Origin of the sequence: Salmonella sp. 741265116_PST, assembly GCF_046567715.1 — a bacterium.
GTDB classification, from domain to species: Bacteria; Pseudomonadota; Gammaproteobacteria; order Enterobacterales; family Enterobacteriaceae; genus Salmonella; species Salmonella enterica.
Genome location: NZ_JBKFPH010000012.1, coordinates 1 through 57432 on the forward strand (window position 1 = coordinate 1; position 57432 = coordinate 57432).

Genomic DNA, 57432 nt, shown 5'->3' on the forward strand with positions numbered 1-57432 from the left:
GGGCAGGACGCCCGCCATAAACTGCCAGGCATCAGACAAGTGAAGAAGCCCATCCTGCTCGGATGGGCTTTTTTGCGTGTGCGGTAACTGTAAAAATGTAGGCCTGATAAGCGCAGCGCCATCAGGCAACCGGCACCGCCGGATGGCGGCTCCGCCTTATTCGGCCTACAAGGAACGTGCTTTCTCTAACCACCGCAAAATGAAGGCAGAAATCTGCGATACATCATTAAGATCCAAAACGGGTACCGCTACGGCAAGTGGAATATCACTGGCAACCGCAATAACATGCTCATCAAGAATTAATTCTTCCTCGCTGTGCCCACATCCCTGACGAAAAAGTAAGATCTTCGCAACTGCCTCGTGTTTAAACCCTTCTACCAGCACCATATCCAGCTTTGATGCATCCATCCGGCTCACCAGCCATGCCAGATCCAACTCTTCTTGCTCCGGCGTTTCAGTCATTAACGCCCAGCGCTGCTGACTGGCAACCAGCGTTTGTGCCGCCCCGGCCTTACGTAATTCGTAGCTATCTTTACCCGGTTTATCGACATCCATATCATGATGGGTATGCTTAATCAGCCCTGGCCGAATACCGTGCGCACAAAGTGCTGGGATCAGTTTTTTCAGCAGTGTTGTTTTTCCCGTGCCGCTCCACGCGGCAATGGCGAGTAGCGGTATCATGGTCTCTTTTGCCATTTCGCGAGTTCCTCCGGCGTGTTGACGTTCACAAATGCCTCCTTACAATCACTGAAATCAACGGCGTGTCCGCCTACCTGGCGCATAAAAATCATTACCCGCCGCTCGCCTGCTTGCAAATAAGCTGTCAACTGGGGCTCAACGGCACGATTAATCAACGCGATCGTTGGATGATCGCGCTCTCCATCATGAACCCAAACCACGGGTGCACCATGACGCTGCGCTGCTAAACGATCGACCAGGTTGTGGGGGATACAGGGATTGTCACAGGGGCAAAACAGAAACCAGTCGCCTGCTACCTGCTGAAAAACGGAAAGCATACCCGCCAGCGGACCGGGAAAGTCAGCGATTGAATCCGGAATGACTTTCAGGCCGCTGGCCTGGTAGATATCCAGATGGCGATTAGCACTAATGACGACCGTAGCAAGTTGTGGCGCGAGCGCGTCGGCAACGTGTCGCCAGAGCGGTTTCCCGTCCAGTTCAAGCAAACCTTTATCCGCACCTCCCATCCGCCGGGCTTTACCGCCTGCCAGCACCACGCCGGTTATTACTTCATCCAGATTCACCGATATCGCCTCTTTTATTGTGGGATTGACCCTGCTACCGTGTCTGTATCAAGAATAAGGAGCACAGCTATGAAATGTAAACGCCTGAATGAAGTCATTGAACTCCTCCAGCCAGCCTGGCAGAAAGAGCCTGATCTTAATCTGATGCAATTTTTGCAGAAACTGGCGAAAGAGTCAGGTTTTGACGGCAAACTGGAAGATTTAACTGATGATATCCTGATCTACCATCTGAAAATGCGCGATTCCGCCAAAGACGCTGCCATTCCAGGGATTCAAAAAGACTATGAAGAGGACTTTAAAACGGCGCTTTTACGCGCCCGCGGCGTTATTAAAGAGTAAAACCTTGTAAGCGGCGCCACCGAAATCGTCACGAAATGATATCCTGAATCATTCGTAGTATTTTCCGGATAATGGGATGAACGACAACGCTTTTACTTTCCAGACGCTACACCCGGAAACCATCATGGATGCGCTGTTTGAACAGGGGATCAGGGTGGATTCCGGGCTGACTCCACTAAACAGTTATGAAAACCGCGTCTATCAGTTTCAGGATGAAGACCGTCGACGTTTTGTCGTTAAGTTTTATCGTCCTGAGCGCTGGTCTGTTGAGCAAATTCGGGAAGAACACCAATTCGCGCTTGAACTGGTGAAGGATGAGGTTCCGGTTGCTGCTCCGCTCGCGTTTAATGGCCAGACGCTGCTAGCGCATCAGGGCTATCATTATGCCATTTTCCCCAGCGTAGGCGGTCGTCAGTTTGAAGCAGACAATATCGATCAGATGGAGGCGGTAGGGCGTTATCTTGGCCGATTGCATCAGACGGGGCGAAAACGTCCTTTCACTTTCCGGCCTGACATTGGGCTTGCAGAGTATCTTTTTGAACCTCGCCAGGTATTCGAAGATGCCGCACTGATTCCCTCCGGGCAAAAAGCGGCTTTCCTGAAAGCCACTGATGCTCTACTGTCTGCAGTTACCGAATGCTGGCGCACCGATTTCGCCACGCTGCGATTGCACGGCGATTGTCATGCCGGCAACATTCTATGGCGTGATGGACCGCTGTTTGTCGATTTAGATGATGCCCGTAACGGCCCGGCGATACAGGATTTATGGATGCTGCTGAACGGCGACAAAGCCGAACAGCGAATGCAGCTTGAAACCATTATTGAAGCTTATGAAGAAGTTAGTGAGTTCGATACGGCTGAAATTGGTCTCATTGAACCTTTACGCGCCATGCGTTTAGTTTATTATCTTGCCTGGTTGATTCGTCGTTGGGGCGATCCTGCGTTTCCAAAAAACTTTCCCTGGTTAACAGGGGAAGATTACTGGCAGCGACAGACAACGACTTTTATTGAGCAGACTAAAATGTTGCACGAACCCCCTTTACAATTAACGCCAATGTATTAATCGGAGAGAGTTGATCATGAAAAAGATTTGGCTGGCGCTGGCTGGTATGGTTTTAGCTTTTAGCGCCTCGGCAGCACAGATCAGCGACGGTAAACAGTATATCACGCTGGATAAACCGGTCGCTGGCGAACCCCAGGTACTGGAGTTTTTCTCCTTCTACTGCCCACATTGTTATCAGTTTGAAGAAGTGCTTCATGTGTCTGACAATGTGAAGAAAAAGCTGCCGGAAGGCACCAAAATGACCAAGTACCACGTTGAGTTCCTGGGGCCGTTGGGCAAGGAGCTCACCCAGGCATGGGCGGTGGCGATGGCGTTGGGTGTAGAAGATAAAGTCACGGTCCCGCTGTTTGAAGCCGTACAGAAAACCCAGACAGTACAATCTGCCGCGGATGTCCGTAAAGTGTTCGTTGATGCGGGCGTCAAAGGCGAAGATTACGATGCGGCATGGAACAGCTTCGTGGTGAAATCACTGGTTGCGCAACAGGAGAAAGCCGCGGCTGATCTGCAACTGCAGGGCGTTCCGGCGATGTTCGTCAATGGCAAATACCAGATTAACCCACAAGGCATGGATACCAGCAGCATGGATGTTTTTGTTCAGCAGTATGCTGATACCGTGAAATATTTGGTTGATAAAAAATAAAAAGAACGCCGGTCACTGACCGGCGTTTTTATAAGATGTTTTAATCTCTTCTATCTGTATATCTTTCTTATCCCACAGCGTATTAAGCCAACGTTGAAAACGGCGTTTGAATGTTTTGTCGTTCACGTAATCGCCGTGCAGTTCTTCATTTATGGGTTCCAGTTGCACCCGAACAACAATACGCGTCAGCCTACCGCTTAGCATATCGTAGAAGGGGTGACGATCGTTGTTTGGGTAACACAACGTAATATTAAGCAGCTTATCGAACTGTGAGCCTAAAACATTAATCGCCATTGCAATACCGGCTGCTTTTGGCGGCAACAGATGTTGATAGGGGGAATGCGTTTGCTGGCGTTTCTCATGCGTAAATCGCGAGCCTTCAACAAAGTTAACGATAGTGGTGGGATACCGACGAAACTTTTCGCAAGAGCGACGAGTTGTTTCAACATCTTTGCCGCGTCGATCGGGGTGGCGGAGCAGGTAGCTACGGGAGTAGCGCTTCATAAACGGCATATCTAATGCCCAGCACGCCAGGCCGATGAACGGCACCCATGCCAATTGCTGTTTAAGAAAGTACTTATTCATTGGGATATGCTTGCGGAACAGAACGCAAAGCACAACGATATCGGCCCAGCTACGATGATTACAAATCAGTAAATACCAATTTTTCTTGCTCAGCCCTTCTAACCCTTCTACATCCCATTGCAAGTGCGGATTAAGGCGTAACAGCGCTGCAAGGCCAGCACACCAGCAATACATCATGAAATTGCAGAAAATGGAGACCTTGCGCCAGATACCGGGAACAGGAAAAAGGAGCTTTACCATACCGGCAACGATGATCGGTACTGAGCAAACAATAGTGACCAGGATGGTTAATACGATACTCAATGGGAGCGTGATAGCCGCGAGTATTCTCGTCATAATAAATTATTCAAAAGTTAGCCATAAACGGTGCGCGAAAAGGGCGCAAGAGGCTGATTCTATCAGAAAACGATGCTAATGATGGCGCTGAGTGAAATAGAAACACTCGTAACAACTATCCACATTATGATAACGGCATGAACCAGATAATCAGAAAAACGTGATGTTAACAACTCATTGAAAATAATGGGTAATTATTAAGAGGTGAAGGCTATCGCGCTGATTTTAAAGTAATGGTAAGAATTTACACACAAAGTTATCCACAGGTTGTTTTGCGAGCGATCCTGAAGATCGACAAAACTTTTCCGCAAATGCGGCGAAAAACTCAAGTTTTCCTCCTGTATGTGGCATCCTTTAACCATAATCTGTTAAACAGGCACGGACATTATGGTTCAGATCCCAGAAAACCCACTTATTCTCGTAGATGGCTCATCCTATCTCTATCGCGCCTATCATGCGTTTCCGCCGTTAACCAACAGCGCGGGAGAACCTACGGGCGCAATGTATGGTGTCCTCAACATGTTGCGCAGCCTGATCATGCAGTATCAGCCGACGCATGCTGCGGTGGTGTTTGACGCCAAAGGAAAAACCTTCCGTGATGAGCTCTTTGAACATTACAAATCGCATCGTCCTCCGATGCCGGATGATCTGCGTGCGCAAATAGAGCCGTTACATGCCATGGTTAAAGCCATGGGGTTACCTCTGCTGGCGGTCTCTGGCGTAGAAGCGGATGACGTTATCGGTACACTGGCGCGAGAAGCGGAGAAGGTGGGGCGTCCGGTATTAATCAGCACCGGCGATAAAGATATGGCACAGTTGGTGACGCCGAATATTACGCTGATCAACACCATGACTAACACCATCCTCGGCCCGGATGAAGTCGTTAATAAGTACGGTGTGCCGCCTGAGCTGATTATCGACTTTCTGGCGCTGATGGGGGACTCCTCAGATAATATTCCAGGCGTACCAGGCGTGGGTGAGAAGACGGCGCAAGCTTTGCTTCAGGGATTGGGCGGCCTGGATACGCTGTACGCCGAGCCGGAAAAAATTGCCGGTCTCACTTTCCGCGGTGCCAAAACGATGGCCGCTAAATTAGCGCAGAATAAAGATGTAGCGTACCTGTCTTATAAACTCGCCACCATTAAAACGGATGTTGAGCTGGAGCTGACCTGCGAACAGCTTGAAGTACAGCAGCCGATTGCGGATGAACTGCTGGGCCTGTTTAAAAAATATGAGTTTAAGCGCTGGACGGCGGACGTTGAGTCAGGCAAATGGCTACAGGCAAAGGGCGCGAAACCGGCGGCCAAACCGCAGGAAACGGTCGTTATTGATGAATCGCCCAGCGAGCCGACAGCGGCGCTCTCTTATGAAAATTATGTCACGATTCTGGACGACGTTACGCTGGAAAGCTGGATTGAAAAGCTGAAAAAAGCGCCAGTTTTTGCTTTCGACACGGAGACCGACAGCCTGGATAATATCGCCGCCAACCTGGTGGGCCTCTCGTTTGCCATCGAACCTGGCGTTGCCGCGTATGTACCTGTCGCGCATGATTATCTGGACGCTCCGGATCAAATCTCCCGCCAGCGTGCTCTGGAACTGCTGAAGCCGCTGCTGGAAGATGAAAAAGTGCGCAAAGTGGGGCAAAACCTCAAGTACGATCGCGGCGTCTTGCAAAATTACGGTATTGAGCTGCGCGGTATCGCCTTCGATACCATGCTTGAGTCTTACATTCTGAACAGCGTCGCCGGACGCCATGATATGGACAGCTTGTCCGATCGTTGGCTGAAGCACAAAACTATCACCTTTGAAGACATTGCCGGTAAAGGTAAAAACCAGCTCACCTTTAACCAGATCGCACTGGAGGAAGCGGGGCGCTATGCGGCAGAAGATGCGGATGTCACGTTACAGTTGCATCTCAAAATGTGGCCTGAGCTCCAGCAGCACAAAGGCCCGCTGAATGTTTTCGAAAACATCGAAATGCCGCTGGTGCCGGTGCTGTCACGCGTTGAGCGCAATGGCGTAAAAATCGATCCTGCCGTCCTGCACAAACATTCGGAAGAAATCACACTACGTCTGGCGGAACTGGAAAAGAAAGCGCATGACATTGCGGGCGAGGCGTTCAACCTGTCCTCGACGAAGCAGTTGCAGACCATCCTGTTTGAAAAGCAGGGTATTAAGCCGCTGAAGAAAACGCCTGGCGGCGCGCCGTCAACGTCGGAAGAGGTGCTGGAAGAGCTGGCGCTGGACTATCCGCTGCCGAAAGTGATTCTGGAGTATCGTGGTCTGGCGAAGCTAAAATCCACCTATACCGATAAGCTGCCGCTGATGATTAACCCGAAAACCGGGCGCGTCCATACGTCCTATCATCAGGCGGTAACGGCGACGGGACGTTTATCGTCCACCGATCCGAACCTGCAAAATATTCCGGTACGCAATGAAGAGGGCCGCCGCATTCGTCAGGCATTTATTGCGCCTGAGGATTATCTCATCGTATCTGCGGACTATTCACAGATTGAGCTGCGTATTATGGCGCATCTTTCCCGTGATAAAGGGCTGCTCACGGCGTTCGCCGAAGGGAAAGATATTCACCGTGCAACGGCGGCGGAAGTCTTTGGCTTGCCGCTGGATAGCGTGACCGGGGAACAGCGCCGAAGTGCGAAAGCCATTAACTTTGGCCTGATTTACGGGATGAGCGCCTTCGGTCTTTCTCGCCAGCTTAATATTCCGCGTAAAGAGGCGCAGAAGTATATGGATCTCTACTTCGAACGCTACCCTGGCGTGCTGGAATATATGGAGCGCACCCGCGCTCAGGCAAAAGAACAAGGCTATGTGGAAACGCTGGAGGGACGCCGTCTTTACCTGCCGGATATTAAAGCCAGCAACGCGGCGCGGCGCGCGGGGGCGGAACGCGCGGCGATCAATGCTCCCATGCAAGGAACGGCTGCCGATATCATCAAGCGCGCCATGATTGCCGTCGATGCCTGGCTACAGGCCGAGCAGCCGCGCGTGCGGATGATTATGCAGGTACACGATGAATTAGTGTTCGAGGTGCATAAAGACGACTTAGATGCGGTAGCAAAACGTATCCATCAGTTGATGGAAAACTGTACGCGTATTGATGTGCCGTTGCTGGTGGAAGTCGGTAGCGGAGAAAATTGGGATCAAGCGCACTAAGCATTTAAGGAATAACGCGCTTTTTTCGTAATTAAGCAACATAAGCACGGGGGTTTTGTGATGGGTATTAGAATTCCCTATGTAAAGAATGAAAAAAAATTACGAAAAGGTCTTTCTGTGTTGCTCAAAAAAGAGTAAAGTTATTCACGTAGGGTACAGAGGTAAGATGTTCTATCTTTCAGACCTTTTACTTCACGTAATCGGATTTGGCTGAATATTTTAGCCGCCCCAGTCAGTTTATGACTGGGGCGTTTTTTATTGGGCGTAAGAAAAGTTTCGCTCACACCGTAGGCCGGATAAGACGCGCAGCGGCGCCATCCGGCATAGCGGATGATTATTCCCCGTCCTGAATCTCTTCGACCGGTGCCAGTTCGCTAAACCAGCTATCCAGCTTCTGACGTAACTTATCTACGCCCTGCTTTTTCAGCGAGGAAAACGCTTCTACCTGCACATCGCCATTAAAGGCCAGCACGGCTTCACGTACCATATTCAACTGCGCCTTGCGCGCGCCGCTGGCCAGTTTGTCCGCTTTGGTCAGCAGAACCAGAACCTGGATATTGCTCTCTACAGCCCACTGGATCATCTGTTGGTCGAGGTCTTTCAACGGATGGCGGATATCCATTAAAACGACTAAGCCCTGTAGGCTTTGACGTTTCTCCAGATATTCCCCCAGCGCGCGTTGCCACTTGCGTTTCATCTCTTCCGGGACTTCCGCGTAGCCATAGCCCGGCAGGTCGACCAACCGTTTGCCATCTACGACTTCAAACAGGTTAATCAATTGGGTACGGCCCGGCGTTTTAGAGGTGCGCGCCAGGCTTTTTTGGTTGGTCAACGTGTTCAGGGCGCTGGATTTGCCTGCATTGGAACGGCCAGCAAAAGCCACTTCAATTCCGCAATCGGAAGGTAAATGGCGAATATCAGGCGCACTCATCACAAAATGCGTCTGTTGATAATTCAGGTTAGTCAAAGCGGTCGTCTCCGTCAGTCAAAGCATTGTTGCGATTATACCTGAACGCCAGCAAAAGACGGATTTTTCGGCGCGTCGGTGCTGTAAGCAAAAGCCATACGCTTTGTGAGACATTGTCCATTGCACTTATGCGACATGACAGAGTCGTTGTCAGGCTCAAAGCCAGTTAATATAGTTAAATCATAAATTTATAGAGAGGTAATTGTCTGAAAAAAAGGGATTTGCCGTGTCGGTATCTTGTGAGTTTACCCCAAAAGAGTAAAGTAATGCACATAGCGAGGACGCTAACAGGATCAACGACTCAGGATGAGGGTCAGGAGCGCCAGGAGGCGAAGACACAGGATTGTCAGGAAGACAAACGTCCGGAGACGTTAGTGAAAGGAAATGGAAACAACATGGAATGTTCCAGGCTAAGGGAAAAACAGGGCGTGTTGATAGCCAACAGGGATGGTGGAACCCGTTAAGGGTTGTGAGTCAAGAAAAAAGGCGGCAGATTACTCTGTCGCCTTTTTTCTTTGCTTGCTTTCTGCTAGATTCCGCCTCAATTCTATACTGAATAAAACGGCTTAAAGATCTGACATCATGAAAAAACCAACCTCTGCACCGCGCAGTAAAGCCTTTGGCAAACAGCGTCGTAAAACGCGTGAAGAGTTAAACCAGGAGGCGCGCGACCGTAAACGCCTGAAAAAACATCGCGGTCATGCGCCGGGAAGTCGCGCGGCGGGCGGCAATTCCGCTTCGGGCGGCGGCAATCAGAATCAACAAAAAGATCCACGTATTGGCAGTAAAACACCTGTTCCATTGGGCGTGACTGAAAAAGTGACCCAACAGCATAAACCGAAAAGTGAGAAACCTATGCTTTCACCGCAGGCGGAGTTGGATTTACTGGAAACGGATGAGCGCCTGGATGCGCTGTTAGAACGTCTGGAAGCGGGCGAAACCCTGAGTGCGGAAGATCAAGCCTGGGTAGATGCCAAACTGGATCGTATTGATGAACTGATGCAGAAGCTTGGTCTGTCTTACGATGACGACGAAGAAGACGACGAAGAGGACGAGAAGCAGGAAGATATGATGCGCCTGCTAAGAGGCGGCAACTAACGGGTTTACACCGTGGGCTTGCCCGTCCTGCTTATAACCCTTCCGGTTATATGTTATCTGGTGTGGTTATTCGTTAAACTACAGCGATTGTCGCGGCGACAGAAATGGCTGCGCAGCCGGCTTGCCGCCCGTCATGGCGTGAAGCCGGTACGCCGTACCCGCCAGAGACGCCATCGGAAGGAGTGAGCATGTCTGAACAGCAAATAGACTGGGATCTGGCCCTGATCCAGAAATATAACTATTCCGGGCCACGATATACCTCGTACCCAACCGCGCTGGAGTTTTCTGAAGACTTCGAGGACGCCGCATTCTTGCAGGCTGTGGCGCGTTATCCTGAACGTCCGCTCTCGCTGTATGTGCATATCCCGTTTTGTCACAAGTTGTGTTATTTCTGCGGCTGCAACAAGATTGTCACCCGCCAACAGCATAAAGCTGACCAGTATCTTGACGCGCTTGAGCAGGAAATTCGTCATCGCGCGCCGCTGTTTGCAGACCGTCATGTCAGCCAGCTTCACTGGGGCGGCGGTACGCCTACTTACCTGAATAAAGCGCAAATCAGCCGTTTAATGACGCTGTTGCGTGAAAATTTCCACTTTAATACCGACGCGGAAATCTCGATCGAAGTCGATCCCCGTGAAATTGAGCTGGATGTGCTCGATCATTTACGTGCGGAAGGTTTTAACCGCCTGAGTATGGGCGTGCAGGACTTTAATAAAGAGGTGCAGCGCCTGGTTAACCGCGAGCAGGATGAAGAATTCATCTTTGCGTTGCTTAATCACGCCCGCGATATCGGCTTTACCTCGACCAATATCGATTTGATCTACGGTCTACCGAAACAGACGCCGGAAAGCTTCGCTTTCACGCTGAAGCGTGTGACGGAACTGAACCCCGATCGTTTGAGCGTCTTTAACTATGCGCATCTGCCAACGCTTTTTGCCGCCCAGCGTAAAATTAAAGATGCCGATTTACCCAGCGCGCAGCAGAAACTGGATATTTTGCAGGAGACGATCGTATCGCTTACTCAGGCCGGTTATCAGTTTATCGGGATGGACCATTTTGCCCGTCCGGACGACGAACTGGCCGTCGCGCAGCGCGAAGGCGTGCTGCACCGTAATTTTCAGGGCTATACGACCCAGGGCGATACCGATCTGTTGGGGATGGGGGTTTCTGCTATCAGCATGATTGGCGATGGCTACATGCAGAATCAGAAAGAGCTGAAGCGTTATTACCAGCAAGTGGATGAGCGGGGCAATGCGCTATGGCGTGGTATTACGCTGACCCGTGATGATTGCATTCGTCGCGATGTTATCAAAGCGCTGATTTGTAACTTCCGCCTGGATTTTAACGCTGTCGAACAGCAGTGGGGTTTGCATTTCGCTGAGTATTTTGCCGAAGATTTGCAGTTACTGTCGCCGCTGGCGAAAGATGGGCTGGTGGATATTAGCGAGAAGGGAATTCAGGTGACGGCGAAAGGTCGTTTGCTGATCCGCAATATCTGCATGTGCTTTGATGCTTATTTGCGCCAGAAAGCGCGGATGCAGCAGTTCTCGCGCGTCATTTAGCCGGGTTGCCCGGTGGCGCTGCGCTTACCGGGCCTACACGTTGCGACAACCTGTAGGCCGGATAAGCATTAGCGCCATCCGGCACATTGTCAGCTGAACAGTCCTACCAGCGCGGCACACAACACGGCGGCTAGCGCAGTTTGTGGCGTGTGGCTGTCGACCGCTCCACTCGATACCAGATTAATAATAGATTCTAACATAATGAATCCCCCCGTTTGCCGGGCATGATCATACTGAACTCATCGGAACAGTAAAGCGCAAAATAGCAGCGTTTTGCGCTCAATTATTAATCTTTACACTCGCGGGTAATGTTTACTCCATTCCCAGCTCTTTCAACTTCCGCGTTAGGGTGTTTCGCCCCCAACCGAGCAGCCTGGCGGCTTCCTGTTTATGACCCTGCGTATGGCGTAACGCCGTGGTCAGTAGCGTTCTCTCCAGTTCTGACTGCGCTTCAGAAAGCAGGTTTTGATGACCGGATCGCAAGGCGCGGTCCGCCCATTGCGCCAGTAATGTAGCCCAGCTATCCGGCGGCAGGTGGGACGGGCTATCCGGCGCCGAGGCTTCAAACAGTTCGCCCGGTAAATCCTGGATCAATACCTCCTGTCCGGCGGCCATGACGGTGAGCCAGCGGCAGGTATTTTCTAACTGACGCACGTTACCAGGCCATGCCAGGCGCGTTAACGCCGTTTCGGTTTCCGGATGTAATAATTTGGCTTCCACACCTAATTCACGGGCGGCGACCTGCAAAAAATGGCGCGCCAGGCGCGGAATATCCTCACGGCGCTCGCGCAACGGCGGAAGATGGATACGAATCACGTTCAGGCGGTGGAACAGGTCTTCGCGGAATTTCCCTTCCTGAACGCGTCGTTCGAGGTTCTGGTGGGTGGCGGCGATAATGCGCACATCCACTTTTACCGGCGCATACCCGCCCACGCGGTAGAACTGTCCGTCAGCCAGCACGCGTAACAGACGAGTCTGGACATCCAGCGGCATATCGCCAATTTCGTCCAGAAACAGCGTGCCGCCGTCAGCCTGCTCGAAACGGCCCTGCCGGATGGTATTCGCCCCGGTAAAAGCGCCTTTCTCATGGCCAAACAGTTCGGATTCAATCAAATCTTTCGGGATGGCCGCCATATTGAGCGCGATAAACGGCGCTTTGGCGCGTGGGCTATGGCGATGTAGCGCATGGGCGACCAGTTCTTTACCGGTTCCTGATTCGCCGTTAATCAGCACGCTAATCGAAGAACGCGACAGCCGACCAATAATGCGAAACACATCCTGCATGGCGGGCGCTTCGCCTATCATGTCTGTTGTCGGGCCGTTAACCTCGATATTACGCGGCTGCTGCTGCTCCTGATAGTGGCTAATCGCGCGCTCGACCAGAGCGACGGCTTCATCAATATCAAACGGTTTAGGCAGATAATCAAACGCCCCCTGCTGATAGGCGCTCACGGCGGCATCTAAATCGGAATGCGCGGTCATAATGATGACCGGAAGCATCGGGTGACGCTGTTTAATCTGCTTTAATAGCGCCAGCCCGTCCATTCCCGGCATTCGGATATCCGACAGCAAGACGTCCGGCGTTTTACTGGCCAGCGCAGCCAGTACTTCATTACCATTCTCAAAGGTGGTACAGGTCAACCCTGCCCCGGCGAGAGCACGCTCAAGCACCCAACGGATGGAACTATCATCATCGACGACCCAGACTATTCCTCGTTGCATAAACACCTCTATTTCCGAATCGGCAGGTAAACCGAAAACTCGGTATGCCCCGGCCAACTGGTAAATTCAATTTTGCCGGCGTGTTGATCGATAAGATTGCGGGCGATAGATAACCCAAGCCCGGTGCCGCCTTCGCGACCGCTGACCATCGGGTAGAACAGCGTATCCTGTAAATGGGGAGGAATGCCCGGCCCATTGTCTTCAACGTCTATACGCGCCGCCAGGCGATAGCGTTCGCCATGCAGCGTTAACTGGAAGGCGGTACGCGTACGCAGCGTAATTTCGCCGCCTTCCGGCCCCAGCGCCTGCAAGGCATTGCGGACAATATTCAGCAGTACTTGCTCAATTTGTTCCGGGTCGTGCGGCAGTTCTGGCAGACTGGGGTCATAATCGCGGATAAGCCGGACATTATCCGGCAGTTCCATCGATACCAGCGCCACCACGCGCTCCGCGACTTTATGTATGCTCTCGGTAATGTGCATTCCCGGGTGCTGCGGCCCCAGCAAACGATCGACAAGGTTGCGTAGCCTGTCGGCCTGTTCAATGATGACTTTGGTATATTCCGTTAGCGCCGGGTCGGGCAGCGCCTTGCTGAGTAGCTGCGCCGCGCCGCGCAGGCCGCCGAGCGGATTTTTGATTTCGTGCGCCAGACCGCGCACCAGATCGCGGGCGGCGATTTGCTGCGCGTGCTGCAACTGCTCCTGACTCAGACGACGCTGGTTATCCATCGGCGCCATTTCGAGCAGTATAAAATCGTCGGGCAGACGTTGGGCGGTCAAAGAGAGAATATGCGAGCGACTATCAATCACCAGCGTCACTTCGTTATCGGTAAAGCCTTGCCCTGCCGCTAAACTTTCGCGCATCAGGTCAATGTTTAACGAAAAATAGCTCAACAGTTCAGGTAACGGCGTCCCGAACAGTTTGCGTGAGCTTTGCGCGAGCAACTGCTGCGCGGCAGGATTGGCGTAATGGATTGCCAGCGCGTCGTCGACCACTAGCACGCTGTTGATTAACGAATTGAGGATCTGCCCAGCATCGGGCTGTATGCCGCTTGCCATTCAGCAGTCTCCTGGAAAAGGTTGCACCATTTTAGTGCATTATAGCTTTTTACCACTAAAAAGCGCGTGAGATCAGATTGTTGGTGGAGAAAAAAGCCCATCCAGGGATGGGCTGAAAGTTTCCACGGCAACTCAAAAACTCCTGACGCCTTTCACGCTGCTGTTGTGTTGGCTGCTTTCGCTTACCCCAGTCACATCGCTATCTATGCTCCTGGGCATGTGCTCAGTTGCCGCCTTGCAGCAACGCGAAATTCGTCGGATTTTTAATATACGATTAAACGCTGTAGTACAGCTCAAACTCTACCGGGTGCGGGGTCATACGCACGCGGTCATCTTCTTCGCGACGCAGCGCAATATACGCATCGATCGCTTCATCCGTGAACACGCCGCCTGCTTTCAGGAACTCGCGGTCCAGGTCCAGCGCGTTCAGCGCTTCTTCCAGAGAACCCGCTACCTGTGGGATCTCTTTCGCTTCTTCCGGCGGCAGGTCATACAGGTTTTTGTCCATGGCTTCGCCCGGGTGAATCTTATTCTTAATCCCGTCCAGACCGGCCATCAGAAGGGCGGCAAAGCACAGATACGGGTTAGCCGCCGGGTCCGGGAAGCGAACTTCGATACGGCGCGCTTTCGGAGACGCCACCACCGGAATACGGATGGAGGCGGAACGGTTACGGGCGGAGTAGGCCAACATCACCGGCGCTTCGTAACCCGGGACCAGACGCTTGTAGGAGTTGGTGGTCGGGTTCGCCAGGGCGTTGATGGCTTTGGCGTGTTTGATGACGCCGCCGATGTAGTACAGCGCCTGCTCAGACAGACCGGCATATTTGTCGCCAGAGAACAGGTTGGTGCCGTTCTTCGCCAGCGACATGTGGCAGTGCATACCGGAACCGTTATCGCCGAACATCGGTTTTGGCATAAAGGTCGCGGTCTTACCGAAGCGGTGAGCCACGTTATGCACGACATATTTGTAAATCTGAATTTCGTCGGCTTTTTTGGTCATGGTGTTAAAGCGGGTCGCCACTTCGTTCTGACCTGCGGTCGCTACTTCGTGGTGGTGCGCTTCAACGACCAGGCCCATCTGCTCCATGACCAGACACATTTCAGAACGGATATCCTGCGCGGAGTCAACTGGCGGAACCGGGAAATAACCACCTTTCACGCCCGGACGATGGCCTTTGTTGCCGCCTTCGTACTTGGTAGAGGAGTTCCAGGCGCCTTCAATATCGTCAATCGCCACATGTGAGCCGGAGATAGATGCGCCGAAGCGGATGTCGTCGAACAGGAAGAATTCTGGTTCCGGCCCAAACAGGACGGTATCGGCGATACCGGTCGCGCGCAGGTAGTCTTCCGCACGTTTTGCGATGGAACGTGGGTCACGGTCATAACCTTGCAGAGTGCCTGGCTCCAGGATGTCGCAACGGATAATCAGGGTAGAGTCCGCGAAGAACGGGTCAATCACTGCGGTGGATGCGTCTGGCATCAGCACCATGTCGGATTCGTTAATGCCTTTCCAGCCGCCGATAGAGGAGCCGTCAAACATTTTGCCTTCTTCAAAGAATTCGGCATTTACCTGATGAGCAGGAATCGTGACGTGCTGTTCTTTGCCTTTGGTATCGGTGAAGCGCAGATCGACAAACTTCACTTCGTGCTCGTTCAGCATCGTCAAAACGTGTTCAGCGGACATACTTGTACTCTCCCGGATTGGTCATGGTCGGTCGTCGTGGTAACGAGATCTTCAATTCTGCTGGCCGTGTCGCCGTAAAAATATAAAGCGAAATCTGTGCCAACTTTCACATTGCCCCCAAAAGGCGTTATCATGCGCACCATCGTGCAAAAGGGCTGCACCACGGTGACTATGTTGCACCAAAATAGTGCTTCAATGTGAACATTAAGCACCACATTGGTGCAATAGAACGCAAGCCACCCTTTTAACGCTCCGTGAAAGCGATCACAAAGAGACTCTGCAATACTTGTTTGCGGAGGATGTTTGTGATCCTGTTTTGTAGTGCGATTAATCCGTGTACAATAACGCGCTATTTCTAATGCCTGAGGCAAAGTTGTGATCGAAAATTTGCGTAACATCGCCATCATCGCGCACGTTGACCATGGTAAAACTACCCTGGTTGATAAGCTGCTCCAGCAATCCGGTACGTTCGACGCGCGTGCCGAAACTCAAGAGCGAGTGATGGACTCCAACGATTTGGAGAAAGAGCGTGGTATTACTATCCTCGCTAAAAACACCGCTATTAAATGGAATGATTACCGTATCAACATCGTTGATACTCCCGGGCACGCTGACTTCGGTGGTGAAGTAGAGCGCGTCATGTCCATGGTTGACTCTGTGCTGCTGGTGGTTGACGCATTTGACGGCCCGATGCCGCAAACGCGCTTCGTGACCAAAAAAGCCTTTGCTCATGGCCTGAAACCCATTGTGGTTATCAACAAAGTTGACCGTCCTGGCGCGCGCCCTGACTGGGTTGTTGACCAGGTATTCGACCTGTTTGTTAACCTCGACGCGACCGACGAACAGCTGGACTTCCCGATCATCTACGCTTCGGCGCTGAACGGTATCGCGGGCCTGGACCACGAAGATATGGCGGAAGACATGACCCCGCTGTATCAGGCGATCGTTGATCATGTTCCGGCGCCGGACGTTGACCTCGATGGTCCGTTGCAGATGCAGATCTCCCAGCTGGACTACAACAACTATGTTGGCGTTATCGGCATTGGCCGTATCAAACGCGGCAAAGTGAAGCCGAACCAGCAGGTCACTATCATCGATAGTGAAGGGAAAACCCGTAACGCGAAAGTAGGTAAAGTGCTGACGCATCTGGGTCTGGAGCGTATCGACAGCGATATCGCCGAAGCGGGCGATATCATTGCGATCACCGGTCTGGGCGAGCTGAACATTTCCGACACCATCTGCGACCCGCAGAACGTTGAAGCGCTGCCGGCGCTGTCCGTTGATGAGCCGACCGTGTCTATGTTCTTCTGCGTTAACACCTCGCCGTTCTGCGGTAAAGAAGGTAAGTTTGTGACTTCTCGTCAGATTCTTGATCGTCTGAACAAAGAGCTGGTGCATAACGTGGCGCTGCGCGTTGAAGAAACCGAAGATGCGGATGCGTTCCGTGTATCCGGTCGTGGCGAACTGCACCTGTCCGTGCTGATTGAAAATATGCGTCGTGAAGGTTTCGAACTGGCGGTTTCCCGTCCGAAAGTTATCTTCCGTGAAATCGACGGTCGTAAACAAGAGCCGTACGAAAACGTGACGCTGGACGTCGAAGAGCAGCACCAGGGGTCTGTCATGCAGGCGCTGGGCGAGCGTAAAGGCGACCTGAAAAACATGAATCCGGACGGTAAAGGCCGCGTACGTCTCGACTACGTGATCCCAAGCCGCGGGCTGATTGGTTTCCGTTCAGAATTCATGACCATGACTTCCGGTACGGGTCTGCTGTACTCCACCTTCAGCCATTACGACGATATTCGTCCGGGTGAAGTGGGCCAGCGTCAGAACGGTGTACTGATCTCCAACGGTCAGGGTAAAGCGGTGGCGTTTGCGCTGTTCGGTTTGCAGGATCGCGGTAAGCTGTTCCTGGGTCACGGCGCGGAAGTTTACGAAGGCCAGATTATTGGTATTCACAGTCGCTCCAACGACCTGACGGTAAACTGCCTGACCGGTAAGAAACTGACCAACATGCGTGCGTCCGGTACGGATGAAGCGGTGATTCTGGTTCCGCCAATTAAAATGAGCCTTGAGCAAGCGCTGGAGTTCATTGATGACGACGAACTGGTAGAAGTCACCCCAACCTCTATCCGTATCCGTAAACGTCACCTGACGGAAAACGATCGCCGCCGTGCGAACCGTGGTCAGAAAGAAGAGTAATTAACGCTCTTACGGATAAAAACCCTGCCGAAATGAAAACTCGGCGGGGTTTTTTTATTCACATTGATAAAGAGATAAGGTCGTCAAAAAATTAGCAATCGCTGGCGTATTATGCCGACCAATGACGCTATCCGCATAAACCTTTGCCCGAGCGCTGGCATTCCCCATCGCTACACCCAATCCGGCTAAACGTAGCATTTCCGCATCGTTATCATTATCGCCAAACGCCATCACTTCGCGCATTGCGATATGCTGTTGCTGTGCATATCTGACGAGGCTTTGTCCTTTGCTACACCCCTTCTGGAGAATATCCAGTTGATGATGCCAGGACCAGGTACAGCTTAGCTGTAATTCATGCTGTATAAACTCAGCAATATGTTGTAGTTGTTTTATGTGCCGATGAACGACGCTGATTTGCCAAATATTCTCCCTACTGCTTAGCTCATCAGCCTGAAAGATTATTTTATCATCAGCACGAATTGTCGGTTTAAGCGGATATACCCGCGCCAGTATTTTTTCCGTTTGTAAGTGCGTCAGCGGCAGCGGATGAAGGATCTGCTGTTGAGCCGGTTGATAAATATAACTTCCGTTACAACAGATCATCGGTTCGTTGAGCGCCAGCGTTTGATAATACGCATAGGCTTCACGATGAGAGCGGCCGGTGACAAGCATTATTCGGCAGCCCATGTCCTGCATCTGACGGATAGCGGTTAGCGACTCTGGCAGAATTTGTTTATTACGGTTTAGCAGCGTTCCATCAAGATCAAAAGCGATTAAACGATATCGCATGAGCGCCCGATCCTAAAGCAGCGTGAGGTATCCAGGTGATTCAGCAATGGAATATCGAGACGGTGCTGATAAGCGAGAAAACAGTGGCATTGTTTTGCCTGGCAGGCGGGAGAATTAAGCCGTTGCTGATATAAATTACCCATTTTAATTTTGCTGATATGACAAGCAAAAAGATCGCCTTCTGCATTCATAAAAATACTTTTTCTTCCTGCGGTACAGATATCCAACTGGGCTGGCCACTGCTGCGTTTCAATCACATACAGCGGATCGAGTTCGCCGAAGGCGATGGTTTCCTCAACGGTATGCCGGGTATTGGCACACTCGTTGGCGTTAAGCCAAAAATAATTCTGGTCAGGCAACTGCTGGCGTAGCCAACGAAACTGGTCGATATCTTTCATACTGGCGACAGCCCCCGCGCACCAGGTTATTCCGGCGGCAGAGAGCGCTAAACACTGCTGGAGAAAGCGCTCAGCGGTAATTTGTGAGGGATGAAAAGAACACCATAACCGAAGCTTTGAGATATCTCCGCCGCCAGCACGAAATGACTCCAGCAATGACATTAACGAAAAAGAGGCGTTAGTTTGTATGCCGACCGCCTGAACATGAGGATAGCGGCTAATTTCTGCCAGCGCCGCCATGTAATAACGCAAGCGTAGCGCCTCGCCATAAGGCGTAATCATCACATTCAACGGCGTACCTAAAAGAGGCAAATGGTCAACCATGCGCCATAGCGCGGCTTCGTCGCGTTTTTTATCGTTACGGGCGTGTTTATGGAACGGGCAATAGCCGCAATGATAATTACACGATTTAAGATAGCCGCGATAAAACAGCGTGTGAATATCGCGCAGGGCGGGGGTGCTCATCTCTGCCGATTCTCCCGTAGCATCACCTCAGGCGAAACGAACACAGGAGCAAGGCAATCGGATAATGCCATACCGGTCTCCGTTAGCCGGAGGCGACTGCCATTCTGATAACAGTAGCCCTGCCGTATAAAGCGTTCCAGGTCGGGGAAATCCCTTAGCGCATCGCTGGCAAAATATTGCTGATAATCGCTAAGAGAAAGTCCCTGCCAGAAAAATAGATTTTTAATGATAAAGCGGCGTTTCATTTCATCAGGGGGAAGCAGATAACCGTGATTAATGACGGTCTTATCCGGGCTGTCGATAAACGCCTGAATGATTTTTCGTGATGTCTGCAGGTTCGACGACCACGGCGAACAGTAATGCAGATTGCCAAGATAACTTCTGCCGCCCGCGCCGAGCGCCAGTGAGTTTTCAAATCCGCAGCTTTCCGCCGCGGCGGATGGCGCTGGATTAAGGACGAAACGGCGCATGGACGTTTGGGTGTAGCCCGCGTTGCGTAAAAGATCGCGGGCTAAAACGTAGTAGCTATGCATATTTTCCTGGCGAGGCATATTATAAAGCGGATAAAGAAACAGCTCTTCCGGTTGATAAACGAGCGCCTGATGTAACGATTCCGTCAGGCTTGCGTGAGTCTGGCCGGGAATGCCGTAAATAATATCAATATTGAGTGATGGAAAATGACCCGCCTTTAGCCATGCCAGCGCCTGGTGCGCGCTGGCGGCATTGTGGCGGCGATGCAGCGTATGTAACTCGCTATCATGAAAACTTTGTACGCCAATACTGACGCGATTAACGGAAAAGGCGTTTAATAGCGCTACTTTTTCTGCCGTGGTATCCGTAGGGGAAGTTTCAATTGTTTTATAAATATTCCAGTCAACATTGAGCACATCAAAGACGGAAAAAAATAACTTCTCTAATTGCGCAATGTTTAATAGCAGAGGTGTGCCGCCGCCTACGGTAAAGCTTGCCCAGTGGACGGGCGCCAGCGCCATTTGTCGGCCCTGGGTAATAATCGCGTCGATATAGCTATCAATGAACGTATTATCTGCGCCTGTGCAGGTAAATAAATTACAGAACCCACAGCGACTTTGACAAAAGGGCATATGAACATACAGATGTGTGTCGTGCTCGTAAATCCGCGGTTTTACTTCGCTAAAGCTGACGTTCTCCAGCTCCCGATAAGCCGTCTTATGTGGATAACTGTACATATACTGACGATAAATATCATTGTTATTCATATTAATGATTACAGCTCAGCAAGAAATGCATATAGGGAACGGTATTAACGATCGGATGATTAAAACTATGGAAATATTTCCCGTCTTCGCCATAGCAGGTACCGTGATCGGAACAGACAATAACGAACGTTTCGCCGCCGGTTTGGCGGAAAATGTTTAGTAATCCGTCGATGCGGGCGTCGATATAGCGTAGCGCGGCGGCATGGGTCTCTACGGTATCGCCTGGGGCCGCGCCCTCAACGTAAAAATGGTTAGGGTAATGAATCGTATCAATATTGATATACATCATGACCGGTTGGCTGCCAGCACGCTCGGCCATGATTTTCTGGATATAATGGATCTGGTTATCCATACTTTCTTTAACCGTACAGGCAAAGCGTGGATGCCAGTAACTCTCTTTAAACATCGACGGGAACACTTTTCCCATGCCGGAGCGGTTATTAAAGAAAGAGACGCCGCCAATACAGATGGTCTGGTAGCCTTTATTTTCCAGACTTTTTATCCATGTTGCGTCATCAAAGGCAAATGCATTTTTCGGCCCTTTACGACCAAGTCCGATATCTTTTGGGAAAAACAGCATGGTCTGATTAACGGTATCATCAATAGGTTTTGGCATAAAACCTGAAAACATGGCGTGATGCGAAGGCCAGGTAAAATTACCGGCCGCCTCGCATTTCGTCCATTGTCCATAATGATTAAGGTTGGGCGTATTTCCGGCGGTTTGTTCCTGAAGCGCAATATCGTAGCGTAACGAGTCCAGCACAATAAAAAGAATATGAGCGTTATTACTAATTAGCGCATTCATATTGAGTTCGCCATCGCCGGTGTCAATCGACGCGTGCAGCGAGACGGGGACTTCATCCATTGAATTATACATTTTGCTTCCTCATGGCCCGGATTTGCGCCTGATAAATTAGATTGTTCTGCTGCGCATCCTGATAAATCAAATCACCCTGGCCATTAATTTCAATAATATACGGCGTCAGGCTGGTAGTAAGTAAAACATCAATACCCGCTAAACGAATGTCAGGAAAAAGCCGCATGGCATTTTGACAGAGCGTATCGATCTCAGTCACTTTTGCGGCAGATAGCTCCAGACTTTCGAAGCGGTAAGCCTGGTTTTGCAGATGTAAGTTAGTAATGGGCTGCGAGGAGGTTCTGACTACTCGCCAGATAATTTCGCCATCCAGGCAGACGATGCGTAAATCATAGGTTTTACGCTTTACGCTGGCTTTGGGCAGCCACTGCTCGACGAGGTTTTCCTGCTGAAGAACGCCATCAATAATGAGCTGGATATCTTCTTTCTGACGATACTGTTGGATTTTTTTGCTGTTAAATAGCTGTTGCCCTGATATGGCAATCGCGCTGTAAAGCACCTGCTTTATGCCGTCAGGATGGCGGCGCAAAGCGATAACGCCCGCCGCGCCAGAACCCAGCGAGGGCTTAATGAACACGCTGGCGACCTTTTTTTCCTCCATGATAGCGGTGAGATGTGCAAAACTTTTTACGTCTTCCGCTACCAACGGCGGCGTGGGGATGCCGTGTTCCAGTAAGCGCCGCTTGCAGCGTTTTTTATCCAACAGGTGAACGAGGCCCGCCGGATGGTTAAGCCAGGTGATGCCAGGACGCGCCGCCATGTTCTGCAAAAAATGGATATAGTCCAGACCGATCGCGTTTATTTTGCGGATGTCTGTTTCACTGTGTACTGGCGGGTCGATTTTAACAATGCCAGAGGTCAGCGAAGCGTCCAGCGCGTGCGGATGAGTCAGCGCCGTGACGGATTCCCCAAGTACGGCGGCAGCCTGCATAAAATAATGCGTGCGCTTGCTCTGACGGGGGCCAATGAGCGTAATCACAATAAATCCCTTTATCGGTGAGTAGGGGAATGTGTACATTCCCCAACACAATCACTCGGTGTACATCGCATTCATATAAATATCGCCATCGTAATCATCAGGCTCCAGCGCTTCTGAAAGATTAAGGGTTATCGGCAGCGCGGCTTTTAGCTTTTCCTGCATCTCCGGCGTCAAATAGTGGTGGTAGAGATCGAGTGTTTCCAGATGCACAATTCGGTCTTTATGCTCCAGCAGCGCCTCTGCGCCGTTGTCCGTTAAGGTACCGCACGAGAGTTCCAGCACGTTAAGCTGCGGCAGGATATTACTTTCCAGCACCCGGCGGACGATATCATCCTGCTCTTCGCTGTTCATCAACCCCAGATGGGTGAGCTGAGGGAAAAGGTCTTTGGATGCCAGCGCCATCACGTCATCCAGCGAACCGTCAAAACCGTATTCCTCTACGCCCAGGAAGAGCTTCAGCGTTTTTAATGCAGGGAGCTGCGCATTTTGTAGTTCGGCAAGTACGTTAGAAGGGATGCCGCCGGAAATGATTTCCAGGTGCTCCAGTTTCTCATGATGTATAGCGCCCAGTCGCAGATCCGACGCGCCTTTAATGATCAGTTCTTTCAGATTGGGTAACGCCGCATAGAGCCTGGAATAGTTACCTTGTTTAATCCAGGAGATCTCGCAGTCTTCGCTCTCCATATCACCGATAAACAGTGATTCCAGGTGAGCAAAGCGGGGGGCGTTCTCCACAATCATATCAATAATAGGCTGGCAGGTTTCGTCTTCCCAACAATCACCCCAGTTACCAATGGTCAGTGAGCGAAGCTTTGGCAGATCTTCATCGGTTAAAATCAAATTAATGAGCTGTTCCTGGGTTAATTTATTGTCCCAATCAATATTAAATCGCTTATTCATTTGTTTCCCTTCTCTATAAGCATGAATACGGTAAAACGCTTTGCGAATATTATCATGGCGCTTAGGGGCGGGATATCGGGAGTCTGATTCAGGATGAATGAGCGGGCAGAACAACTACCCGCTGTGATGCAGATTCGGAAAATAGAGGCGATAATATCAGAAGAAATACTTCGCCCCGATACGAATCTGGTTTTGCTCTCTATGGTAGGGGCCCACGTTACGATCTAACCAGCGTAATTCAAAGTAGGGCAACCAGTGTTCATTGATACGATAACGGAAGGTATTAGTGATTTCCCAATGATGCTTCGTACCATTACTACTATTAAAATCATTAACGTTATAAAAATAGTGTGGTTCAAAGGTATAAGAAAATTTATCGGTAATGGTAAAATTCCAATAGTTACCGATTTCATAGCTGTCATTATTATCCAGTTCGCCATTCAAATCGGTTGAACTATAATTATTGTGATTGTATCGGTTACGTACCGTAAGATTAAACCACGGGGTAAATTTATAGTTAACATCCAGATAGACGGCGCCGCCGGAACCAATGCTTTTGTCGTTTATTAACCCGCCAGGCTGGATGGTTAATTTATCTGTAGGTTTAAATAACGGATACCAGCCCTCAATCTCATTATAACCGTGCTTTAATTCATCATCACGCTGTAGCGTATAGGTATTGGTCAACATAATTCCGGCCCCCATATCGGAGTTATAGCCGACGCGCAGCATAAACTCCATTTGGTCAGACGCCAGGTTATAGGCCTCACGGTTTTCTACATAAGCGCCAGCAAAAACAGAGGTGGATATTACAGAAGTTAATATCACTAGAGTATTCAGAGATTTCATAATAAATCCATTTTTCAAATGTAGGGAAGCCGCCATCCATCGGGATGGATAAAGCGGCAAGTGTCGTTTAATTATTTACAGTAGAAATACTTTGTTTATTATTAGTCGCGACAATTTGATTACCTGTTTTCTTTCGTTGGGCAATTTCCTCGATAATAAAAGCGAAACGTTGTTTATTGAGCTTATAAAAAAAGCCCATCGTTAGTGCTGCGATAATGGCAAGACCGCAAGGCCATAAAAAAATGAGCTGACGCAAACCAAGCAACGTGGTGTCACTTTGAGCTATGTTGGGGATATAACCGATTTGCGTCAGCATAATACTTGGCAAAAAGCCAGCAAGCGCAGCGGAAATTTTGCGGGAAAAGGTATAACCCGTATACACCGAGCCTTCAGCACGAATACCCGTTTTCCATTCACCGTAGTCAACCGTATCCGGAACCAGTGCCCAGTTCAGGCTGTTGACGAAAGCGGTACCGAAAAAGGCGATACAAGAGAAAATAACAAACAGGAATGACGTTCCACCCCAGATAAAATTCAGGATATCGCCAACGGCCCACAATATCAGACCACCAAGATAAACCTGTTTTTTCCCGAAGCGTTTTACCGCAGCAGGTACTAATAAAACACCAATCAGGATACAGCCCATGCTGAAAAAACCCATCCATGACAACAAATGAATATCGTTCAGCACGTACTGAGTGTAATAAACCTGAATGGCCAGCTTGATATTAAAGGCGGCCAGCGTGCACAAATTGGCAACGCAGAGCACCAGCAGCGGCGGATTACGAAAAATCGCGCAGAAGGACTTCAATATGCTGGGTTTATGCGTGTCAGGTACGGTTTCGATATACCGTTCTTTCACCCCGCTAAAGCACCACCACATGCTGAACAGCCCGCAGACCGAAAAAATGACTGCTGCAATCAGATAACCCAGCGAAGGGGAACGGGTAAACAGCGCCTGAATGGGCATAAAACCTACGGTACAAAGAAGAAGGCCAATGGTAGCGCCGCCTTGTCGCCATGCGGCGAGCTGGGCGCGCTCATGCGGATTTTTGGTAATAGCGGGTACCATCGCGCCGTATGAGCAGTTCATCAGGCTGTAGAACAGACCGAACAACATAAACAGCACCGTCGCGAAGGCTGTTTTAACGGGTAAAGTAAAGTGAGTGGCAAAGAATTGCGCAGTAGCAACCAGAGCGACCGGAAATGACGCATACAGAATAAAAGGCCGAAACTTTCCTTTTGCGCCAATATTACGGCGTGAATCCAGCAATACGCCGGTGAGCATATCGGTAAAAGCGGTGAAGAATTTCGCCACCAGAAAGATAATTCCACCGTAATATGCAGGCATCCCGAGTTCATCGGTATAAAACTTCAGTAGATACAGCGTACCGATACACAGCATCAGATTTGAGCCGAAATCGCCCACGCCATAGGCGCATTTTTCCCGCAGGCTCAACTTTAGCGTTAGCGGATCATGATTAGACATAATCGCCTCTCAAAACGCCCCGCAGGGCGTTATATTTTATTGTTGTTAAACCGTATGTTTCCGGGCCTCAATCTCTTCCACAATTTGCACGTACATCTTCTCGTTGAGGTTGTAGAAACAGCCCATCGCAATAATGGTGATGACCGCCAGCACGCAAGGATAAATAAAGATCAACTGGCGTAGGCCTTCGACGGTGCCTGCCGATTGCACCACATTCGGGATATAACCGATTTGCGTCAGCATCCAGCCGGGGAAGAACCCTGCCAGCGCCTGGGAGACCTTACGGAAGAACGTGAAGCCGGTGTAAACCGTCCCTTCCGAGCGGACGCCGGTGCGCCATTCACCGTACTCCACCGTGTCGGAAACCAGCGCCCAGTTCAGGCTGTTGACGAAGGCGGAACCGAAGAACGCCAGGCAGGAGAAGGCGACAAAACTGACCGAGCCGCCGCCAAAGAAGTAGTTGAGCAGATCGCCCGCCACCCATATTAACAGCCCGCCGATATAGACTTTCTTCTTGCCAAAACGCCTTACTGCGCCGGGCATCAAAAAGACGCCGATAAAAATACAGCCCATGCTAAAGAAGCCCATCCAGGAGAGGAGGATCGGGTCGTTAAGAACGTACTGGGTGTAATAAACCTGAATCGCCAGTTTGACGTTGAAGGCGCCAAGAGTACAAAGGTTGGCGATACACAGAATAAACAGCGGACGGTTACCGGCGATGGCGCGGAACGACTGCAATAATCCGGGCTTTTGCGCGTTATCGACAGGTTTCACTTCGACGTAGCGCTCTTTAACGCCGGCGTAGCACAGCCACATAAATAGCAGGCCAAACAATGAAAATAGCGTGGCGGCGAAAATATAGCTGAGTTGGGCATTGCCTTCGATCAGGTTCATGACCGGCACAAAGCCAACGGTACACAGCAGCAGGCCGAGAGTGGCGCCGCCCTGACGCCAGGCGGCAAGCGAGGCGCGTTCATCCGGGTTCTTGGTAATCGCGGGCACCATCGCGCCATACGAGCAGTTCATCATGCTGAAAACCAGCCCATACAACATAAACAGCATCGTTGCGACGACGGTTTTTCCCGTCACCTCAAACGGTGTGCCGACAAAGTTAGCAATCGCCAGTAGCGTTACCGGAAATGCCGCGTAAAGCACGAACGGGCGGAATTTGCCCTTCGGACCAATTTTACGCCGCGAGTCGAGCATAATGCCGGTACCCATATCGGTAAATGCGGTAAAAAATTTGGCGATCAGGAAAATGATCCCGCCGTAAGTCCCTGGTAAACCCAGCACATCGGTATAAAATTTGAGTAAATAGAGGGTCCCGATATCTAACAGGATATTGGAACCTAAATCCCCCAGTCCATAGGCAAGTTTTTCTTTAAACGGCAAGCGTAGGGTTGCCGGATTCGATGATGTTTGACTCATTATTCTTCTCCATCTGCCCGCAGGTTACCCTGCGGGCGAGCCGTATTAGATATTCCGTAAAGAAGCAAAAAGTGAAGCCCACTCGCTCTTCGCGCGATAGAAGACCGGCGGCTTGCCAATGGGCGCATCCACGGTAATTTCACCGCCGTGGTGAACTTCGCCGGTCCAGATATTCACCCAGTGATCTTCCGGCAGGTACAGCGTCCAGTCGCAACGCCCCTGCTCATGAACCGGCGCGACCAGCAGATCCTGACCGAGCAGATATTGATATTTCAGGGTGTAGGTTGCGGCATCGTTCTCGTAATGCAGGAATAGCGGACGCATGACCGGCAGACCGGTAGCCGCGTTTTGCGCCACCGCCTGCTTGAGATACGGTTTCAGCGTGGTAAAGACGGTGGTCATGCGGGCAAAGTGGGCAATAGTTTCCGCGTCGCCGTCGAACTGCCAGTTATCGCCGGGGCGGTTGCCTTCATGGGTGCGCATCATCGGCGTAAAGGCGCTGAAATCGCACCAGCGCAGCAGCAACTCTTTGCTGCGTTTCATGTCAAACAGGGTGGTGTAGCCGCCGATATCGCTGTGATGCAGACCATGGCCGGTCATCGCCAGCGACAATGCCGCAGGCACTACAGAGGCCAGACCATCATCAAGGCTCCAGTCAACGTTCTGGTCACCTGCCCACATCATGGTGGAATATTTCTGACTGCCGGTGTAACCCGCACGCATAAAGAACAGGATCTCGCCGAGTTTGCCGGTCTCCTGTAGCGCTTCGTAGTTACATTTCGCCCACAGCGCAGGCCAGGCGTTATGCATGATCTCTGCGCTGACGCCGTTGTGCAGATACGTGTCGGTCGGCAGATATTCGCCGAAATCCGCCATCCAGCCGCTGCAGCCGAGCGCGATCATGTTCTTTTTGATGACGTCTTTGAACCAGTCGTAAGCTTCAGGATTGGTCAGATCGACCACGCCGCCATAGAATTCGCCAAACTCGACCAGATAGTCGCCGCCCGTGGCGTCTTTCGCCAGATAGCCGTGTTTCGCCGCCTCGGCGCAGAGGTCTTTATCACTGGCGACGTATGGGTTGATATAAGAGAGGAACTGGACGCCTTCTTCTTTCCACTGTTTGATACGGCTATCCAGCTGTGGATAGTTGTCGCTATTCCACTTCCAGTTCCACATCACGCGCTTGCCGAAAGAGGTCATACGAATGCCGGACCAGTCCTGCGCCCAAATACCGTTCACTTTTACGCCTGCGTTGCGCATGGTATCCAGTTTTTGCTGACAAACTTCCGTACCGCCCTGAATGCCGAGCGTGACGCCGTCGTAAACCCAGTCCGGCAGCTCCGGCTGGCGGCCTAACAGCGCAGTCAGTTTTTCCAGCAGGGCGATGTAGGTGTCGGCACACTCAAAACGCAGCGTAGTTTTATCTTCCCACAGCGCCAGTTCGTGATACTCCGGCGCGCTGAAGTCGAAATTCATATAACAGCTATTATCGACGTGGCAGTAATACTTCTGCGTGCTGACAAAGGTTGGCTGGGGGAAGAAGGTCCAGTAATAGTCGCCGCCGGCGTTCTCTTTACAGTCTGCCTGCCAGGTGACATAGCTGGTTTTATTACGGCCAACGCCCTGTTCGCTGGTCCACAGCGGGAACGGCTTGCCGCGCAAATCGAAATAAGAGAACTGTTCGCCGCAGCCGTAGATATGGTCGTCTGGATTAGCTGCGAGGCGTAACCAGATACGGTTATGGTGCAGGTCGTCGTTTTGCAGATCCAGCTTCAGGCGTCCCGCCTCATCGGCGGAGATGCGAAGGGTGGCGCTAATTGTTGCGCCACGGCTGAATTGTATCAGCCAGCCGTCGGGTAGCTCGCTGACCGTGGCCTCCGTTAATGCAATCTTCTCGTTAAGTTTGTCTTTGATGCTGAAGTTGCCGCGAAACATATCAATGTCGGCAACGCCCGCGCCAATCCACAGACAGGGGGTTTCGGCGCTGTGGCGTAAAATCAGGCGCTGCTGCCAGCTAAGCGCAAAACCATCCTGTGATGTTGTCAGTTCAAAATCGGTTGACCGTTGTGGTAGAGAATTCATTGTAATCTCCGTGAATGTAGGGTAATTCGGTAATCCATTTGGGCTAGTCACAACCGATGGAAAAATGCAGTTGATGGATCGCTTTTGGGGCAAGATGAATCAGTGCGATCCCGGAATTAAATGCATCGGGCGGGCAGCTCATAGGCTCTACCGCGAGACCTTTTCGGCTGAGTTTTTCGCCGGTATAGATCTGTAGCCAGGGTTGGTTGCTGCGTAAAAATGTAGACATGTTCTGCGTTGGGCTGGTAAGTCTGACCTCCCACTCAGCCGGGGTAGTCGCGGTCTTAACCGCATGATCAAGGCGCGTTTCGTCGAGCAGGCATGATGCGGAAAAATCCCTGCCTGCGGGCAATTCTTCGCTTGCAGGCAGTGTTAATACACAGCTATCGATGCTTTGCAGGTTACAAGTCAAATAAGGATGTGCGCCCGCGCCATAAGGGGCTGATTCATCGCCAATGTTTTGCGTACGAATCAATACGCGCAGCCCACTGGCGGCATCTAACCGATAAATCACTTCCGATATCAACGCAAAGGGATAGCCGTAAGAGGGCGGCAGAAAAATCGTTAGCGACGCTTCCGTCGCCGACTGATAATTAATCTGCCAGTCTCGCCAGGCTAACAGACCGTGAATGGCGGTCTGCGAAACCGGGTCGTTAACGGCAAGCTGGAAAACCTTGCCGTTATAGGAGTAGCAGCCATTTGTCACGCGATTGGGCCAGGGAATCAATACTTTCCCCAGATGCGCCATGGGTATTTCTTCCGGTTTATGCGGGATGACCACATGGCGTCCATGATGGGTCAGTTCCGCCAGACCTGCGCCAACCGTGACGATTTTCGCCTGGTAATGGCCCGCATTAAGCTGAATAGTTTTTCCACCGCTGTGCATGGCTGCCACCCTCATGACCTATTTCGCGTTGATATCCAGGAGACCCGCCGCGACCGCTGGAGCCAGGCCCGGCGCCAGTGGCAGACGAGGAATGACCAGACAGTGCAGCAGATGGTAAATATCTTGCTTGCCGTCCCACACTTTGGTGGTCACTTTGTTATCGGCGTCCAGCTCTTGCCACCAGGAACCATTTTCATAGTCCATCAGGTACTTAATGCAGTAGTCCCACCATGTTTGATACCAGGTTTCGTATTGACGATCCCCTGTTAAGGTATAGAGGGCATAGGCTGTCCCCATCGCTTCTACAATTGGCCAGCGTACACGTTCACGTACGATAGGTTTACCGTCCCAGTCGACTGAGTAGACAATGCCGTCTGCCCCATCTGGAGCCCAGGCATCGCGTACTGTAGCGTGGAACAAACCTTTAGCATCTTCCAGCAGCCATGCCGGGGGTTGTTCGCATCTGGCTTCCAGTGCTGCGTGGATATGCAGCATTAAACGACCCCATTCGATCCAATGGCCTGGCGTGCCGCCAAATGCGCGGAAACGGTGTGCTGGATTATCTTTGTTGTAGTCGCGGATAGGATTCCATTGAGTATCAAAGTGCTCATTCACACGGTAATGGTTGTTTCTGGCGACATCATGAATGATGACAGATGCGATTCTGATAGCGCGATCCAGCCATTTTTTGTCATGGGTAACGTCATAAACAATCAGGAACGCTTCGACGGCGTGCATATTGGCGTTGCCGCCACGGTAGTCTTCTGTTTTGCTGAAGGCTTCGTCCCAGGACTCCAGGCACATCTGCTCTTCTTCACTCCAGAAGTATTTCTCAATCACTTCTATGGTGTAATCCAGCAATTTCCTGGCTTCAGGATGCCCGGTCGTGACGGCGCTGGCCGCGCCCAGTAGGGCGAAGAAGTGTTGATAACCCTGCTTAGAGGCATCCACCACGCCCTGATCGTTAACGCAGGCATACCAGCCGCCGTATTTTTTGTCGCGCAGCGCGCCGTTCATGGCTTTGATGCCGTGATCGACCAGATCATAAGCGCCCGGTCGGCCCATCGACGCCGCCACGGAATAAACGTGCAGCATACGCGCCGTGATCCAAAGATGGGTGCCCATCTCTTCTTTAATTTGCCCTTTATTTCCCAGCCAGCCGAAGCCTGTCGGCACCGCGGCGTTTTTACCGAAATTAAAGATGCGGTCGGTTTCCTGCTCCAGCCAGCGGTTGTGGCTCAACGTGTTAAACCATTTCATTCTTTCATCCTCGTATTAACGACGTTTTGCCATCATTTCATCGACGATCTCGCCCAGTCGTTGCAACTTAGGCGCGGAAACATCACGTAGCATCAGCTCGGTATCCGGTAAACCAATCACTGATGACCAGACCGCGCGTCCCGCCAGGAACCCGGATGCGCCAGCTTCCATGGCGACCCTGACCGCGCGAGGGAACAGTTTTTCGTCCACACCGGAAGAGAGGATGACCCACGGCATATTGATATGCCCATTCAGGCGTTGTGAGGCGGTAAGAAGATCGGAACGCGCGCCTTTGCCGTAGAGCGGCATTTCAACTTTGTAAAGATCGGCGCCGCTGTCGCCCAGCTCTTTGGCCGCATCGATAATCGCCTGCTCGCGATCGAACTTGTCGCCGCAGCGCGGCGGACGTACAACCGGTTCGATAATGCTCAGCAAACCATTGGAGTGGCATAATTCATTGAATTCTTTGACCATATCCAGACGCTGCTGCGCGTCTTCGTCGCTGCGCCACAGCACCAACAGTTTTAAGGCTTTCGCGCCATCCCGTTTTACCGCCTGCGCATTAATTTTTTTATCAATGACCACGTTATCAACGGGAATACCGTTGCCCGGGATGAAATCATCCGCCGCGACGATCATGGCGCAGCTTTTAGCGACCGCGTTTTGTTCTACGGCCTGGCGATAACAGAACTGCTGATCCAGCAGAACGGCAGAGGCATACGGGGAAAGAATTTTCGCCGCATTCACTTTGAAATCCGTCAGCACGCTATCGGCAACGGGTGTTTTCGCACCAGCAGCAGCAAACATTAAACGCATCGCCTCGCGCTGATCGACAGCCAGCATGGCAAACCCGCCGGACGCTCGCGTAATGTCTTTGATGGTGTAGTTGTTCATTCAATTTTCCTTTATACAGTCGTTACTTTTTTACGTTGGCGGTCAGCCCGGCGCTGATGCGCACCTGTTCCAGGATGGCGCTCCAGTCTTCCCGACCGCGGCCTGCGGCCCGCGCCAGGTTATAAACTTCCCGGGAGGCGGCGCCGAGCGGCATCGGTACGTGCAGTTGATTGGCGACATCCAACGCGATGCCAAGATCTTTGTGCGCCAGATCGATCATGAAGGCGGGAGACAGATCCCCTTTCATCACTTTATTCGGCCAGGTGGTGGTGAAATGCCCTTTGCCTGCGGCAGTGCCGTTCATCACTTTTAAAGCCACGTCGAAGGAAAGCCCCAGCGCTTCACACAGCACGGCGGCTTCGGCGGAGAGCGCATTTAGCGCAATACTCATGTAGTTGTTGATCAGTTTTACGCGAATACCCATTCCAGGGCCGCCGGTGTTGACCAGCTCATTACCCATCGCCATCAGAACAGGGGTAGCGCGCTCTACTTGCTCCGCCGTACCGCCTGCCAGCAGCAACAATGTGCCGGTAATCGCGTTGTCGGATGTCCGGCCTACCGGCACATCCATCATGCTGAACCCTTTGCTCTGCATGTCGGCAATCAGCTTATCGGTTTGCAACGGATGAATAGTGGACATATCAATGACCAGCGCTTCACGGGAAAGGGTTTCACAAACGCCTTGCTCGCCAAACAAAACGGAACGAACCAGATCGCCGTTCGGGAGCATGGTGATAACAAATTCAGCGCCGATGGTTGCCTGAGCCGGGCTGCTTGCAGGTTGCGCGCCTTTGTCTACCAGACGCTGTACGGCGTCGGGATTAACATCGAAGACGCTGAGTTGATGGCCCTGCTTTAGCAGATTGCTCGCCATAGGGGAGCCCATCTGTCCCAACCCGATAAATGCTATAACTGCCATATCGTTCTCCTGAACACGGTGGTGTCATTTTTTGTCATTAATGAGCCTTTTTCTGTCTGTTTGTGATCGTATTTGTAATTTATAGTCAAAAAATTGACAGCCGTCACTTTTTAAACATTTCGTGAAATTAAAATGAGTACATCGCAAATGCTTGAGGAATGACCATGGTTCGTATTGCTTGTGTAGGTATTACCGTGATGGATCGCATCTATTACGTGGAAGGATTACCAACCGAAGGGGGTAAATATGTGGCGAAGCGCTATACGGAAGTGGGCGGCGGGCCTGCGGCGACCGCTGCCGTGGCTGCGGCGAAATTGGGCGCGCAGGTGGACTTTATTGGCCGTGTGGGCGATGACGACACCGGAAACAGCCTGCTGGCGGAACTGGAATCCCTGGGGGTAAATACCCGCTATACCCGCCGCTACACGCAGGCCATGTCGTCGCAGTCAGCGATTATGGTGGATGCCAAAGGAGAGCGGATTATCGTTAATTATCCCAGCCCGGATTTATTACCTGACGCCGACTGGCTTAACGACATCGATTTTTCGCAGTGGGATGTGGTGTTGGCGGATGTGCGCTGGCATGACGGCGCAAAACAGGCGTTTACGCTGGCGCGTCAGGCTGGCGTCATGACCGTTCTTGATGGCGATATTACGCCGCAGGATATTAGCGAACTGGTGGCGTTAAGCGACCACGCCGCTTTCTCCGAGCCGGGGCTGGCACGCCTGACGGGGATGAGCGAAGCCATTGATGCGCTAAAAAAAGCACAAATGCTCACAAATGGACATGTCTATGTCACGCGAGGCAGCGAAGGCTGCAACTGGTTGGAAAAAGCGGCGGTACGCCACCAACCGGGTTTTACCGTGAAGGTGGTGGATACTACTGGCGCGGGCGATGTTTTTCATGGCGCACTGGCATTTGGCCTGGCAAGCGGATACGCCATCGAAGAGGCTGTCAGATTCGCCAGCGGCGTTGCCGCGCTGAAGTGTACGCGCCCGGGGGGCCGGGCGGGTATCCCTGATTGTGAGCAAACCCGATCTTTCTTGTCACTTTTTGTATAATATGAGCAGTAGGAAGCTTTTAGAGGAATGCTCATGAGTCTTACCGAACTGACCGGTAATCCGCGACACGATCGGCTGTTAATGCTAATTGATGAGCGCGGCTATATGAATATCGATGAGTTAGCCAGTTTGTTGGAGGTCTCTACCCAGACGGTTCGCCGCGATATTCGTAAATTAAGCGAGCAGGGGCTGATTACGCGTCATCACGGCGGTGCCGGCAGAGCGTCTAGTGTGGTCAATACCGCCTTTGAGCAGCGAGAGGTCTCCTGGACGCAAGAGAAAAAAGCCATTGCGGAAGCCGTGGCTGACTATATTCCGGATGGCTCCACGATATTTATCACGATTGGAACGACGGTTGAGCAGGTGGCGCGCGCGCTGCTCAACCATAATCATCTGCGCATTATCACCAATAGCCTGCGCGTCGCGCACATTCTTTATAATAACCCTCGCTTTGAAGTGATGGTGCCTGGCGGCACGCTGCGCCCGCATAATAGCGGCATTATCGGGCCATCCGCGACGGCGTTTGTCGCGGGGTTCCGGGCGGACTATCTCGTCACCAGCGTAGGCGCGATAGAGAGCGATGGCGCGTTACTGGAGTTTGATGTCAACGAAGCCAGCGTAGTGAAAACCATGATGGCCCACTCGCGACATATTCTGCTGGCCGCCGATCATACGAAATACCATGCTTCTGCGGCGGTTGAGATCGGCAATGTGTCACAGATTACCGCTCTGTTTACGGACGAGTATCCCGGTCCGGCATTACAGAATTTACTTCAATCCCAGCAAATCGAAGTGGTTCAGGTGAGTCCTTCGCTGGACGACGCCGTTTCAGCGTGACAAGCGCCCTTGCGCCGGATGGTCGCGTCAGCGCTTTATCCGGCTAATAAAACGGCGCTGTGATGCAGGCGATATTGAACATCGTCTACGTTTCTATTGTCTTTTTGTTAATTGATTTATAAAGGGATACATAGTCAAACCTCTCCTTTCCCGCTACAGTTATTCATCCCCGGTTAGCAAGGAGAATGACATGCTCTACATCTTTGATTTAGGTAATGTGATTGTCGACATCGACTTTAACCGCGTATTAGGTGTGTGGAGCGACCTGAGTCGAGTACCGCTGGCTTCGCTGAAGCAAAAATTTACGATGGGCGAGACTTTTCACCAACATGAACGCGGTGAGATAACGGACGAAGCGTTTGCTGAAGCTTTCTGTCATGAAATGGCGTTATCGCTCAGTTATGAACAATTTGCGCACGGCTGGCAGGCGGTATTTGTCGGATTACGGCCCGAAGTGATTGCTATCATGCATAAACTGCGCGAGCAGGGGCATCGCGTGGTGGTGCTATCCAATACTAACCGACTGCATACCCACTTCTGGCCGGAAGAATATCCGGAGGTGCGCGCTGCCGCCGACCATATCTATTTATCGCAGGATTTGGGAATGCGTAAGCCGGAAGCGCGTATTTATCAGCACGTCCTGCAGAAAGAAGGTTTTTCCGCTGCCGATGCGGTCTTTTTCGACGACAATGCCGATAATATAGAAGGGGCCAACCAGTTGGGGATCACCAGCATTCTGGTGAAGGATAAAACCACCATCCCTGACTATTTCGCGAAGCTGTTATGCTAAAAACCGTTCACCAAAAAGCTGGACGCCATACGCGCCATGTTCGGGCTTGGCTCAAGCTATTATGGCAGCGTATCGATGAGGATAATATGACGACTCTGGCGGGAAATCTCGCCTATGTCTCATTACTCTCCTTAGTACCGCTTATTGCCGTCGTTTTTGCCCTTTTCGCTGCTTTTCCGATGTTTTCTGATGTCAGCATTCAGTTACGCCATTTTATTTTTGCTAACTTTATGCCAGCCACCGGAGACGTGATTCAGCGCTATATTGAGCAGTTTGTCGCTAACTCCAACAAAATGACGGCGGTGGGCGCCTGTGGACTGATTGTGACGGCATTGCTGTTGATGTACGCCATTGATAGCGCCTTAAACACTATCTGGCGTAGCAAACGCACACGGCCAAAAGTGTACTCTTTTGCGGTGTACTGGATGATCCTCACGCTCGGCCCGCTTCTCGCTGGCGCCAGCCTGGCGATCAGCTCCTACCTGCTTTCTTTACGCTGGGCCAGCGATCTGAATACGGTCATCGACAATGTATTGCGCATCCTTCCGCTGCTGCTCTCGTGGATCTCATTCTGGTTACTTTACAGTATTGTCCCAACAACTCGCGTACCGAACCGTGACGCTCTTGTCGGCGCGTTTGTCGCCGCGTTGCTGTTCGAGGCCGGAAAGAAAGGTTTCGCGCTTTATATCACCATGTTCCCGTCATATCAGCTCATTTATGGCGTACTGGCAGTGATCCCTATCCTGTTTGTCTGGGTATACTGGACTTGGTGTATAGTCTTGCTTGGCGCAGAAATAACTGTCACTCTCGGGGAATACCGAAAACTCAAACAAGCCGCAGAACAAGAAGAAGCTGACCAACCATGATTGCATTAATTCAACGCGTAACCCGTGCCAGCGTCACCGTGGAGGACGAGGTGACGGGTGAAATCGGCCCAGGACTTTTGGTGTTATTGGGTGTCGAAAAAGAAGATGACGAACAAAAAGCGAATCGTCTGTGCGAGCGCGTGCTGGGATACCGTATCTTCAGCGATGCTGACGGTAAGATGAATCTGAATGTACAACAGGCTGGCGGCAGCGTGCTGGTGGTGTCGCAGTTTACGCTGGCGGCAGATACCGAGCGCGGTATGCGACCAAGCTTTTCCGGCGGGGCTGCGCCGGATCGCGCGCAGGCGCTTTATGAATATTTTGTCGAACGCTGCCGCCAGCAGGCGATAAACACGCAAACCGGACGCTTCGCTGCCGATATGCAGGTTGAGCTGGTTAATGACGGTCCCGTGACATTCTGGCTCCAGGTATGAGTCAGCTTCCGGCGTGGCCGCGGATAACAAGAGAGAGTACGGCTATGTATCACCTTCGAGTTCCGCAAACAGAAGAAGAATTAGAACGTTACTACCAGTTTCGCTGGGAGATGCTGCGTAAACCGCTGCACCAGCCGAAAGGGTCGGAACGGGATGGCTGGGATGCGTTGGCGCACCATCAAATGGTGGTGGACGAAGAAGGAAATTTAGTTGCAGTGGGCCGCCTGTATATCAATGCAGATAACGAGGCGTCTATTCGTTTTATGGCTGTACATCCCTCGGTACAGGATAAAGGGCTGGGGACATTAATGGCGATGACCCTGGAGTCTGTTGCCCGCCAGGAAGGCGTTAAGCGCGTCACCTGCAGCGCGCGCGAAGATGCGGTTGAGTTCTTTGCCAAACTCGGATTTGTCAATCAGGGGGAGATTACTACGCCCACAACCACGCCAATCCGCCATTTTCTGATGATTAAACCGGTAGCATCGCTGGATGATATCCTGCATCGCGGTGACTGGTGCGGGCAGCTTCAGCAGGCCTGGTATGAGCACATTCCATTGAGTGAAAAGATGGGGGTGCGCATTCAGCAGTACACCGGGCAAAAATTTATCACCACGATGCCGGAAACCGGTAATCAAAATCCGCATCACACGGTGTTTGCCGGCAGCCTGTTCTCCCTGGCGACGCTGACCGGATGGGGACTTATCTGGCTGATGCTCCGTGAACGCCATCTTGGCGGGACGATTATTCTTGCTGACGCCCATATTCGCTACAGTAAACCGATTAGCGGAAAGCCAAACGCCGTGGCTGATTTGGGGTCGCTAAGCGGTGATTTGGACAGGCTGGCGCGGGGTAAAAAAGCGCGTGTCCAGTTGCAGGTTGAACTGTTGGGCGGCGAGACCGCCGGAGCAATTTTCGAAGGCATTTATATCGTACTACCTGCGAAACCGTTCGGCCCGTATGAAGAGGGCGGGAATGAGGAAGAGTAGCTGGACATCTCCAACTACTCGATGAAGGCATCCGCTGGTAGTTTAAAGCGTTGTGTAAGCGCTTTAATATGATTAACCGTTAGTGCTCTGCGGCCATTTAAGATGTTGCTGACGTTCGATTTAGAACCAAGTTCGTTGGCAAGATCTGCTGCTTTGAGACCGTATTGATCCATGAGCGTTCGCAATACTGAAACGCCAGGGGGCGTTTTCTCCAGGTGTTGGTTGAGTGCTTTGAATTCCGGCGCATGTTTTTCGTATTCACTGATTCGGGCACAGAGCAATTCAAATAGTGGGTTTTCAAGATCGTCGTGGTCGACCAGAAACTCCACTAGCGCTAGTGCCCTGCGATACTCATTGTCATTTCGGTCTTCCCCCATCAGTGGGACGGTTTTTACCGCATCGCTGAAGGTATCAACGATCTTTTTTGCGCTGGTTGCATCCATCTGACGATGCGTTCTCATTCTTTATTACCCCGATAATATGCGGTCAGTTTGTCATATTCGGCATGGGAAACGATATGTTTCACAAATATCTTATGTAACCTGAAATCTATGTAGGAAATGAGTCTCAGGCTGTTACCAGAAACATCAATCACCCACCATTTATCTCTGTACTTAAAATTATCCAGTGAAGGAATATACCGCTTCATCTCTTCAGGCTGAGTGAATGTTTTTTTCTCCAGAACATTCAGCAACTCAGTGAGAGCAAGCTCATGGTTTGGATACATCAGCATCGCTTCATTGAATGGTTTTCGGCTGATAACATGCACAATGTAGTTCCATTACAAAGTTTTCAACCTAAAAACAATTTAGCGCAACGTCATAAAGTTTTCAAGTTGAAAACAAAATTGAATTTTAGGTCATTTTGCCTGTTGATGGACTTACAACACGCCAGGCCACGTCGCGTATTGCGTCCCGCGCCGTCTTGCTCACGCCGCCCAATTGGAAAAAACCGTGGATAACGCCGAGATAGCGCTGGCAAGTACACACCACGCCCTGGTCGTTCAGACGGTGATATAGCGCTTCGCCTTCATCACGCAGTGGGTCGAACTCTGCGGTGAGGATATGCACCGGCGGTAAACCGGCAAAATCTTCACGCCATATCGGACTGGCTTCCGGGTGGCGGAGGTCGGTACCCTGGAGATACATTTCGAAACCCGATAACAGCGTATCGCGGGTGATGATGTAGTCTTGCCCGTTGCTGGCATAGCTGGGGAAACTGGCAGTAGCGTCAAGCATCGGGTAGATCAACAGCAGCTTCGCCGGAGACCAGTGGGCGGTGGATTTCAGGCGTAGCGCGCTGACCAATGCCAGGTGCCCGCCTGCGCTGTCGCCAGCAAGCGTGATATGTTCACGATCGATGCCTAACTGCTCCGCGTATTGATGGACGATATTGGCCCCGCGTTCAGCGTCGTCATGAGCCGCAGGGAAGGTGTGCTCTGGCGCAAGGCGATACTGAATGGCAATCACCTTACAGCCGCTTTTCCAGGCCAGTTGCCGTAGCTGGGGGTCATGAGTTAGAAAGCCGCCGCTAACAAAACAGCCGCCGTGATAGTAGAGGATACAGGGTAGAGAACCGGATGCGTTTGGCGGCGAAACGACGCGAAATGTCATCCCTTCCAGCATGATATCTTCCGAACTCACCCGAATTTCTTTCTCACCCGCCAGCGTCGTGCTGGCAATATAGCCCGCTCTCCGGTCATCAATATTCTGCTCTCGTGAAGAGGGACGGCCCGCGGCGATAAACCCAGCGACCAGTTCGGCAATTCCTTTTTCCAGTGGCATATAACGCTCCTTTGACTGTATGTATGTACAGTTTGTAACCTGGTTCGTTGGGGATGGAAAGTGGTGAAACGAGGGGATGATGATTCTGGATAGAGGTTCGCAAAAAATGGAATGCGGTTGGCGCTGGGTTTTTAATTTTTGTACTGTGAAATGACGATACTATACGCCATTGACGTATAGATTATTTTCACTACTATAAGCTAATGGCGTAGGGAATATGCAATTCATAGAAACGGAACTCTTTACTGAAGATGTTAAAAAACTGCTCGATGATGATGAATACCATAAGCTTCAGGTTTTTATGGCTCAGCATCCAGATTGTGGTGATGTCATTCAGGAAACGGGCGGCCTGAGAAAAATGCGCTGGGGATCGCGAGGCAAAGGAAAGCGTAGTGGCGTGCGAATTATCTATTTTCACCGTAGTCAACGGTATGAGATTCGCTTGCTTCTGATTTATCAAAAAGGCATTAAAGATGATCTCACGCCGCAGGAAAAAGCGGTGCTTCGTATGCTGAATGAGAGGTGGTAGATGGATAAAGTGTTATTTGAGCGATTAACTCAAAGTATGTCTCAAATGAATGAAATCATTGAAGGGACCCGTGAGCCTTCTCGTACCTTTCATATTGATGCAATGAAGATTAAAGAAATACGGCAGGCATCTGGGTTGTCGCAATCTAAGTTTGCAGAACTGATTTCGGTCAACGTGGATACGCTGCGCAACTGGGAGCAAGGAAGACGTTCACCGACAGGGCCAGCCAAAGCATTACTTCGCGCCATTGCCAACGACCCGAGAAACGTTATACAAGCATTGCGTTATTGAGCAATGATCCGGCTAACGTAGATTGCTAGCCGGTATACCAGAGAACTTATTCCCCTTCCCCCGGGAACAGGAACGGGTTGATGGAACTGCGGGCGAAGCCCTCCTGTTCCATGCGCGCGTCCAGCACCAGCGAGGCGAGGTCGTCGGCCACGGCTTCCACTTTCGGGTCTTTTTCCTGATAGAGAATCTTCAGGTAAGTCCCGCAATCGCCGCAGCTTTCGGCTTTCACCGCAGCCTGCTCATTTTCCAGCGACCAGTAGTGTAAGTCACGGCTCTGTTCGCAGTTACTGCATTTTACGCGCACGACATGCCATTCGGTTTCGCACAGGTTACAGTGCAGATAACGCAGCCCCTGCGTGGTGCCGATCTGCACCATGCTGGAGACCGGCATCGAACCGCACACCGGGCAATACTGGCGCGCTTCACCGTATTCCGCGCGGGCTTTGCCTGGAATCAAGCTGGCCATTTGCGCCCAGTAAAGGGAGAGCGCGGCCCAGATAAACGGGGCTTTATCGCTGCTGACGGAGGCAAAATCCGAGGCAAACAGCGCGCTGGCCATCTGCTCCAGCTCCTGCTCTGAGGCTTTCTCCAGGTTCTCAATCACTGCCAGCGCGGGGCCGCTCATCTCGGGTTTTAGCTCGGCAATTAACGAATGCAGCAGTTTTTGCCAGTGCTTATCACGCGGCAACACGTGGATATCCAGCGGCGGCTTGCCCTGGTCGTTCGCTTCTTTAATACGTGCGGTCAGATCCATCTCCAGCGGATGGTCGTACAGCACCACTTCCTGCGCGTGCGCGATAAGCGCGGCAAAGCGCAGGTAATCGCCCAGCGGGTTATTTTCAGCCAGCTCGCGCAGACGTTCGGCGCGGCGGTTGTAGACGTTTTTGAGTCGGGGGAACAATAACGGCGGAATCATATCCGCCGTACGTTTCTCGCTCGACCCCAGCTCATCTTGCGGGATTATGCGAATACTCATTCAGTTTCTTTTTCCGTTGTCTTGCGGACTTCTCGGTACCAGCGCGGGTGATGCTTCTTCGCCCACGACCGGGTTACCCAGCCTTCCACCATCGCGGTAATGGTGCCTTTCACCCAAAGGGCGGCGTAGATATGCACCATGATAACCACAATTAACGCTACTGCGGCAAAAGAATGCAACATTAACGCGAATCGGATCACCGGGATTGAGAAAGCAGGCGCAAAGTACGGACGCCAGATAATTACCCCGCTTACCAGCAGCAGCACCAGGAAGATAATCGCCGCCCAGAATACGCATTTCTGACCGAAGTTATAACGCCCGGTGTCACCCACTTCCTCGTTGACGACGATCTTACGAATATTCTTCGCCCAAAAGATATCATCCCGATTGATTAGATTGTGGTGCCAATAACGGAAAAACATGATGATGAACGAGGCAAACATAACCACGCCCACAAACGGGTGCAGAATTCGCGCCAGTTGTGGGGTGCCCAGGATATGCATCAACCAGTTGAAGGATGGGAATAAAAAGCCCAGCCCGCTCACCGCCGCCAGCACGAAGCAGAAGGCGACGATCCAGTGGTTGATGCGTTCCGGCGCCGTATAGCGCACGATGGTGTCACGTCGTTTCATTTGCGCACCTCGTCTTTCTCTTCATGCAGGTTGTCATCTTCCTCTTCCGCACGGTTCGGGCCGACGCCGACATAGTGGAAGACGCTGGCGGCAAAGGTCGCGGCAAAACCGAACGCGGCGAGCGGTTTCCAGACGCCTTTCCAGAACTTAACGGTTTCGCTGATTTCCGGGTTCTCCGGCAGGCCGTGATACAGATTCGGCTTGTCGGCATGATGCAGCACGTACATGACATGCGTACCGCCTACGCCCGCCGGATCGTACAGACCCGCGTTGTCATAACCACGGGTTTTGAGTTCCGCCACCCGCTCGCCCGCCAGCGTTTTCATATCCTCTTTCGAGCCAAAATGAATGGCGCCGGTTGGACAGGTCTTCACGCAGGCCGGTTCTTGCCCCACGGTCACGCGGTCGACGCAGAGCGTACATTTATAGACGCGGTTGTCTTCCGGGTTGAGGCGCGGGACGTTGAACGGGCAGCCAGCGATACAGTAGCCGCAGCCGATACACTGCTCGGACTGGAAGTCGACAATACCGTTAGCGTACTGAATGATCGCCCCTTCCGCCGGACAGGCCTTCAGGCAGCCGGGATCGGCGCAGTGCATACAGCCATCCTTACGGATCAGCCACTCCAGTTTGTCGTTCTGTTCCACTTCCGAGAAGCGCATCACCGTCCAGGATTTCGCGGTTAAGTCCGCCGGGTTGTCATACACCCCGACGTTATTGCCCACTTCATCACGGATGTCGTTCCACTCGGAGCACGCCACCTGACACGCTTTACAGCCGATACAGGTGGTGACGTCGATGAGTTTCGCCACCTCTTCCTGGTGGTCCCGCGCCTGGGGCGCGGGGGTGAAACCGTTAGTGGCGGAACGACGAATGATGTCTTGCGATTGATAAGCCATAGGTCGTCTCCGTTACACCTTTTCCACGTTCACAAGGAAGGATTTAAACTCCGGCGTTTGCGTGTTCGCATCACCGACGAAAGGCGTTAACGTATTGGCGATAAAGCCTTTTTTCGCCACGCCTTCGTAGCCCCAGTGAATAGGAATACCGATGGTATCGATATCCTTGCCGTCCGCTTTCAGCGTGCGAATACGCTTGGTCACCACCGCTTTGGCTTTGATATAGCCGCGGTTCGAGGAGACCTTCACGGTATCGCCATGAGCGATGCCGAGCTTATTCGCCAGCTTCTCGCCAATTTCCACAAACTGTTCCGGCTGGGCGATAGCGTTAAGCAACGCGTGCTTGGTCCAGTAGTGGAAGTGCTCGGTCAGACGGTAAGTGGTTCCGACATACGGGAACTTATCCGCTTTACCCAGCGCGTCGGCATCGTCTTTAAAGATACGGGCGGCAGGGTTAGAGATAACGTTCGGGTGCAGCGGGTTAGTGCCCAGCGGCGTTTCAAACGGCTCGTAGTGTTCCGGGAACGGCCCTTCCGCCATCTTATCGATAGCAAACAGGCGACCCATCCCTTCCGGCTGCATGATAAACGGTCCGACGTCACTGCCGGGCGCGGCGGCGCTGTAGTCCGGAATATCCCATCCGGCCCATTTTCCGCCTTCCCATTTCAGTAGCTGACGTTTCGGGTCCCAGGGATTACCCTGCGGATCGGCGGAGGCGCGGTTATAGAGGATGCGGCGGTTAAGCGGCCATGCCCATGCCCAGCCCAGCGTGTTGCCGAGACCAGACGGGTCGGCGTTATCGCGACGCGCCATCATGTTGCCTTCCGGCGTCCAGCTACCGGCGAAAATCCAGCAGCCGCTGGACGTCGTACCGTCATCGCGCAGTTGCGCGAACGAACTGAGCTGTTGACCTTTTTTCACCACCACCGCGCCGGTTGTCGGGTCGATAAGATCGGCCAGCGCTTTACCGTTACTTTCCATAGCCACTTCTTCAGAGGCGGGTTCGTATGGTTTGGTGTAGTTCCAGGTCATATTCAGCACCTGTTCCGGGTTGGCGCCGCCCTGTTCAGAGTACATCTTACGCAGGCGTAAGAAGATACCGGCGAGGATTTCGCCGTCGGTCATGGCAATTCCCGGGGCGTCTGCGCCCTTCCAGTGCCACTGTAACCAACGACCGGAGTTAACGATGGAACCATTTTCCTCGGCAAAACAGGTGGAAGGCAGACGGAACACTTCGGTCTGGATTTTTGCGGGATCAACGTCGTTCGACTCACCGTGGTTTTGCCAGAAGGTGGACGTTTCGGTGTTGAGCGGATCGATAGTCACCAGGTACTTCAGTTTGGAAAGCGACGCGACCACTTTGTTTTTGTTCGGGAATGAGGCCACCGGGTTAAAGCCCTGGCAGATATAGCCGTTGACCTTGCCCTGTTTCATCATCTCGAAGTACTGCAGTACATCGTACCCTTTGTCCCACTTCGGTAGCCAGTCAAAGCCCCAGCTATTTTCCGCTGTCGCTTTATCACCAAAGAAGGCCTTCATCATCGAGACGAAGAATTTCGGATAGTTGCCCCAGTAGTTGACCTGATCCTTCAACAATGGCTTCGGCGTATTGGCAGCCAGATAGGTTTGCAGGTCGGTCTGTTTTTCGCTCGGCAGCGTCAGGTAGCCCGGCAGACTTTGCGACAGTAGTCCTAAGTCGGTCAGTCCCTGAATATTGGAGTGACCGCGCAGGGCGTTAACGCCGCCGCCCGCCATCCCCATGTTACCGAGCAGAAGCTGGATCATCGCCATAGTACGGATGTTCTGCGCGCCGATGGAATGCTGCGTCCAGCCCAGCGCGTACAGGAACGACGCGGTTTTATCTTTTGCGCTGGTTTCTGCAATGTACTCGCACACTTTCAGGAAGTCCGCTTTCGGCGTACCGCAGATATTTTCTACCACGTCCGGCGTATAGCGTGAGACATGCTGTTTCAACAGATTCCAGACACAGCGCGGATGTTGCAGTGTCGTATCGCGTTTGGCAAAACCGTTTTCGTCCAGTTCATAGTGCCAACTGGTTTTATCGTACTGCCGCTTATCTGCGTCGTAGCCGGTGAACAGACCATCATCGAAGCCAAAATCTTCACGCACGATCAGGCTGGCATTGGTATAGGCCTCGGTGTATTCACGGTTGTATTTTTCGTTGGTCAGCAGATACAGCATCACGCCTGACAAGAAGGCAATGTCAGTACCAGAGCGTATTGGCGCATAGAAATCGGCCACCGACGCGGTACGCGTAAAGCGCGGATCGATCACAATCAGCTTCGCGCCGTTGTGAATTTTGGCTTCCATCGCCCAGCGGAACCCGACCGGGTGAGCTTCTGCGGCGTTACCGCCCATCACCACGACGAGGTTGGCGTTCTTGATGTCGACCCAGTGGTTGGTCATCGCACCGCGACCAAATGTTGGAGCAAGACTTGCTACCGTTGGTCCGTGTCAGACACGCGCCTGGTTGTCGACCGCGAGCATACCCAGTGCGCGGGAGAATTTTTGCGTTAAATAACCCGTCTCGTTACTGGATGCGGAAGCGCACAGCATCCCGGTGGTGAGCCAGCGGTTAACGGTAACGCCTTCGGCGTTCTGCGCCTGATAGTTGGCGTCGCGATCTTCCTTCATCAGTTTAGCGATGCGGTCAAACGCGTCTTCCCAACTGATCTGTTGCCACTTATCTGAACCCGGCGCGCGGTATTGCGGAAATTTCAGGCGGCTTTCAGAGTGGATAAAGTCCACCAGACCGGCCCCTTTCGGGCACAGCGCGCCACGGCTTACCGGATGATCCGGGTCCCCTTCGATATGGAAAATAGATGCTTTGGCGTTTTTCGCACCGTCGCCGAGGCTGTACATCAACAGCCCGCAGCCAACGGAACAGTAGGTGCAGGTGTTACGGGTTTCGCGGGTGCGCAGCAGTTTATATTGCCGTGTTTCCGCTAGCGCTACGCCGGGCGCGAAGCCCAGTGCCGCCGCCGTGGTGCCTGCCATACCGCCAGCGCAGATCTTAAAGAACTGCCTTCTGCTGACCTGCATGGTTTGCTCCTTGTTTCGACATTGTCACTTCTCTTTCACATTTCTCTATCCGAAACGCTCAGGGAGTGGTTGTTATTTTTCTTTGCGGACGGGCCCGCAAAGGTTCAGAATTGGATAAATTTTCCTCCATCCGGGAGGAGTTGTAACAGAATACCATAATGTTGGTGTGTGTGTTCTTATATGGTTAAAAGAAAGTGAACAATATACTGTCTGAAGAAGTCCTAAATGTGACTGATTTCACAACCTCACGCCAGTTGACTCTCTGGAAACGCGAGGATTTGCAGTCCCCCCAACTTGATGATGTTGCCGAGGAAGTGCCAGTGGCACTGGTGTATAACGGTATTTCGCATGTCGTTATGATGGCTTCTCCGAAAGATCTGACACATTTTGCAATGGGGTTTTCTCTGTCGGAAGGGATCATTGACAGCCCGCGTGAAATCTATGGCATGGACGTTGTGCCGTCCTGTAACGGACTTGAAGTGCAGATCGATCTTTCCAGCCGTCGATTTATGGGGCTGAAAGCGCGTCGTCGCGCGCTGGCCGGACGTACCGGTTGCGGCGTATGTGGCGTGGAACAGCTCAATGACATCGGTAAGCCGGTGCAACCGCTGCCGTTTAGCCAAACGTTTAATCTCGGTAACCTTGATCGCGCGTTAAAACATCTGAATGATTTTCAACCGACGGGTAAGCTGACGGGTTGTACGCACGCTGCGGCGTGGGTCATGCCGTCGGGTGAACTGGCGGGGGGCCATGAAGATGTTGGACGCCACGTTGCGCTGGATAAACTGCTCGGTCGCCGCGCCACGGAGGGTGAGGAATGGCGGCAAGGCGCGGCGCTGGTTTCCAGTCGTGCGAGTTACGAAATGGTGCAGAAGTCGGCGATGTGTGGTGTGGAAATTTTGTTTGCGGTTTCTGCTGCCACTACGCTCGCGGTTGACGTCGCTGAACGGTGTAATCTTACGCTGGTGGGGTTCTGTAAGCCGGGTCGGGCGACCATTTATACCCATCCGCAGCGGTTAATCGCAGACTAAAATAGTACCCTCTACATTTGCGTAAAATATATATTATTAATTTAATATATATTTTATGTAGAATGATGGCATATAAAATATATATTTTCTGGATTTTACAGCTTCTCTTAATAACGGAATCACGTATAGTGGCGAGGCCATATTTTCGTTAAAATAACAGAACCCCAACGTAAATATACAAAAGGCAATTAAATGAAAAGGAATTTATTATCCTCAGCGATAATCATTGCGCTAATGACCCTGGGCGCAACAGGATGTGATGACAATAATGTTAAAACCGAGGCGACGCCGGCCGCCAGCAGTCAGCCTGCGACGCCAGCGCCTTCTCAGACGCCGGAAACGCAATCTGGCGAAAGTCCAGCGCAGCCCCCAGCAGCGAAGCCAGAATCGGCAACTCAGCCCCCGGCGGCGAAGCCAGAAACGCCAGCTCAGCCGGAGGTTGACGCTGAAGAAGTTTATAGTGAAAAAATGGATGTCTATATCGATTGTTTTAATAAACTTCAATTGCCCGTTCAGCACAGTCTGGCGCGTTACGCGGATTGGGTGAAAGACTTTAAAAAAGGTCCGACAGGGAAAGAGAGTCTGGTTTATGGCATTTATGGTATTACGGAGTCTTACATAACGAATTGCCAGAAAGAGATGAAACAGGTGGCCGCCTTAACGCCATTACTTGAGCCTATTGATGGCGTTGCCGTTAGCTATATTGATAGCGCCGCCGCGCTGGGTAATACCATTAACGAAATGGAAAAATATTATACCCAGGAAAACTATAAAGATGATGCCTTTGCTAAAGGTAAGGCGCTGCATCAGACATTACTGAAGAATATCGAGGATTTTAAACCCGTATCGGAAAAATATCATGAGGCTATTCAGGAAATAAATGACAAGCGGCAATTGACACAGTTGAAGAAAATAGAAGAATCGGAAGGTAAAACATTTAACTATTATTCTCTGGCTGTCATGATTTCGGCAAAGCAGATCAACAAAGTTATTTCTGCCGATACCTTTGATGCCGAAGCGATGATGAAAAAAGTCGCGGAGCTGGAAACAATGATTGCGCAATTGAAACAGTCGGATACTGATGGACGGAATTTTCCTTTCGTTAATTCTGCAGCGGATTATCAGCTAAAAGCTAAAAAATATATTCGTCGCATCAGAGACAATGTTCAATATTCTGATTTTGAAAAGAAACGGGTGCAGGACCCTGCAACAGGATGGATGGTTGCGGATTCTTATCCGGCGGCGTTGAGAAGTTATAACGAGATGGTGGATGATTATAATCGCCTGCGTTGAGTGACGGCACATTAACTGCGCGCAGGCTGGCGCAAGTGCCTATAAAATTACGCTATAACGCCAATAAAAAGCGCCGATCAGGCGCTTTTTTCGTTTATGTATTCTTCATCAGGCAATATCCGTAAAAATAGCTGACGTAAACATTAACTAAAGAGAGCTATTAGAAAAACCAGTAATCTGAAGCTATCACAAGATGTTGACGTCACGCTGGAAGGTACTGGTAGTGTCATTGAGGATCGGCATTTATATGGAAAGCATTTATCCCGCCTGATGCGAAAATTCTGAGCCACTTCAGCATAGGGCGGCCCAGCCTTCATCACTTATAGGGTGTCACGTCCAACTGTTCTGTAAGACGTTAATTAATACCCGCCATTCGTAATAACGCGGTCACTACCGCGGCGGCGATAATCACCACAATAAGCGGCATTTTACGCCAGGCTAAAAATACGGCGAAGCCAACCCCAAGAACGCGCGCCATGCCAGCGAAGTGTTCGCCTTCGTAAAAGGTGGTCGCCAGCGCGACGGAGAATAGCAGCACCGTTGCCGCATCCGAGAGCAGCGCCTGTGAGCGCTCAGACAGCGCCAGACGGCTGCCAAGTTTCGCGCCGCCGAGGCGCATCAAATAGGTTCCCGCAGACAAAAGAGCAATACCGATAATAAATAGCGTCATATTGCCCATTATTTTTTCCTTGCCAGTAGGCCAAGCAGCGAAAGCAACACCGGCAATCCGGCCGCCACAAAGGGAACGACGGCAAGCGACAGCGCGGCGCCGCTGCAACCACGAATCAATGTGGTGCGGTTTTTAAACGCCGGGATCACCAGCGCCAGTAAGATTGCCGGGAATACGGCATCCAGACCAATGGTTTCTGGGGCCGGGAGCAGTTTGCCGACACCTGCGCCAATCAGCGTGCCAATCGGCCAGAATAGGGCGACGCCCAGACCGCATAGCCAGTAGGCGGCTTTACGTTGTTCGGGTGTTTTTTGCGACAGGCCGAACACCACGCTCTCATCATTCATGATATGGCAGCCGAAAAAGCTGGCGGCGCGGGAGCCAACCAAATCGCGCACCGTTACGCCAAACGGCACGTGGCGCGCATTCACCAGCAGTCCTGCCGCCGCCGCCGCTAACGGATTGCCGCCGCTGGCAACAATGCCGATAAACATAAATTCGGACGCGCCCGCCAGCACAAAAATAGAGAGGACAAACGGCACCCACAGTGGGAAACCGTAGGCCATCGCCAGTGAGCCATAGGACATGCCGACGACGCCCACGGCCAGGCACACTAAAAATATCGCTTTTATCGTGTCTCCCTTGAGACAGGAAAAATAGTGTTTCATCTTCTTTAGTCATATCGAACGAATTTTCATTATAATGAACGGAACAGATTTGCTTTACAAGACGAACATTTCGTTCGTTATAGTGAACGTTGGATGCTTTATGACACAACCTATTAGCGTCATTGCCAGAAGCCTGGTACGCGAACGCCAGCGAACCGGACTGTCGCTGGCGGAGATTGCGCGGCGCGCAGGCATCGCTAAATCTACGCTTTCACAACTGGAAGCAGGGAACGGCAACCCCAGCCTGGAGACGTTATGGTCGCTATGCGTCGCGCTCGACATTCCCTTTGCCAGGCTGCTGGAGCCGCAGGTACAAAAAACGCAGGTGATTCGCCGCGGAGAGGGCACCAAAGTGGTGGCGGAGCAGGCGCATTATCAGGCGATATTACTGGCGGCGTGTCCGCCCGGCGCGCGGCGTGATATCTATCTGCTGTTGACGCAGCCGGGGGCCGACCGGATCTCTCATCCGCATCCGCCGGGGTCGGTGGAACATATTATTGTTACGCAGGGAAAAGCCCTCGTCGGCTTAACCGAGGCGCCGGAAGAGCTGGCGGAGGGCGATTACATTTGTTATCCCGGCGACCAGGCGCATATCTTTAAAGCGCTGGAACCGGATACTCAGGCTATCCTGGTAGCGGAGCAGAATTGAAATTGCCGGATGGCGGCGTAACCTCCTTATCCGGCCTACAAAAAATAAAACCGTAGGCCCGGTAAGCTTGCGCCACCGGGCAAAGGTTTACGCCAGATAAAACACCTCTTTTAGCTCTGCGCTAACCGGGCTGTTGTCCGGATTCGCGGGCATAACGTCACGCATATGTTTCCACCAACGCTGGCAAACGTCGGTGCTGGCCACGGCATTCCAGCGCTCCTCGGATTCAATCTCAACGGTGGCGAACAGCAGATTGCGCTCCTGATCGAGATAAATCGCGTAGTGATGCGCGCCGTGAGATTTTAATACGGCTTCCAGCTCCGGCCAGATTGGGTTATGACGACGCTGATACTCCTCGTGCGCGTCGGCATTTACCTGCATCACAAAGGCTTTGCGGATCATAACGCCTCCAGGTACAGCTCGCGAACTTCATCGCGGCTGGCGGTGCGCGGGTTACACGGCGCGCACGGGTCGGCGAGGGCTTTATCCAGCCAGCCTTCGATATCTTCTTTTGTGACGCCCAATTTGCTGAAACCGTCTGGAATGCCGACGCGTTTGCTCAGCGTACGGATAGCGTTAATCGCTTCCTGACTTGCGGCTTCGTCAGACATACCGCGCGTCTCCACGCCCATCGCCTGTGCGATGCGGGCAAAACGCGCGACGGCGTTCGGACGGTTAAAGTTCTCGACAATTGGCAGCAGGATAGCGTTGCAGACGCCGTGCGGCAGATTGTGGGTTGCGCCCGGCTGGTGCGCCAGCGCGTGAACCAGCCCCAAACCGGCGCTGTTGAACGCCATACCCGCCAGGTACTGGCCGAATGCCATTTGCTCACGGGCTTCGAGGTTATGACCATCGTCAACCGCTTTCGGTAGCCACACATTGATTAAGCGAATCGCTTCCAGCGCGTTAGCGTCGGTGAGCGGGTGCGCGCCAACGGAGACATAGGCTTCCACCGCATGGGTCAGGGCATCCATGCCGGTTGCGGCGGTCACAGAAGCCGGGATTTCCAGCATGACGCTAGCGTCATCCACGGCAATATCCGGGATGATATTCGGGTCGATGATCACCTCTTTGACCTTACGGGCAGAGTCGATAATCACCGCGTTGCTGGTCATCTCTGCCGCAGTACCTGCCGTAGTATTAATCGCTACCAGCGGTACGCCGGCGTTTTTCACTTTGCCGACGCCGGAGTAGGCGGTAGATGGACCGGGGTTGGCGGTCAGAATTTTCACCGCTTTTGCGGTATCGATCGGGCTGCCGCCGCCGAAGGCGATAATGTAGTCACATTCTGCGCTCTGATACGCCGCAAAACCTTTCTGCACCAGCTCTTCTGTCGGGTTTGGGAACACCTCATCAAACAGGTGGTAAGACATTTGATGTTCATCCAGTGCGCTAAACAGGCTATCCAGCAGGCCCAGCTTTACCAGTTGACCATCGGTAACGATCAGCGCTTTGCCCCATTGCTTATTCGCCACGAGGTTCACCATATCGGCAATCGCTCCAGCGCCATGCAGGCTAATTTTTGGCAGTGCCAACATAAAGCTCATCACTATTCTCCTTAAAAAAATTCCCTGTTGCCCGATGGCGCTACGCTTATCGGGCCTACGGTAAAATGCGCACCGACCTGTAGGCCGGATAAGGCAAAGCCGCATCCGGCGTTGAGTTGGGAGGTATCAGTACAGCGCTACGGCGCTGGCCAGCGGTGTCACGCCAAAACGTTTGCCGAGTGCGACCAGTTCTTCGCGCGTGATGGTCTGCTTCATACCGCCCATCGAATAGATTTTGACTAATACCTCAGCGGATTTCTCTGCGGTATCTATCAAACCGAAGGTTTCATCCAGCGTAGGTCCGCTTCCGAACACGCCGTGGAACGGCCACAGTACCAGCGAATGTTTCTGCATTTCTTGCGCGGTGGCCTGGCCGATTTCATCGGTGCCTGGCACCATCCACGGCAGAATGCCGACACCGTCCGGGAATACCACCAGGCATTCGGTGCTGCCTTCCCACAGTTTGCGGGTGATCAGCGCAGTGTTGTTTTCCAGTACGTAGGTGAGGGCGATCAGGTTAGTCGCATGGCAATGCATAATGACGCGGTCTTTGCCGTGGGTGGCTTTGATGCGTTCGCAGTGGGAGAGGAAATGCGCCGGGAGTTCAGAGGTGGGGACCGCGTCGTGGGTTAAGCCCCACAGAATGTGGTAGCCTGCGCCGTCGCTGTCGATTTTGACCACGCCTAAATTGGCTGCCGGATCGAGCTGCACGTTGCGGAAGAATTTGCCGGAACCGGTAACGATAAACGGCGTATTCGCCAGCAGCGGCATGGGTTGACTTAGCGCGATGTAGCGCGGTTTTTCGTGGAAATTAGCTGCAAAAGGCGCGATATCGGCTTCATCCAGACGCAGCGTCAGGTTACCGCCATTACGTTCGTCCCACCCTTTCAGCCACGCATCAGACGTGGCTTTAATCATGCCCTGGACAAACCAGGAATCGGTAATATTTTGCATGTTCGTGTTCCCATTTATTGCCCGAAGGTTATTCGGGTCTTACGTAGGCCGGATAAGCGCAGCGCCATCCGGCAATCGTGTTTCATTTATTGCCGGATGGCGACGCGGGCGTCTTATCCGGCCTACAGATCAGGTGTCGCTGTCAGCTACGTTTGCTCAGGATCTCTTTTTCGTAGGTGCGAACGCTGTCCAGCCACTGGCTGCCAGCCGGCGTGTCGTGACGCTGGCAATACATTTCCCAGACGGCCTGCCATGGCAGAGATTTTTGCTCTTCCAGCAGCGCCAGACGCGCGGTGTAATCGCCGCTGGCCTCAAGCTGACGCAGTTGATCTGTGGGTTCCAGCAGAGCGCGCAGTAGCGCTTTTTTCATGTTGCGGGTACCGATAACCCACGCGGCGACACGGTTGATAGAGGCATCGAAGAAATCCAGACCGATATGCACACGGTCGAACAGGTTATGACGGACGATCTCGCTGGCAATTGCCTGGGTTTCATCGTCCAGGAGCACCACGTGGTCGCTATCCCAGCGTACCGGGCGGCTGACGTGCAGCAGCAGCCGTGGCACGTAGAGCATGGCGGCGGAAATTTTGTCGGAAATCACTTCAGTGGGATGGAAGTGGCCCGCATCCAGGCACAGCGCGGTCTGACGGCTGGTGGCGTAGCCCATGTAGAACTCATTGGAGCCGACGGTGTAGCTTTCCGCGCCGATGCCAAACAGTTTGCTTTCGACGGCGTCGATGTGGTGCGCCGGGTCGAATTTCTCGCTAATGACCTCATCCAGCGCTTCCAGCAGGCGCTGGCGCGGGGCTAAACGGTCGACGGTAATGTCTTTCATGCCGTCCGGGATCCAGATGTTCATCACCGACGGCGTACCGAGCTGCTCACCAAAGTATGCCGAGACGCGGCGGCTGGCTTTGCAGTGATCGATCCAGAACTGGCGAATTTTCGCGTCTGGATGAGAGAGGGTAAAACCGTCAGCGCTCAGTGGATGAGAAAAACAGGTAGGGTTGAAATCCAGCCCCAGCCGGTTCGCTTTCGCCCACTCCACCCAGTTTTTAAAATGCTCCGGTTTGATCTGGTCGCGGGCAATCGGCGTATCCGACTCAAGATAAATGGCGTGCAGGTTCAGCCGTTTTGGTCCTGGGATCAGACGCAGCGCCTGTTCCAGATCGGCGCGCAGTTCGGTGGCGTTACGCGCTTTGCCCGGATAGTTGCCGGTTGACTGAATTCCGCCCGTCAACGAACCTTCCGGGTTCTCGAATCCGGCAACATCGTCACCCTGCCAGCAGTGCATGGAAACCGGCAGGCGATCGAGCTGGCGCAGCGCCTCCTCGACATCAATACCTACTGCGGCGAAACGTTGTTTTGCCAGTTCCCAGGCTTGTTCCAGTTGAGTGGTCATGCGCAAAGCTCCTTTGTCTGTCGTTTGGGTTGAAACTGCGCAACGTGGCGGGCAATTTCACTATCAGGATTAGGGATATAGGTTGTCAGGTCGTAGTTAGCGCTGACGACCTGACGGAAGTCATCGACGTTGTTTAATTCGTCGAGGGTCATAAGCTGAATACCAATATTGCCAAGGGTGGAGGCTTCAACCGGCCCGGCCATCACGCGAATGCCACATGCATCGGCGCACAACTGGTTGAGTAGCGCGTTTTGGCATCCGCCGCCGACAATATGCAGTTGGGTAAATTTTTCGCCGCGCAGATTTGCCAGTTCGTGCAGAATGTCGGCATACAACAGCGCCAGACTGTCGAAAATGCAGCGCGCCAGTTCGGCATCGCTGACGGGAACGGGCTGGTCGGTCTCGCGACAGGCGGCCTGGATTTCAGCGCGCATATCGTCAGGATTGATAAAGCGATCGTCATTCGGGTTAATCAGGAAACGGCAGGCCGGCAGCGCTTCTGTTTGGGCGATAAGCGCAGGCAGATCGGTAATGCGCCGTTCTTTCAGCACACGCTGGAGCAGCCACAAACCCATAATGTTTTTCAGTACCCGATAACGCCCTTCCGCGCCGCCCTCGTTGGTGATATTGGCAGCCAGCGCCTCGTCAGTGGTGTAGGGCATTTTGCTTTCAAAACCCATCAACGACCAGGTGCCTGAAGACAGGTAAGCGCTATGTTTATTTGCCAGCGGAGAGGCAATAACGGCGCTGGCGGTATCGTGGCTGGCGACGGCTACCACCGGAATACGGTTGCCCTGCGGGCAAATCCAGTCGCCGATAACATTGCCAGGGTGCGAGGGGCGGCCGAACCAGCTCTTTTTCGCGCCAGTCCACGCCAGCAGGGTCTCGTCCCAGTCATCGGTATTGATATTGACCAACTGGGTGGTCGTGGCGTTGGTGTATTCCCAGTTCATTTCACCGGTCAGGCGGTAGCTGAAATAATCGGGCATCAGCAGCGCATGAGCGACCTGCGCCGTTAACTCAGGCTGTTGCTTCGTCAGCGCGCGTAGCTGATAGATGGTGTTAAACGGCAGAAACTGAATCCCGCTGCGGCGATAGATCTCGCTTTTGCCGATCTGGACCCGCGCTTGCGACATGATGCCCGTGGTACGGTTATCGCGGTAGGAGACCGGCAGGCCGACACGCTGACCTTGTTTATCCAGCAGGACATAATCGACGCCCCAGGTGTCGATACCGATGCTGTCGATAAGAATGCCTTCATTGCAGACTTTCTTCAGACCAAGACGGATATCCTTTTCCAGACTGTCGATGTCCCAGGTGTCAAACCCGTCTGTTTTTTGTAGGCAGTTCACAAAACGGTGAATTTCACGTAGCGTCAGGGTACGGTGTTTGCTGTCGTAACGCGCCAGCATCACGCGCCCGCTGGATGCGCCGAGATCAACCGCGACACAATGGCGAAAAGTCATAATCAGGTCCTTCTTAGAGTCATTGCGTACAGTCTAAAAAAGCCCTCAAAGACCTACCTTCTCGTTACTGACAGGAAAATGAGCCGCTGGCAACAAGGCAAAGATGAACGTGATAGCGTTCACAGTTTCTACTAATAGGCCGGTGTGATGTCGTCCGCATTTCCCGCTTTTTCCCGCCTTTTCTTGAAAAAAAGACCATGTTTGCGCGCTTTAGCGTCAAAAATTTAAGGTGAGGCCGATAGCCCTTAATTACTATTCGGACATGTTGAATTCAGGAGGAAGCAACCATGACCGTACTGCATAGCGTGGATTTTTTTCCATCAGGTAAAGCGCCCGTGGCGATTGAACCCCGTCTGCCGCAAGCCGCTTTCCCTGAACATCATCATGATTTTCATGAAATCGTGATTGTGGAACACGGTACGGGCATTCATGTATTCAACGGGCAGCCGTATACCATCAGCGGCGGTACCGTGTGTTTTGTTCGCGATCACGACCGGCATTTATATGAGCATACCGACAACCTATGCCTGACGAATGTACTGTGGCGTTCACCGGATGCCTTCCAGTTCCTGGCGGGGTTGGATCAATTGCTGCCGCAGGAGCAGGATGGTTACTATCCTTCTCACTGGCGGGTGAATCAGAGCGCGTTGCAGCAGGTGCGCCAGTTGGTCGGTCTGATGGAGCGCGCCGGAGACGGCATGGATGCGCCTGCGGTGGCGAATCGCGAAATTTTGTTTATGCAACTACTGGTGTTGTTACGCCGCAGTAGCCTGATGGAAGGCGCGACCAATAACGACGCCAAACTCAACCAACTGATGGCATGGCTGGAAGACCATTTTGCGGAGGAGGTCTGCTGGGAGGCGGTAGCTGAACAGTTTTCGCTGTCGCTACGCACGCTGCATCGTCAGCTTAAACAGCATACCGGGCTGACGCCGCAACGTTACCTTAATCGCCTGCGTTTGATCAAAGCCCGGCATTTATTGCGCCATAGCGATCATAGCGTGACAGAAATTGCGTACCGCTGCGGTTTTGGCGACAGTAACCACTTTTCGACTCTGTTTCGCCGAGAATTTAACTGGTCGCCGCGGGATATCCGTCAGGGACGCGATGCGATAATCCAGTAACGCGAACGCTATCAACGTTTTCGTCGCCAATATGCTGATAATTATACCCTTTAATACCGGATGGCGGCTGCGCCTTACCTGGCCTACGGCGGCGAGCGGTAGACAGAATAAGCGTAGCGCCATCCGGCAAGCATTCAACATGAGGTGCTGCGGTGGCAAATCAGTTAATCCTTTTGAAAAAAGATTTTTTTACTGATGAGCAGCAGGCCGTTACGGTTGCCGATCGCTATCCACAGGATGTTTTTGCGGAACATACGCATGAGTTTTGTGAACTGGTGATGGTCTGGCGGGGCAATGGCCTACACGTTCTTAATGAGCGCCCATACAGAATTACCCGC

General features: G+C 52.2%; 57 protein-coding genes (1 of these 57 only partly in view). 21 read left to right on the plus strand and 36 right to left on the minus strand.

The genetic code is table 11. From position 1 onward, the window contains the following. Window positions 1-165: 165 nt before the first annotated feature. Both mobB and mobA read right to left on the minus strand, forming a co-directional pair. Window positions 166-681, minus strand: a complete 516-nt coding sequence (gene mobB, locus ACLD11_RS10325; RefSeq protein WP_077917646.1) for a molybdopterin-guanine dinucleotide biosynthesis protein MobB — start codon at window positions 679-681, stop codon at window positions 166-168. Next, window positions 678-1262 carry a molybdenum cofactor guanylyltransferase MobA gene (gene mobA, locus ACLD11_RS10330; protein ID WP_001046878.1) on the minus strand — a complete coding sequence of 195 codons (585 nt, stop codon included), beginning with the start codon at window positions 1260-1262 and terminating at the stop codon, window positions 678-680. Before mobA ends, mobB begins: the two co-directional genes overlap by 4 nt. 69 nt (window positions 1263-1331) lie before the next feature. On the opposite strand from mobA, the gene ACLD11_RS10335 reads away from it, so the two are divergent. The 3 genes from ACLD11_RS10335 (at window position 1332) to dsbA (ending at window position 3304) form a co-directional block, all read left to right on the plus strand. After that, entirely contained in the window at window positions 1332-1601 is a 270-nt protein-coding gene (locus tag ACLD11_RS10335; protein WP_411014868.1) for a YihD family protein, read from the plus strand. A gap of 76 nt (window positions 1602-1677) precedes the next feature. Beyond that, entirely contained in the window at window positions 1678-2664 is a 987-nt protein-coding gene (locus ACLD11_RS10340; RefSeq protein ID WP_411014869.1) for a serine/threonine protein kinase, read from the plus strand. Between the two features lie 16 nt (window positions 2665-2680). Next, window positions 2681-3304 carry a thiol:disulfide interchange protein DsbA gene (dsbA, locus tag ACLD11_RS10345; RefSeq protein WP_183059542.1) on the plus strand — a complete coding sequence of 208 codons (624 nt, stop codon included), beginning with the start codon at window positions 2681-2683 and terminating at the stop codon, window positions 3302-3304. A gap of 12 nt (window positions 3305-3316) precedes the next feature. Here dsbA and ACLD11_RS10350 read toward each other — a convergent pair whose 3' ends face one another. After that, window positions 3317-4225, minus strand: coding sequence for an acyltransferase (locus tag ACLD11_RS10350; protein WP_411014870.1), 909 nt, complete (start codon window positions 4223-4225; stop codon window positions 3317-3319). A gap of 387 nt (window positions 4226-4612) precedes the next feature. Here ACLD11_RS10350 and polA point away from each other — a divergent pair, with 387 nt between their 5' ends. Continuing rightward, window positions 4613-7399 carry a DNA polymerase I gene (gene polA / locus ACLD11_RS10355; protein WP_411014871.1) on the plus strand — a complete coding sequence of 929 codons (2787 nt, stop codon included), beginning with the start codon at window positions 4613-4615 and terminating at the stop codon, window positions 7397-7399. A gap of 334 nt (window positions 7400-7733) precedes the next feature. On the opposite strand, the gene yihA is transcribed toward polA, so the two are convergent. After that, the gene (gene yihA, locus ACLD11_RS10360; protein ID WP_000183327.1) at window positions 7734-8366 is read right to left on the minus strand and encodes a ribosome biogenesis GTP-binding protein YihA/YsxC; all 633 of its coding nucleotides are present in this window, start codon (window positions 8364-8366) and stop codon (window positions 7734-7736) included. 239 nt (window positions 8367-8605) lie between these two features. On the opposite strand from yihA, the gene ACLD11_RS10365 reads away from it, so the two are divergent. The 3 genes from ACLD11_RS10365 (at window position 8606) to hemN (ending at window position 11026) form a co-directional block, all read left to right on the plus strand. Further along, window positions 8606-8830 (plus strand): hypothetical protein, encoded by a 225-nt coding sequence (locus ACLD11_RS10365; RefSeq protein ID WP_001541209.1) that lies wholly within the window; start codon window positions 8606-8608, stop codon window positions 8828-8830. A 118-nt stretch (window positions 8831-8948) separates the two neighbouring features. Then, window positions 8949-9464, plus strand: a complete 516-nt coding sequence (gene yihI / locus ACLD11_RS10370; protein WP_000743292.1) for a Der GTPase-activating protein YihI — start codon at window positions 8949-8951, stop codon at window positions 9462-9464. A 188-nt stretch (window positions 9465-9652) separates the two neighbouring features. Then, window positions 9653-11026: an oxygen-independent coproporphyrinogen III oxidase gene (gene hemN / locus ACLD11_RS10375; RefSeq protein WP_000003520.1), complete on the plus strand. Its 1374-nt coding sequence runs from the start codon at window positions 9653-9655 to the stop codon at window positions 11024-11026. A gap of 89 nt (window positions 11027-11115) precedes the next feature. On the opposite strand, the gene ACLD11_RS10380 is transcribed toward hemN, so the two are convergent. The 4 genes from ACLD11_RS10380 to glnA form a co-directional block, all read right to left on the minus strand. Next, a complete protein-coding gene (locus ACLD11_RS10380) occupies window positions 11116-11226 on the minus strand; it encodes a YshB family small membrane protein (RefSeq protein WP_001578131.1) in 111 nt (36 codons plus the stop codon). A gap of 112 nt (window positions 11227-11338) precedes the next feature. Next, on the minus strand, window positions 11339-12748 hold the full coding sequence (glnG, locus tag ACLD11_RS10385) for a nitrogen regulation protein NR(I) (protein ID WP_411014872.1): 1410 nt from the start codon (window positions 12746-12748) through the stop codon (window positions 11339-11341). 8 nt (window positions 12749-12756) lie between these two features. Continuing rightward, window positions 12757-13806: a nitrogen regulation protein NR(II) gene (gene glnL, locus ACLD11_RS10390; protein WP_000146194.1), complete on the minus strand. Its 1050-nt coding sequence runs from the start codon at window positions 13804-13806 to the stop codon at window positions 12757-12759. A 274-nt stretch (window positions 13807-14080) separates the two neighbouring features. Continuing rightward, window positions 14081-15490 carry a glutamate--ammonia ligase gene (gene glnA / locus ACLD11_RS10395; protein ID WP_001271699.1) on the minus strand — a complete coding sequence of 470 codons (1410 nt, stop codon included), beginning with the start codon at window positions 15488-15490 and terminating at the stop codon, window positions 14081-14083. A gap of 375 nt (window positions 15491-15865) precedes the next feature. Here glnA and typA point away from each other — a divergent pair, with 375 nt between their 5' ends. Further along, entirely contained in the window at window positions 15866-17689 is a 1824-nt protein-coding gene (gene typA / locus ACLD11_RS10400) for a ribosome-dependent GTPase TypA (RefSeq protein WP_000572064.1), read from the plus strand. 54 nt (window positions 17690-17743) lie between these two features. On the opposite strand, the gene ACLD11_RS10405 is transcribed toward typA, so the two are convergent. The 14 genes from ACLD11_RS10405 to yihU all read right to left on the minus strand — a co-directional run bounded on the left by ACLD11_RS10405 (window position 17744) and on the right by yihU (window position 33142). After that, window positions 17744-18478: a Cof-type HAD-IIB family hydrolase gene (locus ACLD11_RS10405; RefSeq protein ID WP_411014873.1), complete on the minus strand. Its 735-nt coding sequence runs from the start codon at window positions 18476-18478 to the stop codon at window positions 17744-17746. Next, on the minus strand, window positions 18463-19341 hold the full coding sequence (locus tag ACLD11_RS10410) for an STM4011 family radical SAM protein (RefSeq protein WP_411011706.1): 879 nt from the start codon (window positions 19339-19341) through the stop codon (window positions 18463-18465). Before ACLD11_RS10410 ends, ACLD11_RS10405 begins: the two co-directional genes overlap by 16 nt. After that, window positions 19338-20579 carry an STM4012 family radical SAM protein gene (locus ACLD11_RS10415; RefSeq protein ID WP_411014874.1) on the minus strand — a complete coding sequence of 414 codons (1242 nt, stop codon included), beginning with the start codon at window positions 20577-20579 and terminating at the stop codon, window positions 19338-19340. The genes ACLD11_RS10410 and ACLD11_RS10415 overlap by 4 nt, the downstream gene beginning before the upstream one ends. A 1-nt stretch (window position 20580) precedes the next feature. Continuing rightward, window positions 20581-21456 (minus strand): STM4013/SEN3800 family hydrolase, encoded by an 876-nt coding sequence (locus ACLD11_RS10420; RefSeq protein WP_411014875.1) that lies wholly within the window; start codon window positions 21454-21456, stop codon window positions 20581-20583. Continuing rightward, window positions 21449-22474 (minus strand): STM4014 family protein, encoded by a 1026-nt coding sequence (locus ACLD11_RS10425; protein WP_411014876.1) that lies wholly within the window; start codon window positions 22472-22474, stop codon window positions 21449-21451. The genes ACLD11_RS10420 and ACLD11_RS10425 overlap by 8 nt, the downstream gene beginning before the upstream one ends. Before the next feature lie 12 nt (window positions 22475-22486). Beyond that, window positions 22487-23335 (minus strand): STM4015 family protein, encoded by an 849-nt coding sequence (locus ACLD11_RS10430; protein WP_183059535.1) that lies wholly within the window; start codon window positions 23333-23335, stop codon window positions 22487-22489. A 156-nt stretch (window positions 23336-23491) separates the two neighbouring features. Then, complete coding sequence (gene ompL, locus ACLD11_RS10435; RefSeq protein WP_000838829.1) at window positions 23492-24184, minus strand: porin OmpL; 693 nt, start codon at window positions 24182-24184, stop codon at window positions 23492-23494. Window positions 24185-24251: 67 nt separating this feature from the next. Continuing rightward, window positions 24252-25673 (minus strand): MFS transporter, encoded by a 1422-nt coding sequence (locus tag ACLD11_RS10440; RefSeq protein WP_411014877.1) that lies wholly within the window; start codon window positions 25671-25673, stop codon window positions 24252-24254. A gap of 45 nt (window positions 25674-25718) precedes the next feature. After that, entirely contained in the window at window positions 25719-27101 is a 1383-nt protein-coding gene (locus ACLD11_RS10445) for an MFS transporter (protein WP_411014878.1), read from the minus strand. A 45-nt stretch (window positions 27102-27146) separates the two neighbouring features. Continuing rightward, complete coding sequence (locus ACLD11_RS10450) at window positions 27147-29183, minus strand: alpha-glucosidase (RefSeq protein ID WP_411014879.1); 2037 nt, start codon at window positions 29181-29183, stop codon at window positions 27147-27149. Window positions 29184-29226: 43 nt separating this feature from the next. Next, a complete protein-coding gene (locus ACLD11_RS10455) occupies window positions 29227-30084 on the minus strand; it encodes an aldose-1-epimerase (protein WP_411014880.1) in 858 nt (285 codons plus the stop codon). 3 nt (window positions 30085-30087) lie between these two features. Continuing rightward, window positions 30088-31329, minus strand: coding sequence for a sulfoquinovose isomerase (yihS, locus tag ACLD11_RS10460; RefSeq protein WP_411011699.1), 1242 nt, complete (start codon window positions 31327-31329; stop codon window positions 30088-30090). A gap of 15 nt (window positions 31330-31344) precedes the next feature. Next, a complete protein-coding gene (gene yihT / locus ACLD11_RS10465; RefSeq protein WP_001067413.1) occupies window positions 31345-32223 on the minus strand; it encodes a sulfofructosephosphate aldolase in 879 nt (292 codons plus the stop codon). 22 nt (window positions 32224-32245) lie between these two features. After that, window positions 32246-33142, minus strand: coding sequence for a sulfolactaldehyde 3-reductase (gene yihU / locus ACLD11_RS10470; protein WP_000268247.1), 897 nt, complete (start codon window positions 33140-33142; stop codon window positions 32246-32248). A gap of 164 nt (window positions 33143-33306) precedes the next feature. On the opposite strand from yihU, the gene ACLD11_RS10475 reads away from it, so the two are divergent. The 6 genes from ACLD11_RS10475 to fabY all read left to right on the plus strand — a co-directional run bounded on the left by ACLD11_RS10475 (window position 33307) and on the right by fabY (window position 38116). Beyond that, window positions 33307-34203, plus strand: a complete 897-nt coding sequence (locus ACLD11_RS10475; RefSeq protein WP_411014881.1) for a sugar kinase — start codon at window positions 33307-33309, stop codon at window positions 34201-34203. A gap of 33 nt (window positions 34204-34236) precedes the next feature. Next, complete coding sequence (locus ACLD11_RS10480) at window positions 34237-35040, plus strand: DeoR/GlpR family DNA-binding transcription regulator (protein ID WP_023249108.1); 804 nt, start codon at window positions 34237-34239, stop codon at window positions 35038-35040. Between the two features lie 190 nt (window positions 35041-35230). After that, the gene (yihX, locus tag ACLD11_RS10485) at window positions 35231-35830 is read left to right on the plus strand and encodes a glucose-1-phosphatase (RefSeq protein ID WP_000965696.1); all 600 of its coding nucleotides are present in this window, start codon (window positions 35231-35233) and stop codon (window positions 35828-35830) included. Further along, window positions 35824-36696, plus strand: coding sequence for a virulence factor BrkB family protein (locus ACLD11_RS10490; protein ID WP_411011697.1), 873 nt, complete (start codon window positions 35824-35826; stop codon window positions 36694-36696). Before yihX ends, ACLD11_RS10490 begins: the two co-directional genes overlap by 7 nt. Then, the gene (gene dtd / locus ACLD11_RS10495) at window positions 36693-37130 is read left to right on the plus strand and encodes a D-aminoacyl-tRNA deacylase (protein WP_000560969.1); all 438 of its coding nucleotides are present in this window, start codon (window positions 36693-36695) and stop codon (window positions 37128-37130) included. The genes ACLD11_RS10490 and dtd overlap by 4 nt, the downstream gene beginning before the upstream one ends. Window positions 37131-37174: 44 nt before the next feature. Next, window positions 37175-38116 carry a fatty acid biosynthesis protein FabY gene (gene fabY / locus ACLD11_RS10500; RefSeq protein ID WP_001518251.1) on the plus strand — a complete coding sequence of 314 codons (942 nt, stop codon included), beginning with the start codon at window positions 37175-37177 and terminating at the stop codon, window positions 38114-38116. Window positions 38117-38130: 14 nt separating this feature from the next. Here the strand turns inward: fabY and ACLD11_RS10505 are convergent, their stop codons facing one another. The 3 genes from ACLD11_RS10505 to ACLD11_RS10515 form a co-directional block, all read right to left on the minus strand. Beyond that, window positions 38131-38577 (minus strand): type II toxin-antitoxin system HigA family antitoxin, encoded by a 447-nt coding sequence (locus ACLD11_RS10505; RefSeq protein ID WP_001259011.1) that lies wholly within the window; start codon window positions 38575-38577, stop codon window positions 38131-38133. Beyond that, window positions 38574-38885: a type II toxin-antitoxin system HigB family toxin gene (locus ACLD11_RS10510; protein WP_000558166.1), complete on the minus strand. Its 312-nt coding sequence runs from the start codon at window positions 38883-38885 to the stop codon at window positions 38574-38576. Before ACLD11_RS10510 ends, ACLD11_RS10505 begins: the two co-directional genes overlap by 4 nt. Window positions 38886-38970: 85 nt before the next feature. Beyond that, a complete protein-coding gene (locus tag ACLD11_RS10515) occupies window positions 38971-39900 on the minus strand; it encodes an alpha/beta hydrolase (RefSeq protein WP_411014882.1) in 930 nt (309 codons plus the stop codon). A 217-nt stretch (window positions 39901-40117) separates the two neighbouring features. Between ACLD11_RS10515 and ACLD11_RS10520 the strand changes: the two genes are divergently transcribed. Continuing rightward, window positions 40118-40429 carry a cytotoxic translational repressor of toxin-antitoxin stability system gene (locus tag ACLD11_RS10520; RefSeq protein WP_001159632.1) on the plus strand — a complete coding sequence of 104 codons (312 nt, stop codon included), beginning with the start codon at window positions 40118-40120 and terminating at the stop codon, window positions 40427-40429. After that, window positions 40430-40720, plus strand: coding sequence for a helix-turn-helix domain-containing protein (locus ACLD11_RS10525; RefSeq protein ID WP_000362050.1), 291 nt, complete (start codon window positions 40430-40432; stop codon window positions 40718-40720). It begins immediately after the preceding gene. A 46-nt stretch (window positions 40721-40766) separates the two neighbouring features. Here ACLD11_RS10525 and fdhE read toward each other — a convergent pair whose 3' ends face one another. From fdhE to fdnG, 4 genes are read right to left on the minus strand one after another with little or no spacing between them, the layout of a single operon-like run. Further along, window positions 40767-41696: a formate dehydrogenase accessory protein FdhE gene (gene fdhE, locus ACLD11_RS10530; protein WP_000027730.1), complete on the minus strand. Its 930-nt coding sequence runs from the start codon at window positions 41694-41696 to the stop codon at window positions 40767-40769. Beyond that, window positions 41693-42328 (minus strand): formate dehydrogenase cytochrome b556 subunit, encoded by a 636-nt coding sequence (fdoI, locus tag ACLD11_RS10535; protein WP_000829025.1) that lies wholly within the window; start codon window positions 42326-42328, stop codon window positions 41693-41695. The genes fdhE and fdoI overlap by 4 nt, the downstream gene beginning before the upstream one ends. Beyond that, window positions 42325-43227 carry a formate dehydrogenase subunit beta gene (gene fdxH, locus ACLD11_RS10540; protein WP_000331361.1) on the minus strand — a complete coding sequence of 301 codons (903 nt, stop codon included), beginning with the start codon at window positions 43225-43227 and terminating at the stop codon, window positions 42325-42327. Before fdxH ends, fdoI begins: the two co-directional genes overlap by 4 nt. A 12-nt stretch (window positions 43228-43239) precedes the next feature. Further along, window positions 43240-46290 (minus strand): formate dehydrogenase-N subunit alpha, encoded by a 3051-nt coding sequence (gene fdnG / locus ACLD11_RS10545; protein WP_411014883.1) that lies wholly within the window; start codon window positions 46288-46290, stop codon window positions 43240-43242. 194 nt (window positions 46291-46484) lie between these two features. Here fdnG and fdhD point away from each other — a divergent pair, with 194 nt between their 5' ends. Next, window positions 46485-47321, plus strand: a complete 837-nt coding sequence (gene fdhD, locus ACLD11_RS10550) for a formate dehydrogenase accessory sulfurtransferase FdhD (protein WP_001059743.1) — start codon at window positions 46485-46487, stop codon at window positions 47319-47321. A 192-nt stretch (window positions 47322-47513) separates the two neighbouring features. After that, window positions 47514-48614: a DUF3829 domain-containing protein gene (locus tag ACLD11_RS10555; RefSeq protein ID WP_411011693.1), complete on the plus strand. Its 1101-nt coding sequence runs from the start codon at window positions 47514-47516 to the stop codon at window positions 48612-48614. Between the two features lie 355 nt (window positions 48615-48969). Here the strand turns inward: ACLD11_RS10555 and ACLD11_RS10560 are convergent, their stop codons facing one another. Both ACLD11_RS10560 and ACLD11_RS10565 read right to left on the minus strand, forming a co-directional pair. Then, a complete protein-coding gene (locus tag ACLD11_RS10560) occupies window positions 48970-49293 on the minus strand; it encodes an AzlD domain-containing protein (RefSeq protein ID WP_000527677.1) in 324 nt (107 codons plus the stop codon). After that, the gene (locus ACLD11_RS10565; RefSeq protein ID WP_183060189.1) at window positions 49293-49952 is read right to left on the minus strand and encodes an AzlC family ABC transporter permease; all 660 of its coding nucleotides are present in this window, start codon (window positions 49950-49952) and stop codon (window positions 49293-49295) included. The genes ACLD11_RS10560 and ACLD11_RS10565 overlap by 1 nt, the downstream gene beginning before the upstream one ends. Window positions 49953-50052: 100 nt before the next feature. On the opposite strand from ACLD11_RS10565, the gene ACLD11_RS10570 reads away from it, so the two are divergent. Next, window positions 50053-50601: a helix-turn-helix domain-containing protein gene (locus ACLD11_RS10570; RefSeq protein WP_001517951.1), complete on the plus strand. Its 549-nt coding sequence runs from the start codon at window positions 50053-50055 to the stop codon at window positions 50599-50601. A gap of 87 nt (window positions 50602-50688) precedes the next feature. On the opposite strand, the gene rhaM is transcribed toward ACLD11_RS10570, so the two are convergent. The 5 genes from rhaM to rhaB all read right to left on the minus strand — a co-directional run bounded on the left by rhaM (window position 50689) and on the right by rhaB (window position 55970). Further along, on the minus strand, window positions 50689-51003 hold the full coding sequence (gene rhaM / locus ACLD11_RS10575) for an L-rhamnose mutarotase (protein WP_411014884.1): 315 nt from the start codon (window positions 51001-51003) through the stop codon (window positions 50689-50691). Continuing rightward, on the minus strand, window positions 51000-52148 hold the full coding sequence (gene fucO, locus ACLD11_RS10580) for a lactaldehyde reductase (protein WP_411011692.1): 1149 nt from the start codon (window positions 52146-52148) through the stop codon (window positions 51000-51002). Before fucO ends, rhaM begins: the two co-directional genes overlap by 4 nt. A gap of 126 nt (window positions 52149-52274) precedes the next feature. Beyond that, window positions 52275-53102: a rhamnulose-1-phosphate aldolase gene (rhaD, locus tag ACLD11_RS10585; protein ID WP_001179685.1), complete on the minus strand. Its 828-nt coding sequence runs from the start codon at window positions 53100-53102 to the stop codon at window positions 52275-52277. Between the two features lie 142 nt (window positions 53103-53244). Further along, the gene (locus ACLD11_RS10590) at window positions 53245-54504 is read right to left on the minus strand and encodes an L-rhamnose isomerase (RefSeq protein ID WP_000211461.1); all 1260 of its coding nucleotides are present in this window, start codon (window positions 54502-54504) and stop codon (window positions 53245-53247) included. Further along, on the minus strand, window positions 54501-55970 hold the full coding sequence (gene rhaB / locus ACLD11_RS10595; protein ID WP_411011690.1) for a rhamnulokinase: 1470 nt from the start codon (window positions 55968-55970) through the stop codon (window positions 54501-54503). The genes ACLD11_RS10590 and rhaB overlap by 4 nt, the downstream gene beginning before the upstream one ends. 287 nt (window positions 55971-56257) lie before the next feature. Here rhaB and rhaS point away from each other — a divergent pair, with 287 nt between their 5' ends. Beyond that, entirely contained in the window at window positions 56258-57094 is an 837-nt protein-coding gene (rhaS, locus tag ACLD11_RS10600) for an HTH-type transcriptional activator RhaS (RefSeq protein WP_000217108.1), read from the plus strand. A gap of 152 nt (window positions 57095-57246) precedes the next feature. Then, window positions 57247-57432: the 5' portion of an HTH-type transcriptional activator RhaR gene (gene rhaR, locus ACLD11_RS10605; protein ID WP_411011689.1), read on the plus strand. Its footprint extends 663 nt past the window's final position; 186 of the gene's 849 nt are visible here — the first part of the coding sequence; the start codon lies at window positions 57247-57249; its stop codon lies off the right edge, out of view.

Bases quoted from the DNA above. Each gene is read 5' to 3' on its own strand.
- mobB (WP_077917646.1), bottom strand. From the start codon at position 681: ATGATACCGCTACTCGCCATTGCCGCGTGGAGCGGCACGGGAAAAACA.
- ACLD11_RS10335 (WP_411014868.1), top strand. From the start codon at position 1,332: ATGAAATGTAAACGCCTGAATGAAGTCATTGAACTCCTCCAGCCAGCC.
- ACLD11_RS10340 (WP_411014869.1), top strand. From the start codon at position 1,678: ATGAACGACAACGCTTTTACTTTCCAGACGCTACACCCGGAAACCATC.
- dsbA (WP_183059542.1), top strand. From the start codon at position 2,681: ATGAAAAAGATTTGGCTGGCGCTGGCTGGTATGGTTTTAGCTTTTAGC.
- ACLD11_RS10350 (WP_411014870.1), bottom strand. From the start codon at position 4,225: ATGACGAGAATACTCGCGGCTATCACGCTCCCATTGAGTATCGTATTA.
- polA (WP_411014871.1), top strand. From the start codon at position 4,613: ATGGTTCAGATCCCAGAAAACCCACTTATTCTCGTAGATGGCTCATCC.
- yihI (WP_000743292.1), top strand. From the start codon at position 8,949: ATGAAAAAACCAACCTCTGCACCGCGCAGTAAAGCCTTTGGCAAACAG.
- hemN (WP_000003520.1), top strand. From the start codon at position 9,653: ATGTCTGAACAGCAAATAGACTGGGATCTGGCCCTGATCCAGAAATAT.
- ACLD11_RS10380 (WP_001578131.1), bottom strand. From the start codon at position 11,226: ATGTTAGAATCTATTATTAATCTGGTATCGAGTGGAGCGGTCGACAGC.
- glnG (WP_411014872.1), bottom strand. From the start codon at position 12,748: ATGCAACGAGGAATAGTCTGGGTCGTCGATGATGATAGTTCCATCCGT.
- glnL (WP_000146194.1), bottom strand. From the start codon at position 13,806: ATGGCAAGCGGCATACAGCCCGATGCTGGGCAGATCCTCAATTCGTTA.
- glnA (WP_001271699.1), bottom strand. From the start codon at position 15,490: ATGTCCGCTGAACACGTTTTGACGATGCTGAACGAGCACGAAGTGAAG.
- ACLD11_RS10405 (WP_411014873.1), bottom strand. From the start codon at position 18,478: ATGCGATATCGTTTAATCGCTTTTGATCTTGATGGAACGCTGCTAAAC.
- ACLD11_RS10410 (WP_411011706.1), bottom strand. From the start codon at position 19,341: ATGAGCACCCCCGCCCTGCGCGATATTCACACGCTGTTTTATCGCGGC.
- ACLD11_RS10415 (WP_411014874.1), bottom strand. From the start codon at position 20,579: ATGAATAACAATGATATTTATCGTCAGTATATGTACAGTTATCCACAT.
- ACLD11_RS10420 (WP_411014875.1), bottom strand. From the start codon at position 21,456: ATGTATAATTCAATGGATGAAGTCCCCGTCTCGCTGCACGCGTCGATT.
- ACLD11_RS10425 (WP_411014876.1), bottom strand. From the start codon at position 22,474: ATGTACACATTCCCCTACTCACCGATAAAGGGATTTATTGTGATTACG.
- ACLD11_RS10430 (WP_183059535.1), bottom strand. From the start codon at position 23,335: ATGAATAAGCGATTTAATATTGATTGGGACAATAAATTAACCCAGGAA.
- ompL (WP_000838829.1), bottom strand. From the start codon at position 24,184: ATGAAATCTCTGAATACTCTAGTGATATTAACTTCTGTAATATCCACC.
- ACLD11_RS10440 (WP_411014877.1), bottom strand. From the start codon at position 25,673: ATGTCTAATCATGATCCGCTAACGCTAAAGTTGAGCCTGCGGGAAAAA.
- ACLD11_RS10445 (WP_411014878.1), bottom strand. From the start codon at position 27,101: ATGAGTCAAACATCATCGAATCCGGCAACCCTACGCTTGCCGTTTAAA.
- ACLD11_RS10450 (WP_411014879.1), bottom strand. From the start codon at position 29,183: ATGAATTCTCTACCACAACGGTCAACCGATTTTGAACTGACAACATCA.
- ACLD11_RS10455 (WP_411014880.1), bottom strand. From the start codon at position 30,084: ATGAGGGTGGCAGCCATGCACAGCGGTGGAAAAACTATTCAGCTTAAT.
- yihS (WP_411011699.1), bottom strand. From the start codon at position 31,329: ATGAAATGGTTTAACACGTTGAGCCACAACCGCTGGCTGGAGCAGGAA.
- yihT (WP_001067413.1), bottom strand. From the start codon at position 32,223: ATGAACAACTACACCATCAAAGACATTACGCGAGCGTCCGGCGGGTTT.
- yihU (WP_000268247.1), bottom strand. From the start codon at position 33,142: ATGGCAGTTATAGCATTTATCGGGTTGGGACAGATGGGCTCCCCTATG.
- ACLD11_RS10475 (WP_411014881.1), top strand. From the start codon at position 33,307: ATGGTTCGTATTGCTTGTGTAGGTATTACCGTGATGGATCGCATCTAT.
- ACLD11_RS10480 (WP_023249108.1), top strand. From the start codon at position 34,237: ATGAGTCTTACCGAACTGACCGGTAATCCGCGACACGATCGGCTGTTA.
- yihX (WP_000965696.1), top strand. From the start codon at position 35,231: ATGCTCTACATCTTTGATTTAGGTAATGTGATTGTCGACATCGACTTT.
- ACLD11_RS10490 (WP_411011697.1), top strand. From the start codon at position 35,824: ATGCTAAAAACCGTTCACCAAAAAGCTGGACGCCATACGCGCCATGTT.
- dtd (WP_000560969.1), top strand. From the start codon at position 36,693: ATGATTGCATTAATTCAACGCGTAACCCGTGCCAGCGTCACCGTGGAG.
- fabY (WP_001518251.1), top strand. From the start codon at position 37,175: ATGTATCACCTTCGAGTTCCGCAAACAGAAGAAGAATTAGAACGTTAC.
- ACLD11_RS10505 (WP_001259011.1), bottom strand. From the start codon at position 38,577: ATGAGAACGCATCGTCAGATGGATGCAACCAGCGCAAAAAAGATCGTT.
- ACLD11_RS10515 (WP_411014882.1), bottom strand. From the start codon at position 39,900: ATGCCACTGGAAAAAGGAATTGCCGAACTGGTCGCTGGGTTTATCGCC.
- ACLD11_RS10520 (WP_001159632.1), top strand. From the start codon at position 40,118: ATGCAATTCATAGAAACGGAACTCTTTACTGAAGATGTTAAAAAACTG.
- ACLD11_RS10525 (WP_000362050.1), top strand. From the start codon at position 40,430: ATGGATAAAGTGTTATTTGAGCGATTAACTCAAAGTATGTCTCAAATG.
- fdhE (WP_000027730.1), bottom strand. From the start codon at position 41,696: ATGAGTATTCGCATAATCCCGCAAGATGAGCTGGGGTCGAGCGAGAAA.
- fdoI (WP_000829025.1), bottom strand. From the start codon at position 42,328: ATGAAACGACGTGACACCATCGTGCGCTATACGGCGCCGGAACGCATC.
- fdxH (WP_000331361.1), bottom strand. From the start codon at position 43,227: ATGGCTTATCAATCGCAAGACATCATTCGTCGTTCCGCCACTAACGGT.
- ACLD11_RS10555 (WP_411011693.1), top strand. From the start codon at position 47,514: ATGAAAAGGAATTTATTATCCTCAGCGATAATCATTGCGCTAATGACC.
- ACLD11_RS10560 (WP_000527677.1), bottom strand. From the start codon at position 49,293: ATGGGCAATATGACGCTATTTATTATCGGTATTGCTCTTTTGTCTGCG.
- ACLD11_RS10565 (WP_183060189.1), bottom strand. From the start codon at position 49,952: ATGAAACACTATTTTTCCTGTCTCAAGGGAGACACGATAAAAGCGATA.
- ACLD11_RS10570 (WP_001517951.1), top strand. From the start codon at position 50,053: ATGACACAACCTATTAGCGTCATTGCCAGAAGCCTGGTACGCGAACGC.
- rhaM (WP_411014884.1), bottom strand. From the start codon at position 51,003: ATGATCCGCAAAGCCTTTGTGATGCAGGTAAATGCCGACGCGCACGAG.
- fucO (WP_411011692.1), bottom strand. From the start codon at position 52,148: ATGAGCTTTATGTTGGCACTGCCAAAAATTAGCCTGCATGGCGCTGGA.
- rhaD (WP_001179685.1), bottom strand. From the start codon at position 53,102: ATGCAAAATATTACCGATTCCTGGTTTGTCCAGGGCATGATTAAAGCC.
- ACLD11_RS10590 (WP_000211461.1), bottom strand. From the start codon at position 54,504: ATGACCACTCAACTGGAACAAGCCTGGGAACTGGCAAAACAACGTTTC.
- rhaB (WP_411011690.1), bottom strand. From the start codon at position 55,970: ATGACTTTTCGCCATTGTGTCGCGGTTGATCTCGGCGCATCCAGCGGG.
- rhaS (WP_000217108.1), top strand. From the start codon at position 56,258: ATGACCGTACTGCATAGCGTGGATTTTTTTCCATCAGGTAAAGCGCCC.